This window comes from Paraburkholderia sp. GAS38 (assembly GCF_050434965.1).
In the GTDB taxonomy this organism is placed as follows: domain Bacteria; phylum Pseudomonadota; class Gammaproteobacteria; order Burkholderiales; family Burkholderiaceae; genus Paraburkholderia; species Paraburkholderia phenazinium_A.
In genome coordinates this window covers 112,778-167,598 of the sequence record NZ_JBNDJO010000019.1, presented here as the reverse complement: position 1 = coordinate 167,598, position 54,821 = coordinate 112,778, and the positions used below count along the sequence as shown (strand labels likewise).

Here is a 54,821-nt window from a genome sequence, read left to right as displayed (position 1 = left end):
TTACCGACACGGTTGACGAAAACCTGTACCTCGCGTCGCGCAACCTCGCCCATGTGGCAGTTGTCGAGCCGCGTTACGCCGACCCGCTGTCGCTGATCTACTTCAAGAAGATCCTGATCACGAAGGCTGCGGTCGCCCAGATCGAGGAGTTGCTGTCATGAGCGAGATTCGCAAGAACGATCATCGTTTGATGCAGGTCCTGCTCGCGCCGGTGATCTCCGAAAAGGCGACGCTGGTGGCCGACAAGAACGAGCAAGTCGTGTTCGAAGTCGCGCCGGATGCCACGAAGCAGGAAGTGAAGGCCGCTGTTGAGCTGATGTTCAAGGTGGAAGTCGATTCTGTCAACGTGCTGGTCTCGAAGGGCAAAGCCAAGCGCTTTGGCCGCTTCATGGGCAAGCGCAAGGACGTGAAGAAGGCCTACGTCTGCCTGAAGCCGGGTCAGGAAATCAACTTTGAAGCGGAGGCCAAGTAATCATGGCAATCGTTAAAGTTAAGCCGACTTCGCCGGGTCGCCGCGCGATGGTCAAGGTGGTCAACAAGGATCTGCATAAGGGCAAGCCGTACGCACCGCTGCTCGACTCGCAATCCTCGACCGCCGGCCGTAACAACAACGGCCACATCACCACGCGCCATAAGGGCGGTGGTCATAAGCATCACTACCGTGTCGTCGATTTCCGTCGCAACAAGGACGGCATTCCGGCAAAGGTCGAACGTCTTGAGTACGATCCGAACCGCAGCGCGAACATCGCGCTGGTTCTGTACGCAGACGGCGAGCGCAAGTACATCATCGCTCCGAAGGGTGTGACGGTTGGCCAGCAACTGATGTCGGGTTCGGAAGCTCCGATCCGCGCAGGCAACACGCTGCCGATTCGCAACATTCCGGTCGGTACGACGATTCACTGTATCGAAATGCTACCGGGCAAGGGCGCGCAAATGGCGCGTTCGGCTGGTACGTCGGCGATGCTGCTGGCTCGTGAAGGTACCTACGCACAGGTCCGCCTGCGCTCGGGTGAAATCCGCCGCGTTCACGTTGAATGCCGCGCGACGATTGGTGAAGTTGGCAACGAAGAGCATAGCCTCCGTCAAATCGGCAAGGCTGGCGCAAACCGCTGGCGCGGTATCCGCCCGACGGTGCGCGGCGTTGCAATGAACCCGGTCGATCACCCGCACGGCGGTGGTGAAGGCAAGACGGCTGCAGGTCGCGACCCGGTGAGCCCGTGGGGCACGCCTACGAAGGGTTATCGTACCCGCAGCAACAAGCGCACGACGAGCATGATCGTCCAGCGCCGTCACAAGCGTTAAGGAGTAGGCAATGGCACGTTCTGTAAAAAAAGGTCCGTTCTGCGACGCCCATTTGCTGAAGAAAGTTGAGGCGGCTGCAGCTTCGCGTGATAAGAAGCCGATCAAAACCTGGTCGCGTCGTTCGACGATTCTGCCGGATTTCATCGGTCTGACGATTGCCGTGCACAACGGCCGTCAACACGTTCCGGTGTACATCTCGGAAAACATGGTCGGCCACAAGCTTGGCGAGTTCGCATTGACCCGGACGTTCAAGGGTCACGCGGCCGACAAGAAGGCTAAGAAATAAGGGGCTCATGATGGAAGTGAAAGCAATTCATCGCGGTGCCCGCATCTCGGCGCAGAAAACGCGCCTTGTGGCTGACCAGATCCGCGGTTTGCCGGTCGACAAGGCGCTGAACGTTCTGACGTTCTCGCCGAAGAAGGCTGCGGGAATCGTGAAAAAGGTCGTGCTGTCGGCGATCGCGAATGCGGAGCACAACGAAGGCGCCGATATCGATGAGCTCAAGATCACGAGCATCTACATCGACAAGGCTGCCTCTCTCAAGCGTTTCACCGCGCGCGCTAAAGGCCGCGGTAACCGCATCGAGAAGCAATCCTGTCACATCACTGTGACGGTCGGTAACTAAGGGGTCATACGATGGGACAGAAAATTCATCCGACTGGCTTCCGTTTGGCCGTCAGCCGCAATTGGGCGTCGCGTTGGTACGCGAACAACAACAATTTCGCGGCGATGTTGCAGGAAGACATCGGTGTTCGTGAATACCTGAAGAAGAAGCTGAAGAACGCTTCGGTTGGTCGCGTCGTTATCGAGCGTCCGGCGAAAAACGCGCGCATCACGATTTATAGCTCGCGTCCGGGTGTGGTCATCGGTAAGAAGGGCGAGGATATCGAGCTGCTGAAGTCGGAACTGCAACGCCGCATGGGCGTTCCGGTCCACGTCAACATCGAAGAAATCCGCAAGCCGGAAACCGATGCGCAACTGATCGCCGATTCGATCACGCAACAGCTCGAGCGCCGGATTATGTTCCGCCGCGCGATGAAGCGTGCAATGCAAAACGCCATGCGTCTGGGTGCCCAGGGCATCAAGATCATGAGCGCTGGCCGTCTGAACGGCATCGAAATCGCCCGTACGGAATGGTATCGCGAAGGTCGCGTGCCCCTTCATACGCTGCGCGCTGACATCGACTACGCAACTTCGGAAGCGAAGACGACGTACGGCATCATCGGCGTGAAGGTGTGGGTCTACAAGGGCGATACGCTCGGCCGCAACGACGCACCGGTGGTGGAAGAAGTCGCCGAAGAAAAGCGTCCGCGCCGTAACGCACGTCCGGGTGGCGATCGCCGTCCGCGTCGCGATGGTGAAGGTGGTGGTCCGGCAGGTGCACGCCGTGGCGCCCCCCGTCGTGCTGGCGGTGCCGGCGGTGACGGGAAGACTGGAGAATAACGATGCTGCAACCGAAACGCAGAAAGTATCGCAAAGAGCAGAAGGGTCGTAACACCGGTATCGCTACCCGCGGCAACGCGGTGTCGTTCGGTGAATACGGTCTGAAGGCTATCGGTCGTGGTCGTTTGACCGCGCGCCAGATTGAAGCGGCGCGTCGTGCAATGACCCGTCACATCAAGCGTGGTGGCCGTATCTGGATCCGCATCTTCCCGGACAAGCCGATCTCGCACAAGCCGGCTGAAGTACGTATGGGTAACGGTAAAGGTAACCCTGAGTACTACGTCGCAGAGATTCAACCGGGCAAGATGCTGTACGAAATGGACGGCGTAACCGAAGAACTGGCACGCGAAGCGTTCCGTCTGGCTGCAGCGAAGCTGCCGCTCAAGACGACCGTTATCGTTCGCCAGCTCGGCGCCTAAGGAGCAAATGATGAAGGCTTCCGAACTTCACCAGAAAGATCAGGCCGCGCTCAACAAGGAGCTGTCGGACCTGTTGAAGGCGCAATTCGGCCTGCGCATGCAACTCGCGACCCAGCAGCTCACCAATACGAGCCAGCTGAAGAAGGTTCGTCGCGACATCGCACGTGTGCGGACCGTCCTGACTGAGAAGGCGAACCAGAAATGAACGATAGCGTAAAAACCTCGCTCAAGCGGACGCTGGTCGGCAAGGTCGTCAGCAACAAGATGGACAAGACGGTCACCGTGCTGGTTGAGCACCGCGTGAAGCACCCGATCTACGGCAAGTACGTTGTGCGTTCGAAGAAGTACCACGCGCACGACGATGCGAACACCTACAACGAGGGCGACCTCGTTGAAATCCAGGAAACGCGTCCGATTTCTAAGACGAAAGCTTGGGTTGTGGCTCGCCTGGTTGAGGCTGCTCGCGTCATCTGACGCCGCAAGTTGTAGAAGTAGTTGAAATCGCAGTAAGTTTCGCTTGCAAGACCGAGATTATTTGTTATAATCTCGGTCTTCCCTCTTTGTGGGAGCCCCGTCGCGGGCGAAGTTGGTGGGGGAAGCGGTTCAGGCGCCAGTCTGTTCCGAAGGATTCACCGGATTGCGATGGCGGGTTTCGTTTGCCGTCGCTGCTGTTCTAACCCAAGCAGCCGATTGGCTGACGGGACCAAGACTGACCGGGTACGCCATGGTGGTGTGACCGGATTAAGTTGGGAATGATAAACCATGATCCAGACCGAAACTCGGCTTGAAGTGGCCGACAACACGGGTGCGCGTGAAGTCATGTGCATCAAGGTGCTCGGCGGCTCGAAGCGTCGTTATGCCAGCATTGGCGACATCATCAAGGTGACCGTCAAAGAAGCAACGCCGCGCGGGCGCGTGAAGAAAGGCGAAATTTATAACGCCGTGGTGGTCCGTACCGCCAAGGGCGTTCGTCGTCAAGACGGCTCGCTGATCAAGTTCGACGGCAACGCCGCTGTGTTGTTGAATGCCAAGCTCGAACCTATTGGCACCCGTATTTTCGGGCCTGTCACGCGCGAGTTGCGTAGCGAACGATTCATGAAGATCGTTTCGCTGGCACCGGAAGTGCTGTAAGGAGTCGCGATGAACAAGATTCGCAAAGGTGACGAAGTTATCGTCATCACCGGCAAGGACAAGGGCAAGCGCGGCATCGTGCTGTCCGTTGGCGAAGACAAAGTCATTGTCGAGGGCATCAACCTCGTCAAGAAGCATGTCAAGCCGAACCCGATGAAGGGTACGACGGGCGGCGTAGAAGCCAAGACGATGCCGCTGCAAATTTCGAACGTCGCATTGGTCGACGCGAATGGCAAGGCATCGCGTGTAGGCATCAAGGTCGAAGGAGACAAGAAAGTCCGTTTCCTTAAGACGACCGGTGCCGAGCTGAGCGCCTGACGCTGCGGAGTAAAAAAATGGCTCGTTTGCAAGAGTTTTACAAAGAAAAGGTTGTACCCGGCCTCATCGAGAAGTTCGGTTACAAGTCCGTGATGGAAGTGCCGCGCATCACCAAGATCACCCTGAATATGGGCCTTGGCGAAGCGGTTGCTGACAAGAAGATCATCGAAAACGCCGTTGGCGACCTGACGAAAATCGCTGGCCAGAAGCCGGTGATCACGAAGGCACGCAAGGCAATCGCTGGCTTCAAGATCCGTCAAGGCTATCCGATCGGTGCAATGGTCACGTTGCGTGGTCAGGCAATGTACGAATTTCTGGACCGTTTCGTGACGGTTGCGCTCCCCCGTGTGCGCGACTTCCGTGGCGTGTCGGGTCGTGCGTTCGATGGTCGCGGCAACTACAACATCGGTGTGAAAGAGCAGATCATTTTCCCCGAAATCGACTACGACAAGATCGACGCACTGCGTGGGCTGAACATCAGCATCACGACAACTGCGAAGACCGACGACGAAGCAAAGGCTCTGCTCGCCAGCTTCAAGTTCCCGTTCAGAAACTGAGGTTACCGTGGCTAAACTGGCACTGATCGAACGTGAAAAGAAGCGTGCTCGCCTCGCTGCAAAGTACGCCCCCAAGCGTAATGAGTTGAAGGCGATCATTGGCGATATGAGCAAGTCGGACGAAGAGCACTACGCAGCCCGTCTCGAACTGCAACAACTGCCGCGCAACTCTAATCCGACCCGTAAGCGCAACCGTTGCGCAATTACCGGTCGCCCGCGCGGCACGTTCCGTAAATTCGGGCTGGCGCGTAACAAGATTCGCGAAATCGCGTTCCGCGGCGAGATCCCTGGCCTGACCAAGGCGAGCTGGTAATAGGAGAAACGTAAATGAGCATGAGTGATCCTATCGCCGATATGCTGACTCGCATCCGCAATGCGCAGATGGTTGAGAAGGTTTCGGTGCAAATGCCCTCGTCGAAAGTGAAGGTTGCGATCGCGCAGGTCCTGAAGGACGAAGGCTATATCGACGATTTCGCAGTGAAGTCTGAAGGTGCGAAGTCGGAATTGAACATCGTGTTGAAGTACTACGCTGGCCGTCCGGTCATCGAACGCATTGAACGCGTTTCGAAGCCTGGTCTGCGTGTGTACCGCGGCCGTAACGACATCCCCGTGGTCATGAATGGCCTCGGCGTGGCAATCGTGTCGACGCCGAAGGGCGTGATGACGGACCGCAAGGCGCGCGCTACGGGCGTTGGCGGCGAAGTCATCTGCTACGTCGCTTAAGGCCGAAAGGAGAGAAACATGTCTCGAGTAGGTAAAAGCCCGATCGTGCTGCAAGGCGCGGAAGTGGCCCTGAGCGACGAACGCATCACCGTCAAGGGTCCGCTGGGCACGATTACGCAAGCTGCAAACCGCCTCGTAAAAGTGGTGAACGACAACGGCACGCTGAAGTTCGAGCCGGTTGACGAAAGCCGCGAAGCGAACGCGATGTCGGGCACGATGCGCGCACTCGTTGCGAACATGGTGAACGGCGTGACGAAGGGTTTCGAGCGCAAGCTGACGCTGGTTGGCGTCGGTTACCGCGCACAAGCGCAAGGCGACAAGCTGAACCTGTCGCTGGGTTTCTCGCACCCTGTGGTGCACCAGATGCCGGAAGGCGTCAAGGCTGAAACCCCGACGCAAACCGAAATCGTGATCAAGGGGATCAATAAACAACAAGTTGGCCAGGTCGCTGCAGAAGTGCGCGGCTATCGCCCGCCGGAGCCCTACAAGGGCAAGGGTGTGCGTTACGCCAACGAGGTTGTGATCCTCAAAGAAACGAAGAAGAAGTAAGGGTGCGCAATCATGGATAAGACTCAATCTCGCCTGCGCCGCGCTCGTCAGACGCGTATCAAGATCGCTGAGCTGCAGGTCGCGCGTCTCGCCGTGCATCGCACGAACACGCACATCTATGCGCAAGTGTTCTCGCCGTGCGGCACCAAGGTGCTCGCCAGCGCGTCGACGCTCGAAGCCGAAGTGCGTGCGCAACTGGCTGATCAAACGGGCAAGGGCGGCAACGTCGCTGCTGCTACGCTGATCGGTAAGCGCATTGCAGAAAAGGCTAAGGCTGCCGGCATCGAATCCGTCGCCTTCGACCGTTCGGGTTTCCGTTACCACGGCCGCGTGAAAGCGCTGGCTGATGCGGCGCGCGAAGCCGGACTCAAGTTCTAAGGGAAGAATTCGTCATGGCAAAGATGCAAGCGAAAGTTCAGGCTGACGAACGCGACGACGGCCTGCGCGAAAAGATGATTTCGGTCAACCGCGTGACCAAGGTTGTGAAGGGCGGCCGGATTCTCGGTTTTGCCGCACTGACCGTGGTTGGCGACGGTGATGGCCGCGTCGGTATGGGCAAAGGCAAGGCGAAGGAAGTGCCGGTCGCTGTTCAGAAGGCGATGGAACAAGCCCGCCGCAACATGTTCAAGGTGCCGCTGAAGAACGGTACCTTGCAACACGAAGTGCACGGCAAGCATGGCGCATCGATGGTCCTCCTCGCTCCGGCGAAGGACGGTACCGGCGTGATCGCTGGCGGCCCGATGCGCGCAGTGTTCGACGTGATGGGCGTGCAGAACGTTGTGGCCAAGAGCCACGGTTCGACGAACCCGTACAACCTCGTTCGTGCAACGCTCGACGGTCTGCGCAAGCAGTCGACGCCGGGCGATATCGCGGCGAAGCGCGGCAAGTCCGTCGAAGATATTCTGGGCTAAGGTGGACACCATGTCTGATAAAACTGTCAAGGTCCAGCTCGTCAAGAGCCTGATCGGCACCCGCGAAACGCACCGTGCTACGGTGCGTGGCTTGGGTCTGCGCCGACTCAACTCGGTTAGCGAGTTGCAGGACACGCCGGCCGTGCGCGGCATGATCAACAAGGTTTCGTACCTCGTTAAGGTCATCAGCTAAGCGGCTGACCAGGACTCAAGGAGTTGATAATGGAATTGAATAACCTGAAGCCGGCCGAAGGCTCGAAGCACGCAAAGCGTCGCGTGGGTCGTGGTATCGGTTCGGGCCTCGGCAAGACGGCTGGCCGTGGTCACAAGGGTCAGAAGTCGCGTTCGGGCGGCTTCCACAAGGTTGGCTTCGAAGGCGGTCAAATGCCGCTGCAACGTCGCCTGCCGAAGCGGGGCTTCACCTCGCTGACGAAGGAATTCGTCGGTGAAGTGCGTCTGTCGGATCTGGAAAAGCTGCCGGTCGACGAAATCGATCTGCTGGCTCTGAAGCAAGCCGGTCTCGTTGGCGAGCTGATCAAGAGCGCCAAGATCATCGCGACGGGCGAACTGAAGCGCAAGATCGTTGTGAAGGGTCTGGGTGCGACGAAGGGTGCGCGCGCTGCGATTGAAGCAGCTGGCGGCTCCTTTGCCGAGTAACGAGCAAGTCGATTGCCGTCACTAGCATTTGCATCGGAGAAGGTACTTGGCTAACAGCCCGAGTCTCGCAAAACCCGGTCGAAGCGCGGCGAAGTTCGGTGATCTGCGTCGGCGAGCAGTGTTCCTGCTGCTGGCGCTGGTCGTCTACCGTATCGGCGCGCATATTCCGGTTCCGGGTATTGATCCGGACCAACTGGCAAAGCTGTTCCAAAGCCAGTCGGGTGGCATCCTTGGCATGTTCAACATGTTCTCGGGTGGCGCACTTTCGCGGTTCACGATTTTCGCGCTTGGGATCATGCCGTACATTTCGGCATCGATCATCATGCAGTTGCTGGCGATTGTCTCGCCGCAAATGGAAGCGCTGAAGAAAGAAGGGCAGGCGGGTCAACGGAAGATTACGCAGTACACGCGTGTCTTTACGGTCCTGCTGGCGACGTTCCAGGCGTTCGGCATTGCCGTCGCGCTTGAGAACCAGCAAGGCCTTGTGATCGATCCGGGTATGGTGTTCCGGCTGACAACGGTCGTAACGCTAGTGACCGGCACGATGTTCCTGATGTGGCTGGGTGAGCAGATCACGGAGCGCGGGCTTGGCAACGGCATCTCGATCATTATTTTCGGCGGGATTGCGGCGGGTTTCCCGAATGCAATCGGCGGTCTGTTCGAACTGGTGCGAACCGGTTCGATGGGTCCCGTCTCGGCGATTATCGTGGTTGCACTGATTGCTGCTGTGACGTATCTGGTGGTGTTCATCGAACGCGGCCAGCGCAAGATTCTCGTGAACTATGCGAAGCGGCAAGTCGGTAACAAGATTTACGGCGGGCAGTCGTCACATCTGCCGCTGAAGCTGAACATGTCGGGTGTGATTCCGCCGATCTTTGCATCGTCGATCATTCTCTTCCCGGCAACTATCCTGAACTGGTTTAGTTCGGGGTCGCGTAACAGCTGGTTCGCAGACACGCTGCACAACGTGGCCGATGCCCTTAAGCCCGGTCAACCCGTGTATGTGTTGTTGTACGCGTTGGCGATCGTCTTCTTCTGCTTCTTCTACACCGCACTGGTGTTCAATAGCAGGGAAACGGCCGACAACCTGAAGAAGAGCGGCGCTTTCGTCCCAGGCATCCGCCCGGGCGATCAGACGGCTCGATATATCGACCGCATCCTCACGCGTCTGACGCTGGCCGGTGCGATCTACATCGTGTTCGTGTGTCTGCTGCCCGAATTTCTGGTGCTGCGCTGGAACGTGCCGTTTTATTTTGGTGGAACGTCGCTGCTGATCATTGTCGTCGTCACAATGGATTTCATGGCGCAGGTGCAGTCGTACGTTATGTCGCAACAGTATGAATCGCTGCTGAAGAAAGCCAATTTCAAAGGCGGCGGCGTCCCGATGCGTTGAAAGGACTTATGGCCAAAGACGATGTGATCCAGATGCAGGGTGAAGTCATCGAAAACCTGCCTAATGCTACCTTCAGGGTGAAGCTGGAAAACGGCCATGTCGTATTGGGACACATATCCGGCAAGATGCGGATGCACTACATCCGAATCCTGCCGGGCGACAAGGTGACGGTTGAATTGACGCCTTACGATCTGTCGCGTGCGCGGATCGTGTTCCGGGCGAAGTGATTTGAAAAAAGGGTAATATCATGAAAGTGATGGCATCGGTTAAGCGCATTTGCCGCAATTGCAAGATCATCAAGCGCAAAGGCGTTGTGCGCGTGATTTGCAGCTCTGATCCGCGCCACAAACAGCGTCAAGGCTGAACGCCGCGCTTTTGCTTGCGCTTTTTGTTTGAGGAAAAACAATGGCTCGTATCGCAGGGGTTAACATCCCGAATCACCAGCATACCGAAATTGGCCTGACGGCGATTTACGGTATTGGCCGCACGCGCTCGCGCGACATTTGCGTCGCTGCTGGTGTGGCATTTTCGAAGAAGGTCAAGGACCTGAACGACGCAGACCTCGAAAAGCTGCGTGAAGAAGTCGGCAAGTTCATCGTTGAAGGCGATCTTCGCCGTGAAACGACGATGAACATCAAGCGGCTGATGGATCTCGGCTGCTATCGTGGCGTGCGTCACCGTAAGGGCTTGCCCCTGCGTGGCCAACGCACGCGTACGAATGCCCGTACGCGCAAGGGTCCGCGTCGTGCAGCGCAATCGCTGAAGAAGTAAGCGGAACTGACAGTTACAGGAAAACGTAATGGCTAAGGCTTCGAACAACTCCGCGGCGCAACGCGTTCGCAAGAAGGTCAAGAAGAACGTCGCCGAGGGCGTGGTTCACGTTCACGCGTCGTTCAACAACACCATCATCACGATCACCGATCGTCAAGGCAATGCACTCGCCTGGGCAACTTCGGGTGGTCAGGGCTTCAAGGGTTCGCGTAAATCGACCCCGTTTGCAGCCCAGGTGGCAGCCGAATCGGCTGGCCGCGTGGCGATGGAATACGGCGTGAAGAACCTCGAAGTGCGGATCAAGGGCCCCGGCCCCGGCCGTGAGTCCGCGGTGCGCGCGTTGCATGGTCTTGGCATCAAGATCACCGCGATCTCCGACGTGACGCCGGTACCGCACAACGGCTGCCGTCCGCCGAAGCGTCGTCGTATCTAAGACGCTGGTTTCGCTTGCGCCTGTTGCCGCCGGGTTATGTGCCGGCGACGACGGGCTGCTTGCGTTATTGAATTGACTAAGCCCACCGTTCGACCCAAAGGGTTCGGACTAGCGCGAGCGCGAGTTCGCGTGATCAATCATAGAAGGAATCAACGTGGCACGTTATATCGGCCCTAAGGCCAAGCTGTCCCGCCGTGAAGGCACTGACCTCTTCCTGAAGAGCGCCCGTCGTTCGCTGGCTGACAAGTGCAAGCTTGACAGCAAGCCCGGCCAACATGGCCGTACCTCGGGTGCCCGTACGTCCGACTACGGCACGCAGCTGCGCGAAAAGCAAAAAGTGAAGCGCATCTACGGTGTGCTCGAGCGTCAGTTCCGCCGTTACTTCGCTGAAGCCGACCGCCTCAAGGGCAACACGGGTGAAAACCTGCTGCAATTGCTCGAGTCGCGTCTCGACAACGTCGTGTATCGCATGGGCTTCGGCTCGACGCGCGCTGAAGCGCGTCAGCTCGTGAGCCACAAGGCGATCACGGTGAACGGCGTGGTGTCGAACATCCCGTCGATGCAAATTAAGGCAGGTGATGTCGTCGCCGTCCGCGAACAGTCGAAGAAGCAAGCGCGTATCGTCGAAGCGCTGTCGCTGGCTGAACAAGGTGGTCTGGCAAGCTGGGTCGCTGTCGATTCGAAGAAGTTCGAAGGCACGTTCAAGTCGAAGCCGGAACGCAGCGATATCGCTGGCGATATCAACGAAAGCCTGATCGTCGAATTGTATTCGCGGTAATCGGATTGACGGCCGGGGCACCCTGATTGCGTCGCGCAAGGGGGCGCCTCGGCTGTTTATTTTCAGGTTGTTACCGGTCAGCCTTATCGGTGTAACGAGCCGAGGGTATTGAAAAGGAAAACCTATGCAAACCAGTTTGTTGAAGCCCAAGATCATCGCGGTTGAATCGCTTGGTGAGAGCCATGCGAAAGTGGTCATGGAACCGTTTGAACGCGGTTACGGCCACACCTTGGGTAACGCGCTCCGGCGCGTACTGCTGTCGTCGATGATCGGCTATGCGCCGACCGAAGTGACGATCGCAGGCGTGGTTCACGAGTATTCGACGCTCGACGGTGTGCAAGAGGACGTAGTCAACCTGTTGTTGAACCTGAAGGGCGTGGTCTTCAAGTTGCATAACCGTGACGAAGTGACGGTTACGCTGCGCAAGGAAGGCGAAGGCGTTGTTACCGCTGGCGACATCGAACTCGCGCACGATTGCGAAGTCATCAATCCCGATCACGTGATTGCGCATCTGTCGAAGGGCGGCAAGCTCGATGTGCAGATCAAGGTCGAAAAGGGCCGCGGTTATGTGCCGGGTAACGTGCGTCGTTACGGCGAAGAATCGGCGAAGATCATCGGCCGTATCGTGCTGGACGCGTCGTTCTCGCCGGTTCGCCGTGTGAGCTATGCCGTGGAAAGCGCGCGTGTCGAACAGCGTACCGACCTCGACAAGCTCGTGATGAACATCGAAACCAACGGTGTGATTTCGCCGGAAGAAGCGATCCGTCAATCGGCGCGCATTCTGGTCGACCAACTGTCGGTGTTCGCTGCTCTCGAAGGCACGGAAGCTACGGCTGAAGCGCCGTCGCGTGCGCCGCAGATCGATCCGATCCTGCTGCGTCCGGTGGATGATCTCGAACTCACGGTTCGTTCCGCGAACTGCCTGAAGGCCGAGAACATTTACTACATCGGCGACCTGATCCAGCGCACGGAAAACGAGCTGCTGAAGACGCCGAATCTGGGCCGCAAGTCGCTGAACGAAATCAAGGAAGTACTGGCGTCGCGTGGTTTGACGCTCGGCATGAAGCTCGAAAACTGGCCGCCGGCTGGGCTGGATAAGTAAGCGCAAGCTTATTCGAGTAGTCATCCGGGACGAAAGTCACCGCTGCACTACTGGCACGGACGCGGATTTTCCTTTAAAATCCGCGTCTTGCCTTTTTTCACTACCGGCCCGTGCACTCGCAAACCTTTGGGTTCGACGAGCGCGATAGAAGAGCTGGACCAAAACTTTGAATCGAAGGAATTAACATGCGTCACCGTCATGGTCTGCGGAAACTGAACCGCACGAGCAGCCACCGTCTGGCAATGCTCCGTAACATGTCCAACTCGTTGATCGAGCACGAAGTCATCAAGACGACGCTGCCGAAGGCGAAGGAACTCCGTAAAGTCGTCGAGCCGCTGATCACGCTCGGCAAGAAGCCGTCGCTGGCAAATCGTCGTCTGGCGTTCAACCGCCTGCGCGATCGTGACTCCGTCTCGAAGCTGTTCGACGTGCTCGGCCCGCGCTTCGCAAACCGTCCGGGTGGCTACCTGCGCATCCTGAAGTTCGGTTTCCGCGTCGGCGACAACGCACCGATGGCACTGGTCGAATTGATGGACCGTCCGGAAGTCGAAGAAGTTGAAGTGCAAGAAGCTGAATAAGCTCCATGCATCCGCGAAAAAGCCAGGCAAATGCCTGGCTTTTTTGTTTCCGGCGACGCAAACACACGAACACAAAACGCGTCGCTGATGGCGATGGCCGCGAAGCCGCATGCCAAAGACCGCGAGGGGTAGGCAAAGTGACGCCACGCACCCGCCGGCCGGCGCCTGCGGCCGACCAACTCCGGTGATAGGATAGCGGCAACCCTGTTCTACCCTGCCGGAGCGGTCTGTGAGTTCGAATGTGACGTTGATCCTGACGACGGTGCCCGACCTGGAGACGGCGCAGAAGCTCGCAGCACAGGTACTGGATGCACGTCTTGCTGCATGTGTCAGCCAGCAAGGCACCGTGCACTCGACCTATCACTGGCAAGGCAAGCTCGAGTCGGCGGATGAGATTCAGATGCTCTTCAAAACGAGCATCGCACGAGCCCCTGAGCTCGAGCAGTTCATCCAGAAGCACCACCCGTACGACACACCCGAAATCCTCTGCTGGCAAGCCACCGCGTCCGCGGCCTACGGCCAGTGGGTCATTGCTGAAACCCAACGCCCTGTTCATGTTTAACGCTCTGCACCGAGGGGGGCGCGACACGCTGCGCGCGGCCGTCCTGTTTGTCTCCTGCCTGTTGGTGGTTCTGATGTCCGCGGGCGTGGCGCGCGCCGACGATGATTTTCTCGATCCGGCGGTCGCCTTCAAGTTCAGCGCCACCGAGCAGCCGGGCGAAGTAGTCGTCCACTACAAGATTGCGGACGGCTACTACATGTATCGGGAGCGTTTCGCGTTCGCGACCCGCAACGGCACCGTGACGATCGGCGATCCGCAGTTGCCGGCTGGTCACATCAAGTTCGATCAGACGTTCGGCAAAAACGTCGAAACCTACCGGAACGACTTGACGATCCGCATTCCGGTGAAAGATGCTGCGGGGCCGTTCGATCTGGCGGTGACCTCCCAAGGTTGCGCGGACGCGGGGATCTGCTATCCGCCAATGGAGCGCGTCTACCACGTGGACGGCGTCGCGCTGCATCCGGCCAGCACGAATCCCGCACCGGCGGCGGCACAGACCGCACAGACCGCGCAGCCGGCGCCGAACGGTACCGCCAATTCATCCTCCTGGTATGAGCGCACCACCAGCGCCGACTATGCGCAGTCCCTGCTGCAAGGCGGCAGCTTCCTGGCGATCGTCGGTGTTTTCTTCGTCGTGGGCGCTGTGCTGAGCCTGCTGCCATGTTCGTATCCGATGATCCCGATCCTGTCGGCGATCATCATCGGCGAAGGCGCGCGGGTAACGCGCCGGCGGGGCTTCGCGCTCTCGCTCGCCTACGTGATCGGTATGGCGCTGGTCTATACGGTGCTCGGCATCGCGGCGGCACTGGTCGGACAAAGCCTCGGCGCGTGGCTGCAGAATCCCTGGGTGCTGGGCGCGTTCGGCGTGCTGCTCGCCGTGTTCGCCGTGACGCTCATTGCCGGTTACGACATCGCCTTGCCGCAGCGCTGGCAAGACGGGGCGTCGCGTGCGTCGCAAGGGCGTTCCGGCGGCAAATTCGCGGCCGTAGCGGCGATGGGGGCGTTGTCGGCGTTGGTTGTCGGTGCCTGCATGACGGCGCCGCTATTCGCCGTTCTCGCGTTTATCGCGCATACCGGCAACGCAGTGCTGGGCGGCGCCGCACTGTTTTCTATGGGCATCGGGCTTGGCGTTCCGCTGCTGATCATCGGTCTGGGCGCCGGCACATTTCTGCCACGCGCGGGCGCGTGGATGGATGGCGTGAAGGTCTTTTTCGGCGTGGTGCTGCTCGCTGCCGCATTGTGGATCGTCTGGCCGGTGCTGGGCGCGGTCGCGCAGATGTTGCTGAGCGCGCTGTGGCTGCTGGTCGCGGCGGCCGCGTTGGGTCTGTTCTCGCCGCCCGCCGGCCCGAGTTCGGTGTGGCGCCGGCTTGGCCGCGGACTGGGCGTCGCGCTGACCATCTGGGCCGCGGTGTTGTTGGTGGGACTGGCGGCCGGATCGTCGGATCCGCTGAAGCCGCTCGCGGTCCTGGCCGCGCGCGGTGGTGTAGCCGGCACGGCGGGTACGCCATCAGAGGCATCAAATGCCTCCCAGGCTGACAGCCTGACGTTTGCCCCGGTGCGTTCTTCGGCCCAGCTCGACGAGGCCGTGAAAACGTCCGCCCAGCCGGCCATGCTGGATTTCTATGCGGACTGGTGCGTGAGCTGCAAGGAGATGGAGAAGTTCACCTTCAGTGACCCGCGCGTGCATGCAAGGCTGCAGCAGCTCAACCTGTTGCGCGCGGATGTCACGGCCAATAATCCGGATGACCAGACGCTGCTGAAGCGATTCAAGCTCTTCGGGCCGCCGGGCATCATCTTCTTCGATCAAAGCGGCGCCGAAGTTTTGCGCGTGGTGGGTTACGAGTCGGCTGATACCTTTTTGCATAGCCTCGACCGGCTTCCCACTCCGCCTCAGTCGTAACCTGGGTTGGCGTCTCGCCCGGCGGCCCTGACCTGGCGGAATAGTGACGTCGGCCGCCGGCAAACACAGCCATAAAAAAGCGGAGGCACTGGAAACAGCGCCTCCGCTTCATCAACGGGCAGTTGCCTGACCGGCGCCCGAGCGTTCTTCACACGTCAGCCGCCCGGCTCACGCCTGCACCTGCATTCACACATCACGAAGCGCAGAAAACGCGCGCCTCGCTACACTACTTCTGCGCCCGCAGGATCCGCGCGGCATCCAGTGCGAAATACGTCAGCACGCCATCCGCACCGGCTCGCTTGAACGCCAGCAGCGATTCCATCATTGCCTTGTCGTGATCGAGCCAGCCGTTTTGTGCTGCGGCCTTCAGCATCGCGTACTCGCCGCTCACCTGATAGACGTAGGTCGGAAAGCGGAACTCGTCCTTCACACGCCGGAGGATATCGAGGTACGGCATACCGGGCTTGACCATCACCATGTCCGCGCCTTCTTCGATGTCCGCGCGCACTTCGCGCAGCGCTTCATCGGAGTTCGACGGGTCCATCTGATAGGTCATCTTGTTGCCCTTGCCGAGGTTCGTCGCGGAACCCACGGCATCGCGGAACGGACCGTAGAAGGCCGACGCGAACTTGGCCGAATAGGCCATGATTCGCGTGTGAATGTGATCCTCGCTCTCGAGCATTTCGCGGATCGCACCGATGCGCCCGTCCATCATGTCCGACGGTGCGACGATATCCACGCCCGCTTCCGCTTGAGCCCTGGCCTGCTCGACGAGAATATCGACGGTCTCATCGTTGATCACATAACCCGCTTCATCGAGCACGCCATCCTGGCCGTGGCTCGTGTACGGATCGAGCGCGACGTCGGTGAGCACGCCCAGTTCGGGAAAGCGCTTTTTCAGTTCGCGAATGGCGCGCGGAATCAGACCCGCTTCGTTGGTGGCCTCGCGGCCATCCGGGGTCTTCAACGACGGTTCGATAGCCGGAAACAGCGACAGCACCGGCACGCCCAGTTCGACGCACTGTTCGGCCACGCCCATCAGCAGATCAACCGAGACGCGCTCGACGCCCGGCATCGACGGCACGGCTTGCCGCACGTTGGTGCCTTCGACGACGAACACGGGATAGATCAGGTCGTTGGTGGTCAGGATGTTTTCTCGCATGAGGCGGCGCGAGAAGTCGTCGCGGCGCATACGGCGCGGACGGTGATGCGGATAGAAGCTCATATCGGATGTCGTGGGTATCGTGGAGATGACAGGAACGCCTGCCTCCGCCTGCTGGAAGCTCTTTTTGAGACAATGGTATATCATACCGATCGAGCAAGGCGCCTAGCGCTGACCTCCCCGCTTCTCCTCCCTGAGCGGGTGCCTGTCGTTTTTCGATTAGGCTGTTTGGCCCGCCGTCAGTAGCGGCGGGTTTTTTTATGGGCGCGCGAAAGAAATAGGGCCCAGACCGGGCCCGAGTCTGACCTCGGCGTCGCCGTGGCTTACTCGGCAGCGGCGGCTGCGTCGTCCGTACCGGCCGTATCCTTGGGGATCAGCCAGCTTTCGATCAGTTCGTGAGCCTCGTCCAGGCCAACCCGTTTCAGGGCCGAGAACAGCTGGACGGTCAATTCTCCCTGGTAGCCGGCCGCGCTATATTCGGCCAGACCCTTCTGGGTGGCCCGCAGCGCATTGATGCTCTCCTGGCGCGTCAATTTGTCGCACTTCGTCAGTAAGGTGTGGATCGGCTTGCCGGTCGGCGCGAACCACTCGATCATCGTCCGGTCCAGGTCGGTCAGCGGCCGGCGCGAATCCATCATCAGAATCATGCCGCGCAGTTGCGAGCGCGATTGCAGGTAGCTGGACAGCAGCGCTTCCCAATGCGCCTTGGCGGCACCCGGCACTTCCGCATAGCCGTACCCGGGCAGATCCACCAGATGCGCGACCGGCTCCGCCGCCGGCCCCACCGAGAAGTAGTTGATATGCTGCGTGCGTCCCGGCGTCTTACTGGCGAAGGCGAGACGCTTCTGGTTACACAGCAGATTGATGGCCGTCGACTTGCCCGCATTCGAGCGCCCGGCAAACGCGATTTCGGGTTGCGGGGTGGCCGGCAGATCACGCAGGTGATTGACGGTCGTAAAGAAGCGCGATTGGTGGAGCAGGAAGGAAGACATGGGGGAACCAGGATATGAGACGCCGGGGAACCCGGAGTGGGGACGGGTCAAGCCCGACTGGCGTCTAAGCGATTAGCGAGTTATTGTACAATACGACGGTTTACTGAATTTACTGAAGACCTGAGGAGGGGCCAGCGCGCGTGCCTCTGCGGTAGATCGGTCGCCGTCGTTTTGCAGAACCTCTAATTCCCACAAGACGAAACAGGGTGTGCGAATGAATCGACTGTGCAAAGCTCTGATGGTGTTTCAAGTAGCGGCAGGTCTTTCAGGTTTAGCAGTTCAGGCGCGAGCAGCAGATCCGGGAAAACCGGACATCAACCGGGGACAAGCCATTGCGACGCAGGTTTGCGCGTCGTGTCACGGTGCCGATGGCAATAGCGCCGGCGGGGCCTATCCCAAGCTGGCCGGCCAGCATCCCGAATATCTCGTCAAGCAGTTGATGGATTTCAAAACCCAGCCAGGCGCCAAGCAGCCCGCTCGCAATAATGCGATTATGGCGGCCATGGCCGCGCCGCTGTCCAATCAGGACATGGTGAACGTCGCCGCCTATTTCGCGGCACAGACGCCGAAGCCGGGTTACGCACACAACAAGAACACCGTCCCGTTGGGGGAAAAGATTTATCGCGCGGGCATCGCCGAACGGGCTGTGCCGGCGTGCGCGAGTTGCCACGGGCCGACCGGCCAGGGCATCCCGGTGCAGTATCCGCGTCTGTCGGGGCAGTGGGCGGACTACACGGTGGCGCAACTGACCGCGTTCACGCAGGGCCCGGGCGCGCGCAACAACAGCGATCCCATGCATACCATTGCGTCGCGGCTGTCGGATAGCGACATCAAGGCCGTGGCGGATTACATCGCGGGCTTGCATTAAGAAGTCCGCACGCAAGTGCAACCGGCCCAGCGAGGCCGGTGAAAAACAAGAAAAGGGTGATGGCGTCGTGCGCTTCGTGCGTCAGCGGCGGCCTTTCACCCTTTTTTGCTGTTCTGTCGGAGTGTGAATGAGCGTCACCACGTCGGGTATTGAAGTCAAGTCGGGCCAGCGGCCCATGCGTCGGGCCATCGAGTTGTTGAGTTCGATGCGTTTTGCCATCGCGCTGCTGGTGATCCTGTCGATTGCCAGCATCATCGGCACCGTCCTCACCCAGGACGACCCGTACCCCAACTACGTCAATCAGTTCGGCCCTTTCTGGGCGGACATCTTCCGCTCGCTGAGCCTGTACACCGTGTACAGCGCCTGGTGGTTCATGCTGATCCTCGGCTTCCTGATGGTCTCGGTGTCGCTGTGCGTGATCCGCAACGCGCCGAAGATGATCGCCGACATGAAGAGCTGGAAAGACAAGGTCCGCGAATCGAGCCTGCGCGCCTTCCATCACAAGGGCGAGTTCGCGGTGAGCGGTACGCGCGCAGAGGCCACGGCCACGCTGGCGAAACTGTCGGGGCGGCTCGGCTACAAGTTCGTGACGCGTCAATCGGAGGGCGCCACGCTGATCGCCGCCAAGCGCGGGGCGCTCACCAAGCTCGGCTATATCTCGGCTCACCTTGCGATCGTCATCATCTGTCTGGGCGGCCTGCTCGACAGCAATCTGCCCATCAAGCTGCAGATGTGGATGTTCAACAAGACGCCCATCAACAGCAACACCGTGATCAGCGACATTGCGCCTGAGCACCGTCTGTCGGAGTCGAACCCGACCTTCCGCGGTTACGCGTGGGTGCCCGAAGGCGAGCATGTCTCGACGGCGATCCTGAACCAGCCGAACGGCTCGCTGATCCAGGACCTGCCGTTCTCGATCCAGTTGAACAAGTTCATCGTCGATTACTACTCAACGGGCATGCCGAAGCTGTTCGCGAGCGACATCGTCGTGATCGACCACAAGACCGGCGCGAAGATTCCGGCGCGTGTCGAAGTGAACAAGCCGTTCGAGTACGACGGTGTGTCGATTTACCAGTCGAGCTTCCAGGACGGCGGCTCGCAGATGCAGATGACCGCCTATCCGATGACGGGCACCAGCGCGAAGACCGCGCCGTTCGGCGGCACGATCGGCAACTCGGCGCCGTTGGGCAACGCCGTACCCGGCGCTGACGGCCAGACCATCGAATTCGCGGATTTTCGTGCCATCAACGTCGAAAACATCTCGAACGGCAGCGGCGCCAATGACGCACGCGGGGTCGCCCATCAGACGCTGAAGGAAGCGTTCGACGAGCGGCTCGGCTCGGGCGCCAAGACTTCGAAGCCGTTGGACCTGCACAACGTCGGCCCGTCGGTACAGTACAAGGTGCGCGGCAAGGACGGTCAGGCGCGCGAGTACAACAACTACATGCTGCCGGTCGACGTGAGCGGCGAGAAGATGTTCCTCGCCGGCATGCGCATCAACCCGGACGACCCGTTCCGCTATCTGCGCATTCCCGCCGATCAGGGCGGCACGGTCAAGGAGTGGATGAACCTGCGCGCCACGCTCGAGAATCCGGCCATGCGCACCGCCGCCGCGCACCGCTTCGCGCTGCGCTCGGTGCCGTCGTCCAACCCGGAACTGCAGCAACACCTCGAAGAAAGCGCGCTGCGCGTGTTGACCCTCTTTGCCGCCGGCGACAGCAGCGTCGGCATCATGCAGGGCGGCCAGAACATAGGCGGCTTCCAGGCGATCGCGGCGTTCATCGACCGTTCGGTGCCCAAGGGCGAGCAGGAAAAAGCGGCCTCGCTGCTGCTGCGCATGCTCGAAGGCTCGACGTGGGACTTGTGGCAACTGGCCCGGGAGCAGGCCGGCGAGCCGGACGCGACGCCGTCGGCGGACACCAGCCTGTTCATCCAGAGCTCGATCAACGCCATTTCCGACAGCTTTTTGTATGGTTCGCCCGTCTATTTACAGCTCGACTCATTCAGGCAGGTGCAAGCTTCGGTATTTCAGTTGACGCGCGCGCCGGGCAAAAAAGTCGTGTATCTTGGCAGCCTGCTCCTCGTATTGGGCATCTTCTCGATGTTCTACGTCCGCGAACGGCGCCTGTGGTTCTGGATCAAAGATACCGGTCACGGTACGAACGTCGTGATGGCGATGTCGAGCGCGCGCAAGACGTTCGACTTCGACAAGGAGTTTGCCCAAACGCGCGACGCTGTCGGCGCCGTGCTGGGTGCCCAACCCACTGACGCAACCGGCAAGGCCGGCACCCCAGGTGCAGCATCGTCCGCAGGCTCACAAGATTCGACCCGGTAAGATCATGGACTTGACTCAGGTTTCCTCATCCCCTTCGCGCGGCGGCGCGCCGGCCAAGAACGCGCCGGACAATGCGGTGCAGCAGTTGGGGCTGCTCGACGAGCGGCCTTTCTTCAGGCGCCTCGGCGCATTCGACTGGCTGTTCGCTCTGGCGATGGTCGCGGGCGCGGGTTTCGCGCTGTCGCGCTATCACCCGTTCATGAACTACTACGACAAGCTGGTGCTGGTGTGCGCGGTGCCGGTCTTCGTCACGCTCGGCTGGCGCTGGAAACCGGTGCGGCTCCTGATTGCGAGTATCGCGGTGCTGTCGCTGTTTGCGATCCAGGTCTATCAGGGCGACCTGGCGCGGGCGGATAGCGCGTTCTTCCTCAAATACTTCCTCTCGAGCCAGTCCGCCATCCTGTGGATGAGCGCGCTGTTTGTACTGGCCACGCTGTTCTACTGGATCAGCTTGCTGTCGCGTTCGCCCACCGGCGCCGCGATCGGCTCGAAGATGACCTGGGCCGCCGTGCTGATGGGTTTCGTGGGCCTGATGGTCCGCTGGTACGAGTCGTACCTGATCGGCGCGGACGTCGGCCATATTCCCATCTCGAACCTCTATGAAGTGTTCGTGCTGTTCAGCCTGATCACCGCGCTCTTCTACCTGTACTACGAGCAGCACTACAACACCCGCGCGCTCGGCGCGTTCGTACTGCTGGTGATCAGCGCCGCGGTCGGCTTCCTCATGTGGTACTCGATCTCGCGCGACGCGCAGCAGATCCAGCCGCTCGTGCCGGCGCTGCAAAGCTGGTGGATGAAGATCCACGTGCCCGCGAACTTCATCGGCTACGGCAGCTTTGCGTTGTCGGCGATGGTGGGTGTCGCCTATCTCGTCAAAGAGAACGGCATGCTGGCCGACCGCCTGCCGCCGCTCGACGTGCTCGACGACCTGATGTACAAGTCGATCGCGGTCGGTTTCGCGTTCTTCACCATTGCCACGATCCTCGGCGCGTTGTGGGCCGCTCAAGCCTGGGGCGGCTACTGGAGCTGGGATCCGAAGGAAACCTGGGCGCTGATCGTCTGGCTGAACTACGCGGCCTGGCTGCACATGCGGCTCATGAAGGGCCTGCGCGGCGCCGTCGCCGCATGGTGGGCGCTGACCGGCCTGCTGGTGACGACGTTCGCGTTCCTCGGCGTCAACATGTTCCTCTCCGGGCTGCATAGCTACGGCAAGCTGTAATATTCGCCGTTCTGAACCGACAAAGAACCGCCGGGTGCTCTGCACCGGCGGTTTTTTTGTTGGCGCGGGAATATCTATGCATCTGGCGTGTTCGTTAGAACAGTACGGGTGGCGAGTAGTCGAACGATCATCAACGTGGCCCGCAGGGGCCAGCAGGAGCGGCATCATGTGGATCAAGCGGACCGACAGGATTGCATTGCAGGGCGACAATATCGCCCGCAGCGAAATCACGCCGCAACGCGTGTACGAGAGCCGGCGGCGTGTGCTGCGAGCCGCCGGTGCGCTGGCGGCAGGTGGCCTGATGGGCGTGAGCGGCGAGGCGTTTGCCATGTACACCTCACCCGATGCCAAGGGCGCGAAGCTGGCGGCGAAGACCAATCCGAAATTCGTCGCGCAGGACAAGGTAAGTTCTTACAAAGACATTACTACCTACAACAACTTCTACGAGTTCGGCACCGACAAGAGCGATCCGGCGCAGAACGCCGGCACCTTGCGCCCGCATCCGTGGCGGGTCAGTGTTGAAGGCGAGGTGAAGAACGCCAAGGTGTACGACATCGACGATCTGTTGAAGCTGGCGCCGCTCGAGGAGCGCGTGTACCGGCACCGCTGCGTCGAAGGCTGGTCGATGGTCATGCCGTGGATCGGCTTTCCGCTGTCGGAGCTCATCAAGCGCGCGCAGCCCAACGGCAACGCCAAATACGTGCAGTTCATCACGCTCGCGGACCCGTCGCAGATGCCGGGCCTGTCGACGCCGATCCTGGACTGGCCGTACTCCGAAGGGTTGCGCATGGACGAGGCGATGAATCCGCTGACCTTGCTGACCGTGGGCCTGTACGGCGAGGTGCTGCCTAACCAGAACGGTGCGCCGCTGCGGATCATCGTGCCGTGGAAATACGGCTTCAAGAGCGGCAAGTCGCTGGTGAAGATCCGCTTTGTCGACAAGCAGCCTGCCACCAGTTGGAACACTTATGCGCCGAACGAATACGGCTTTTACTCGAACGTAAATCCGAACGTCGACCACCCGCGCTGGAGCCAGGCCACGGAACGGCGGATCGGCGAAGACGGCTTTTTCACGCCGAAGCGAAAGACGTTGATGTTCAACGGTTACGGCGATCAGGTTGCCTCGCTCTATCAGGGCATGGACCTGAAGAAGAACTTCTGACGGGAATCGCGATGGCCTCCTCCGACACCCCAACCGTGTCCGAACCCGCTTCGCCGCGTCAGCCGTCCGCGGTGAAGCGTCCTCCCGCCGCGGGGGCGCGCTGGGTGGCGCCGGCGAAGATCGCCGTGTTCGTGGCGGCGTGGTATCCGCTCGCGCGCATCGTGCTGTTCGGCTTGACCGATCGGCTCGGCGCCAATCCGATTGAGTTCATCACGCGCTCGACCGGTCTGTGGACGCTGGTGTTTCTGTGCATCACGCTCGCGGTGACGCCGCTGCGGCGGCTGACCGGCGTCGGCGCGCTAGTGCGGTTTCGGCGCATGCTCGGTCTGTACGCGTTTTTCTACGCCACGCTGCACTTCACCACCTATCTGTGGTTCGACAAATGGTTCGACGTGGCCGCGATCCTGAAGGACATCGGCAAACGGCCGTTCATCATGGTCGGCTTCGCGGCGTTCGTGCTGCTGATCGTGCTGGCCGTCACCTCGCCGCGCGCCATGGTGAGAAAGCTGGGACGCCGCTGGCAGACGCTGCACCGCGCGATCTACGCCATCGGCGTGCTCGCGATCCTGCATTTCTGGTGGATGAAGTCGGGCAAGCACGATCTGCTGTTGCCGAAGATCTACGGCGCGATCATGGTGGCGCTGCTGGGCTGGCGTCTGCTTGTGTGGTTGCGCGAGCGTCGGGCGGTGTCGGCGCGGAACAGGTGAGGGCGTTCCTGCTTCGCGCGCTCAAGCCGGCAGGATGGTCTCGCCGGCGAACAACTGCTTGACCTCTTCGCGCGCGCGGACCACATACGCCTTATCGCCGTCGACCATAACCTCGGCCGCGCGCGCACGCGTGTTGTAGTTCGAGCTCATCACGAAGCCGTACGCGCCGGCTGAACGCAGGGCAAGCAGATCGCCCGGCTCGATCGCCAGCAGCCGTTCGCGGCCGAGCCAGTCGCCGCTTTCGCAGACCGGACCCACCACGTCGTACACGTGCGCCGGCGTGTCGTGCTTCACTACCGCTTCGATGCCGTGATACGCCTCGTACATGGCCGGGCGCGCGAGATCGTTCATGGCGGCGTCGACGATGGCAAAGTTCTTCTCCGCACCGGGCTTCAGAAACTCGACGCGCGTGAGCAGAATGCCGGCATTGCCGACCAGCGAGCGGCCCGGCTCGAAATACACCTCACGATGCCCATGGCCGCGTGCTTCGATGCGGTCGAGCACCGTGCGCACGAACTCGCCGATGTCCGGTGGCGTTTCGTCGTCATAGGTGATGCCGAGTCCGCCGCCTACGTCGATATGACGGATCGTCAAACCGTCTGCTTCGATCTGCTTGACCAGTTCGAGCAGCTTGTCGACCGCGTCGAGATACGGCGCGACTTCGGTGATCTGCGAGCCGATATGGCAGTCGATCCCTACCACCTCGAGATGCGTCATGGCGGCGGCTGCGCGATAGGTGGCGCGCGCTTCGTCGAACGCGACGCCGAACTTGTTCGACTTCAGGCCGGTGGAAATATACGGGTGCGTTTTCGCGTCGACGTCAGGGTTCACGCGCAGCGATACCGGCGCCGTTTTGCCCGCCGAAGCGGCAACGGCGTTCAGACGGTCGAGCTCGGGAATCGATTCGACGTTGAAGCACTTGACGCCTGCTTCGAGCGCCTCGCGCATTTCTTCGGCACTCTTGCCGACGCCGGAAAATACGATGCTTTCGGCCTTGCCGCCGGCGGCCAGCACGCGTGCCAGTTCACCGCCCGAGACGATATCGAAGCCCGCGCCAAGCCGCGCGAACACGTTTAGTACAGCCAGATTGCTGTTTGCCTTGACGGCGACGTGCACGGTGGCGCGGCGGCCGGCACAGGCTCCGGCGTAGGCTTGCCATGCCTCGGTCAATGCAGCACGCGAATAGACGTACAGCGGCGTGCCGAACTGCTCGGCGAGGGAGACGGCGGACACGCCTTCAGCGTGCAATACGCCGTCGACATAGGCAAATGCGGATCGAGTCATGCGAAGGTCTTATTGAGCAGGGGTGCTACCGGAGGCCGGCTGTTGCGGTGCGGACGCTGCGGCGTCGGGTACGGTACGGAGTTCGCTTTCCGGCGACAGCGTCAACGGCGTGCCGGACGTGTCGGGTACCGCGCCGGATGCTGCTTCGGAATCGGGTTTCGCTGCGTCAGGCGACGGCGCCTGGGTCTCGTCGGTGGGTTTGGCCGGCAATGGCGGCACGGTTGGCATGTAGAGCGCTCCGCGCTGTCCGCAGCCGCCGAGCGCGCAACCTGCGACAATGACCAATGCCGCTACAATCGCGCCGGGCGCCCGTGCGCCGGGCGCAATTGCGCGCATCCGAGAAACGACTCGCATGACTGTCCCTGAAAAAATGATCGTTGGAGTTTAGCATGTCCGATAGCGAATACCTGACCCGTGCCGAGGCTGCGCTCGCGGCCGTCGAACGCACACTGGACGATATCGACGCCGATATCGAATTCGAGCGCAGCGGCAATGTTCTGACGCTCGAATTCGAGAACGGCACGAAGATTATCGTCAACCTGCAGCCGCCGATGCGCGAAATCTGGATCGCCGCCAAGGCGGGCGGTTTCCATTTCCGTTTCACCGACGACGCATGGCGCGACACCCGCAACGGCACGGAGTTTTTCGCCGCACTGTCCGAGTATGCGACGCAGCAGGCGGGCGAGCCGGTTCACTTCGAAGCGTAGGCGGCTGGCCTGACGCCAGGGGCCTCGCCTGACGCAGGCGCCTGTGAAGCATTTGACGCCGCTGCGCGACGCGTTCCCGGTGCGTAGCTAGCCTTCTAACCCGTGGCCTAGTGGCCGCGGAACAGGTTCATGATGTCCTGCTTTTCCTGTTCGCCGACCTGCTCCGGTGCCGGCGCATCCGCCGCGCCGGAAGCCGCATTGCTTGCGTTCGCGTCGAGATCGGCCTGACTCACGCCGACCGTCGCCACGAATCCGTTGCCCGGCGTGAAGTCGTTGAAATACAGTTCGTCGCCGAGCGTGACGACGCCGTCGGGCATCGGCATCTTGTATTCCGGCACGCCCTTCAGGGCCTTACTCATGTAATCGATCCACACCGGCAAGGCGAGCCCGCCGCCGGTTTCCTTGTCGCCGAGGCTGCGCGGATTGTCGTAGCCGATCCATGCGATTGCGGTGAGCGTGTGCTGGTAGCCCGCAAACCACGCATCGCGTGAATCGTTGGTCGTGCCGGTTTTGCCGGCGAGATCGGTGCGCTTCAGGACATTGGATTTTGCGCCGGTGCCGCGCTGCGCGACGCTTTGCAGCAGGCTGTTCATGACGTAGGCATTGCGTGCGTCGATCGCATGCGGCGCACTTTGCCCGGCGACGAGCGGCTTGGCCTGCGCCACGACCACGCCACGCTGATCGGTCACCTCCGCGATCAGGTACGGGTTGATCCGATAGCCGCCGTTGGCGAACACCGAAAAACCGCCCGCCATCTGCAGCGGCGTGACGAGCCCGGCGCCGAGCGCCATCGGCAGATAGGCCGGATGGCGGTCCGCATCGAAGCCGAAACGGGTGATGTAACCCTGTGCGTACTTCGGACCGATCTGGTTGAGGATGCGGATCGACACGAGGTTCTTCGATTTCTGCAGCGCGGTGCGCATGGTCATGGGACCGTCGAAGCCGCCGCCGTAGTTCTTCGGTTCCCATGCCTGGCCGCCGGTTTCGGCCGCGCTAAAGAAGAGCGGCGCGTCGTTGATCACCGTGGCCGGCCCCAGGCCTTTTTCCAGCGACGCCGAATAGATAAACGGCTTGAAGCTCGAACCGGGCTGCCGCCATGCCTGGGTGACGTGGTTGAACTTGTTCTTGTTGAAGTCGAACCCGCCCACCAGCGCGCGGATCGCGCCGTCTTGCGGTATGACCGAAACGAAGGCGCCTTCCACCTGGGGCAACTGCGTGATCGCCCAGTTGCCGTCGTCGCCCCTGAAGACGCGGATGATCGCACCCGGACGGATGCGCTGATTCGGCTGCGCGCGGGGGCCGAGTGCGAACGAGGCGAAGCGCAGGCCATCGCCTTGCAGCGTCGCAACGTTGCCGTCGGCGAGGGTTGCCTCGACCTGCTTCGGATTCGCGGTGGTGACGACCGCCGCGATGATCTCGCCGTTGTCCGGGTGTTCGAGCAAGGCGTCGTCGATCGCCTGTTCGCGTTCGTCCGCGTCGGCAGGCAAGTCGATGAACGCTTCCGGACCGCGATAGCCGTGACGCCGTTCGTAGTCCATCAGCCCCTTGCGCAGCGACCGGTACGCGACATCCTGGTCAGCGGAGTCGATCGTCGTCACGACGTTCAGCCCGCGTGTGTAGGCCTCTTCGTGAAACTGCGTGTACATCATCTGACGAACCATTTCCGCGACGTACTCGGCATGCACGCTGAATTCCTTGCCGGCGCCCTTGACGGCGAGCGGTTGCCTGCTTGCCGTGTCGTACTGTTCTTGCGTGATGTAGTGCAACTCGAGCATGCGAGTCAGGATGTACTCCTGACGAACCTTCGCGCGCTTCGGATTGACGACCGGGTTATAGGCCGAGGGCGCTTTGGGCAGACCGGCGAGCATCGCGGATTCGGCGAGCGTGAGGTCCTTCATGTCCTTGCCGAAATACACCCGCGCCGCACTCGCGAAACCATAGGCGCGCTGACCCAGATAGATCTGGTTCATGTAGACCTCGAGAATCTGATCTTTCGTCAGCTTCGACTCGATCTTGTACGCGAGCAACATCTCGTAGATCTTGCGCGTGTAGGTTTTTTCGCTCGACAGAAAGAAGTTGCGCGCCACCTGCATGGTGATCGTGCTGGCGCCCTGCGTGGCGTGACCGTTGGTCAGCGCGACGAAGCCGGCGCGTGCGATCCCGGTCAGGTCGACGCCGCCGTGATCGTAGAAGCGCGCGTCTTCAATGGCGAGCACGGCCTTCTTCAGATTGTCGGGCACATCCTGGATATGCACGACGTCGCGCCGCTCTTCGCCGAACTCGCCGATCAGCACGTGGTCGGCCGTATAGATGCGCAGCGGCACCTTCGGACGGTAGTCCGTGAGCGCGTCGAGCGAAGGCAGATTCGGCGTGGCCACCACGAGCGCATAGCCGAGTACGAGTCCGGCACACGCGACGCCGGCAAACATCAGACCTACCAGCGCCAGAACGAGCTTTAGCCACAACGGACGTTTGCGCTTCTGCGGCGCGGGCGGCGGGGACGTAGGGGACGAAGATTGCATATGAACACCAAAAAACAGTCCCGCGATTATAGCCGTCTGGCCCATCGGCTTTCGGCATGCTTACGGTCAACCGTCGCGCCGTGCGGGGGATGACCCTTACTGTAGACGCTTTGATGTCGCATCGGGGACCGAGACCTTCACGTTAGCCATTCGGCCGAATATCGCCCGCCGCTTCGGCTGCGCACAATTGTCTTCACAGGAAAGCGCCACGTCAGGGTGGGCGCTGGGTCCGCGCGGTCGAACGATTTGTCGCGTGTGTCGCAGGCTTTGTGTGTGTGAAGGGAGGCAGGATGGCGATTAAAAGTACGTTGCTTGTGAAGGTGCGGCGTTTTGCTGCAGGAATCGACGTGAGTCGCGAGGCGGTGAAGCTCGTGGTGTTGAGTCAGCGCTTGCGTATGGGCGAGCAGATGCGCATCGAGTACCTCGGGGCTGTGCCGCTCGCTGCCGGCGCGATGGCAGGGGGAGAGATCGTGGATCGCACTGCCGTGACTCGTGCAATGCGCGAAGTGTTCGCGGATCTGCCACGCGCGTGTGCGTCCCACACACTGCGTTGCGCGATGGCGCTGCCGGGTTCGGCGACGCTGATGTCGAGCGTGCCGCTTGCGCGGTTCGGCGCCGCAGGCGAGCTCGCGGTAGCGCGCGGCGCGACGCTCGCGGGGCTGGAGCCGGCGGTGCTTGTGGAAGCGGAACGGATGGCGGGGATCGAGCGTCACGCGCTGGCGGTCGACTGGTTCATTGACGGCGCGCCGAGCCGTGCAGCATCCGTCGCGATTGCGACGGCGGCCCGCCAGCATCTGGAGGCGCGCATCGAGTGCGCGGCCGCGGCCGGCGTCACCTTGACCGCGATCGACGGTGAACCGCATGCCGCGTTACGCGCGCTGCGCCACGCGGCCATGCTAGAACTGGAGCCCCATGAGAGCTACGCGGCCATCTGGATTGGTGCGGACGGTGTGTACGGCTGGCGCATCGACGACGAGGCGGTGACCGCCGACATGCACTACCCGGCGCCCGAGCATGCGGATCTCGCGGATGCGTTACGCGACCTCGTCGGCGGCCCCGAGTTTGACTGTGCGTTGCTCGGAGGAGAACTCGAGTTGCTCGACGGGGTGGGCTTTTCTGTCGCGGATATCGGCGATGTGCTGGGCTGTTCCGTGCTGCCTTTCGAGTGCCGTTCCCTGGGTGACTGCGCGCGCTCGCTCTGCGCCGACCTGCTGTACGAGCCGACCTGTGCGGTGGCGTTTGGTCTTGCCTTGCGCGGGGTGATGGAATGAGCTGGATGAATTCGCGCATGGGAACGGCTGGACACCCGGTCTGGATCGGCGGCTTCAACTTGCTGCCCTACCGGCAACGCGACGCGCGCCTCGCCCGGCGGTGCTGTCTGCTCGAATGGCTGGGCGCGGCGTTGATCGGCTGCACGGCGGTGCTGGCGGTGGCGGGCTGGCAGATGTTTGAGCGCTCGCGGCTCGATGCGCAGCGTGCGGCGAGCGAACGCGAACTGGCGGACCTCGCGGCGCCGCTCGCGGAGCTGGCGCGACTCCGGCACGACGCTGAAGAGCAGGGCAAACGGGGCGCGCGGGCAGTCGCGTTGTCCGCACCCTTGACTCGCCTGCTCGATCTGCTCGATACGCTAAGCCGGGTGCCCGGCGATGGCGTCGTCCTGCAGCAGTTAAGACAGCATGCACATGAGACGGAGTTGCTGGCGACGTCCACCGATCCCGTTGCGTCCGCGGTCTGGCTCAAGCAATTGAGCACGATTCGCGGCGTGAAGAGCTCCGAGGTCGCCGACCTGCATCCGTTGGCAAGGACCGGACATGACGCTTCAGCGATCGGCAGCGGTCCGGTTGAGTTTGCCGCCCGGTTGCGGTGGGACGAGCCCTTGAAAGAAGTGGTGCAGGCGGTGGCGTCTGCGCGCGCACATAAACGCGAAACCGACAAGCCGCGAGGTGCACGATGAGTACCTTGTTTGCCCCTCACGCCGCGACCGCGAATCAGACCTCGCGCGCCTTGCACTGGATGAACCGCATGCGCTTGCCGCTGGAGGCGTGGAGCGGCCGGCGCCGCTTTCTGGCCGGATGTCTGATTGCAGCGGTCGTGTTCGCTATCGGCACCAACGGCTGGATCTCCGTGGATCTGGCCGGCGTTCAGGCGAGCCGCACGGCGATCTCCGATGCGCAGCACAAGCTGGCGCAGGCGCAGCAGGCGCTCGCCCAGTTGCCCGCGCTGCGCCGCCATGCCGCGGCTACCTCGAACGCTCAGGAGCCGGCCCAGTGGACGCCTGCCGACGACGCGCGTCTGATGTCGCTGCTCGCGGTTCGCAGCGGCGTGACGTTGCTGACGCTCGCGCCCGATACGGGAACCGGCGCGAGTGCGGATGCCACGCGGTCGATGCATCTCACCGTCCAGGCCGATTTCCTGCACCTGATGGTGTTTCTGCGCGGCCTGTCCGACTTGCCGATACTTGCCGTGCCTGAAGACGTCACCGTGAAGCGCAGCGCGGGCGGACTGCTGGTTAGCGCGAGCCTGCACGTGTTTGCCGACCTGACTCCCGCCGCGGCGAGCCCCGAGCCCATCGTCGACGAAGACATGGACGCCGACGATGAAGACGTGGTGTTCTACGACCCGTTCTTACGTCAGCCGCAAGCGGACGGCGACGTGCCGGACATGGGCCTGCTGCGCCTCGCCGGTTTGTTGCGCGACCGGATGCGCGGCCTCGCGCTGCTCGAAACGCCTGATGGCGCGGCCACGGTCGAGCAAGGGCAGCGGGTGGGCGACGATCTCGTCATGGGCATGGATGCGCTCAGCATCACGCTGACCAATCGTCTCGGTACGCGCACGCTTGCATTGACGGAGGCCTCATGACGACGGCATCCGAGCGAATCCGGCAGGCAATCGGCTGCGCTGTTTTCGTCGCGGGCGCAGCGCACGCGTCGTTGCCACCGTTGCCGGTCGTCATGCCGTCCGACGATGCGGTAGCGCCATACGACGCGCCGCCGTTGCCGCGCAGTCTGGCCGTCGATGTACCCAACCCGTTTCTGCGCACCGACTCGGCGGACGAAGCGCCGTCAGCCGAAACCCCGCAGAGAGCGACAAGCGTGACAAGCGACGACCTCGAGGGCACGCCGCTCGAAGGCACGCCGCTGACGGCAACGCGCGCCGTAGCGGCGCACGCCGAATCGCCCGCCGCCGGCACACTCGAAGGGCCGCCCGTACCGCTCGCCCCGGCGCAGCGTCTGGGCGACGCATCGAGCCGTGCGATCGACGACGGTCTCGCGCCCGATAAACCCATTTCGCTGAATTTCCAGCGCGCCGAGCTGGGTGCGGTGCTGAACGCGTTCGCGCAGTTCACGGGCCTGAATATCGTCGCGAGCGACCGGGTTCGCGGCACGGTGTCGCTGCGGCTCGACAAGGTGTCGTGGCGTACCGCATTCGACACCTTGCTCGACGTCAACGGCCTCGCCATGGAGCGACACGGCAACGTGATCTGGGTCGCGCCGCTGGCGGATCTGGCGGCGCGCGAGCGGCAGCGCTTCGAGGCGCATGCGCGGGTCGCGGATCTGGAGCCGCTCGCGAGCCGTACCTTCGAGCTGCACTACGCGCACGCCGAAGACGTGCGGCGCCTGCTGACCGGCTCCGGAAGCCAGCGCGTGCTGTCGAAGCGCGGTGCGGCGATGGCGGATGTGCGCACCAATCTGCTGTTCGTCACGGATCTGGAGGCGCGTCTCGCGCAAATTGCCGAGCTGCTGGCGTCGATCGACCGGCCGTCGCGCCAGGTGCTGATCGAAGCGCGTATCGTCGAAGGGGAGCAGGGTTTCTCGCGCAACCTGGGCGTGCGGCTGTCGCTCGCCGCGGCGGGCGTGGATGGCGGCGGCACGGCCACCGGGATTGCCGGTGGCAAGGACGGCACCGTCTACGATCTGGCGGCGGGGCCCCTGTCAGGGTTCGACGCCGCCACGGTCGGCCTGACGTTGTTCGCCGCCCAGGCCACGCGCCTGCTCAATATAGAATTGAGCGCGCTGGAAGCGGAGGGGCACGGTGAAACGGTCTCGAGCCCGCGCGTGGTGACCGCGGACCGCATGAAAGCGATCGTCGAGCAGGGCACCGAACTGCCATATCAGGCGAAAGTCGGCCAGGGCGTCTCGGGCGTGCAGTTTCGCCGCGCAAGCCTGAAACTGGAGGTGGAGCCGCAGATCACGCCGGACGGGCGGGTGGTGCTGGACCTCGATATCGCCAAGGACAGCGTCGGCGAGCAGACCGCCGCGGGGCCGGCCATCAACACCAAGCACGTGCAGACGCGCGTCGAGGTGGAGGACGGCGGGACTGTGTCGATCGGCGGAATCTATGCCACAGATGACCGGGATGATGTGACGCGAGTGCCACTCCTGGGCAAAATACCCCTTTTGGGCGCATTTTTTCGTCATCGGGCACACCGCGACCAACGCAGCGAGCTGGTCGTTTTTATCACGCCGCGCGTTGTGCAGACGAATTGAGCGCCTGCCGCAGCCGCGGCCCGCAGGCTCGACAAGGCAGTCGCTTTGCCAGTAAGCTGCGGCACGAACCATACCGGATTAGCCAGAGGACACCGTTGCAAGCGCGGGACGCACACGCCAATGTATTTTTTGTAGGGCTCATGGGGGCAGGCAAGACCACCGTGGGCCGCGCGGTGGCGCGCCGGCTGGATCGTCCGTTCTTCGATTCCGACCATGAAATCGAGGTGCGCACGGGCGCGCGCATCCCTGTCATCTTCGAACTCGAGGGCGAGGCGGGCTTTCGCGACCGCGAATCGCATGTGATCACCGACCTCACCCTGCAGCGGAATATCGTGCTGGCCACGGGCGGCGGCGCCGTTTTGCGGCCGGAAAACCGTCTGGCGCTGCAAAACAACGGCGTGGTCGTCTATTTGCGCGCCAACCCGCACGACCTGTGGTTGCGCACGCGGCGCGACAAGAATCGCCCGCTGCTGCAGACCGAAGATCCCAAAGCGCGTCTGGAAGAGCTCTACGAGGTGCGCGATCCGCTTTACCGCGAGTGCGCGCATTTCGTCATCGAAACCGGCCGGCCGTCGGTCAACGGCCTCGTCAACATGGTCCTGATGCAGCTCGAGATGGCCGGCGTCGCCAAACATCCTGCGTCATAATGCAAGCATGATTACCGTCAAAGTCGAACTGGGCGACCGCGCCTATCCCATCCATATCGGCGCCGACCTGATCGGCCAGACGGCGCTGTTTGCACCGCATATCGCCGGTTCGTCCATCACCATCGTCACCAACACCACCGTCGACCCGCTCTACGGCGACACCTTGCGTGCGGCGCTCGCGCCGCTCGGCAAGCAGGTGTCCACGGTCGTGCTGCCCGATGGCGAGGCCTACAAGAATCTGGACACGCTGAATCTGATCTTCGACGCCCTGCTGGGCGCGCGGGCCGACCGCAAGACCACCTTGATCGCGTTGGGCGGCGGGGTGATCGGCGACATGACCGGGTTCGCCGCCGCCTGCTATATGCGCGGTGTGCCGTTCATCCAGGTGCCGACTACGCTGCTGTCGCAGGTCGATTCGTCGGTGGGCGGCAAGACCGGTATCAACCATCCGCTCGGCAAGAACATGATCGGCGCGTTCTACCAGCCGCAGGCCGTGATTGCGGACATCGGCGCGTTGCGTACGCTGCCGGCGCGTGAGCTGGCCGCCGGTGTCGCGGAAGTCATCAAGACCGGTGCGATTGCGGACGCCGCTTTCTTCGAGTGGATTGAAGCGAATGTCGAGGCCTTGAACCGTTGCGAGCCGCAAGCCCTTGCAGAAGCGGTCAAGCGCTCCTGTGAGATCAAGGCGTCGGTCGTCGCGGCAGACGAACGCGAAGGCGGTCTGCGTGCGATTCTCAATTTCGGTCACACGTTCGGTCATGCGATCGAAGCCGGGCTTGGCTACGGCGAATGGCTGCATGGCGAAGCAGTAGGATGCGGAATGGTGATGGCGGCCGACCTGTCCGTGCGCCTCGGTCATCTGGACGAAGCGGCGCGCCGGCGTCTCGTCGACGTGATCAAGGCCGCGCATTTGCCCACTCGCGCGCCTGCGCTGGGCGAGTCCCGCTATGTCGACCTGATGCGCGTCGACAAGAAAGCCGAAGCGGGCGAAATCAAATTCATCCTGCTGAAGCGTTTTGGTGAGACGCTGATCGGCCCGGCACCTGACGCCGCCGTGCATGCCACGCTAGCGGCCGCGGTCTGAGCGACCCGAACCCGGCGCTTCGGGCCGGGCGCCCGGCCGAGGCCAGGGAAGTCTGGGTGGCCCGGTGCTTTCCTGGCAGCGCCGCGGCGGTGCATACCGGGTGTGGTCCTTGATTCGGAGAAGCCGGTGAGTGAAACGCGTAGCGAAACCCTGAATACTTCGAGCGGCGCTGTGCCTGCGGGCGCGCAGCCGGCACTTCCCGTCACTCCCAATCTCGCCGCGCTCGAAGCCCATCTCGCGCCTTATGCGGCGCGCGCGTCGCAATCCCGCGGTCGCCGCCATGCCGAAGCGCCGCCCAGCGCACGCACCGAGTTTCAGCGCGATCGCGACCGCATCGTCCACTCCACCGCGTTCCGCCGCCTCGAATACAAGACGCAGGTGTTCGTGAACCACGAGGGCGATCTGTTTCGCACCCGCCTCACGCACAGTCTGGAAGTGGCGCAGATCGCGCGTTCCGTGGCCCGCAATCTGCGAGTCAACGAGGATCTGGTCGAAGCCATTTCACTCGCCCACGACCTCGGCCATACGCCGTTCGGCCATGCCGGTCAGGACGCGCTCAACGAATGCATGCGGGAGCATGGCGGCTTCGAGCACAACCTGCAGAGCCTCGCGGTGGTCGACGATCTCGAAGAGCACTACGGTGCGTTCAATGGCCTGAACCTCTGTTTCGAAACGCGCGAAGGCATCCTCAAGCATTGTTCGCGGGAAAATGCGCGGCGGCTCGGCGCACTCGGCGAGCGCTTCCTCGACGGGCGGCAACCGTCCATCGAGGCGCAGATCGCGAACGTCGCGGACGAGATCGCGTACAACAATCACGACGTCGACGATGGATTGCGCTCCGGGCTGCTGACGGTCCAGCAACTGGCTGAAGTCGAGTTGTGGCAGACGCACTACGAGGCGGCGCGCCGCGATTATCCGCACATCGAAGGACGCCGGCTGATTCACGAGACGGTGCGCCGCATCATCAATACGCTGATCGTCGATCTGATCGAGACGACCACCCGCAATCTGCTCGAGCACGCGCCGGCTTCGCTCGACGCCGTGCGTGCCGCGCCGCCGCTGGTCGCACATAGCGAAGCGGTGGCCGCGCAGGCGGCGGCTCTCAAGCGCTTCCTGTTCAAGAATCTGTATCGCCACTATCGCGTGATGCGCATGGCGAACAAGGCGCGCCGCGTGGTGATCGGCCTGTTCGATGCGTTCACCGACGATTCGCGGCTGCTGCCGCCGTCGTACCAGTCAGCGGATGCGGCGGTCCAGCCGCGGCTGATCGCCCATTACATCGCGGGCATGACCGATCGCTACGCGCTCAAGGAATACCAGCGTCTGTTCGTGATCGCGGATAATTGACCGCGAGCGTCGGGCCGCGAACACCAGGCCGTGAGCACCAGCGGGCCGGACCCGCACCCAGCCCGCACAAGTACCCGCGCCGACCGTGCGGCAAAGGCCTCTCAGTCGAGAGGCCCCTCAGCTCAAGCTCAGCGAGCCCGTGCAAACAATGCACCCGCAATCAGGGCAATGCCGCCCACGATTGCAATTGTCTGCCACGGGTTTTCGTGCACGTAATCGTCGGCGTCCGAGAGCGCGACTTCGGCGCGCTGGCGCACGGCTTCGCGGGTATCGTTCAGGCGCGTACGTGCCACTTCCAGGCGCTTGCTCAACTGGGCGCGCAGCGCCGCAGCGTCGGCTTGCGTGCCGTCGGCCAGCGTGTCTTCGAGTTCAGACATCAGTGAGCGCAGTTCGGTGGCAATGTCTTCGGCCGCGTGGCGGCTATGGCGCGCGATGCGGCGCGCACGGCGGCTCGTCGAGGTCCAGGATTCGCCGAGGGCGTCTCGCGTGTTCGGTAGTGCAGTCATGGTCGCTCCGTCGTTGAAAAGTCAAAGAGGTCCCGCTTGAATCGTGCGGGAAACCCCATGCCACGCAACTTCGGTGCCACACGCCGGGCGGCGTTCCCGCCATTCAACACACGTTTGCGGCGGCACAATTTGCATCGCAGGCGGCTTCACGCTGGTCAAATTTACAAAGCGGCTGGCCGCGGAGCCCTGTTCGGGAAGCTTTCGCCGCCATACAAACGAAAATGCCGCCATGAATGCATGACGGCATTGTTCAAGCCCCCAAAACTCGTCTACCCTTAGTCTTACCGTCAGAAGCGATAACCGATGCTGATGTAGCTGACGATCGGGTTCAGCCTGATTTTGGTCTGCGACTGGACATTGAGCGTGCCGACCGGCGTGACGGCCGCGGTGTTCAGCTTGGCAGTGGTGCTGAGCGGGATGTATGAGAGCGAGACGCCCGCGAACCAATGCTGGTCGATGGCGAACGTGAAGCCCCCATTAAACACCGGCTCCCACGAACTATCCGTCGATACCGAGGTCGGACCATGCAGTACCTGCTGTTCGAACACGCTGTTGGTGATCTCTGCATCGGTGAACGAGACATGGGTGACACCCACACCCAGGTAAGGACGGAACCGCGCTTGCGCGTCTCTGAAGTAGTACTTGAACAGCAGAGTGGGGCTCCACTGTTTGGCGTCACCGAGTTTGCCGTATGAGGAGAAGGCACCCGAGCCGTCCAGATTGAACTTCGGCGGAATGCCAATCACGAATTCGGTTGCGATGTGGTCGGTGACGAAGTAACCAGCGGTGAAGCCGAGTGTGTCGGCGCTATCGAGGCTGGCTCCGGTATTGGGCAGTGTGACATTGACGGGTGAGCCGCCAACGCTTGTCTCCTTCAACGGATCGCTACTGGACTGAGGTGCAAGATGCAACCAGCCTGTCGTGACGTAAAAGCTTCCGGCCGATTGAGCGTGCGCTGCTGTCATGCAAGCGAGCGCCGCGATCCCCGTCATGGCCTGTTTTAATTTCATATGTGTGCTCCTCCAGAAAAGGCCCGCTCATTATGACCACAACGTTTGAAACAAACCATACGCGGCGGTTAGAGCTTTCTCCCTAAGCTCCGCGCGGTTTTCGGCTCAGCCGCTTCGCACCGAATCGTACGGGCGTTCGGCTTTTTTGGACCTTCGGGTATATACCAACGCGACTATTGGATACTCCAGCATGGCACGGCTCGCACGTCTTTATGTCCCCGACCAGCCGCAGCACGTCATCCTGCGCGGGCTCGATCAGCAGCCCGCATTTGTCGACGAACAGGATTACGAGCTCTTCATCGATTGTCTGAAGGCGGCTTCCCGCGACCATCACCTGTCCATCCACGCCTACGCGTTGATGCCGGGCGCGGTGCAACTGCTCGTCACGCCGACCGAAGAGTCGAGCTTGCCGAAGGCGATGCAGGCGGTCGGTCGCCGCTACGTCGCCCACTTCAACCGGCGCTACTCGCGGCGCGGCACCTTGTGGGAAGGCCGCTACCGGGCCACGGTGATCGAAGGTGAGCGCTATTTCCTGCTGGCGAGCCGGGTGGTCGAGATGTGTCCGGTGCGCGGGCAACTGGTGAGCGCGCCTGAAGACTACCGCTGGTCGAGCTACCGGCACCATATTGGACTGACGCTCGACAGCCTGATCACCGACCACCCGTTGTACTGGTCGCTCGGCAATACGCCGTTCGAACGGCAACGGGCCTATCGCGAGCTCTGCGAGCAGCCGCTGGACGAACGCGAAGCCAGTCAGTTGCAGCAGGCCACGCTGAAGGGCTGGGTCCTCGGCAGCGATTCGTACCGCGAGTGGGCGGCGCGGGCGGCGAATCGCCGGGTGTCGCCGCTGCCGCGCGGGCGGCCGCGCAAGGTCCGGGAAACGCCGCAGACCCAATAAACCGTTTCGCCTCAACGATCTGCACGAAAGCGGCATTTGCACATGCCGCTTTCTTTTGCACCGATTTTGATATGGAACCAATAAAAAATGGGTGCGATGCACCAACCTGATAATAGGGGTCGTACCATCATGTTTTATTTGCTATTCCTTTGATTCGTCGCGTATATTCCGAATTCCGGCAGTTTCGACGCGGATTGCTTCGAAGCCGCCCGCGCGGTTGCAGTGCGAACTGCGGCAATAAAAAAATGGTTTAACGGCCGCTCCGGCCCCTCACAGACGGTGTCCCCATGAACGACCACCAGCAACCGACCTCCTCGGTTCCCGCCGCGCAAGGTCTCTATGACCCGCAAAACGAGCATGACGCTTGCGGCGTCGGCTTCGTTGCCCACATCAAGGGCAAGAAAAGTCACGAGATCATCGAGCAGGGCCTGAAGATTCTCGAGAACCTCGATCACCGGGGCGCCGTCGGCGCCGATCCGCTGATGGGCGACGGCGCGGGCATCCTGATCCAGATTCCGGACGGCTTCTACCGTGAGGAAATGGCCAAGCAGGGCGTGACGTTGCCGCCGAACGGCGAATACGGCGTCGGCATGATCTTCCTGCCGAAGGAGCACGCCTCGCGTCTCGCCTGCGAACAGGAGCTCGAGCGTACGGTGAAGGCCGAAGGCCAGGTGGTGCTGGGCTGGCGCGACGTGCCGGTCGACCACTCCATGCCGATTTCGCCCACCGTCAAGGCGAGCGAGCCGCTGATCCGCCAGATCTTCATCGGCCGCGGCAAGGACATCATGGTGACCGACGCGCTCGAACGGAAGCTGTACGTGATCCGCAAGACCGCGAGCCACCGCATCCAGGCGCTCAAGCTCAAGCACGGCAAGGAATACTTCGTGCCGTCCATGTCGGCGCGCACGGTGGTCTACAAAGGCCTGTTGCTGGCCGGTCAGGTTGGTGTGTACTACCGCGACCTGCAGGACGACCGCACCGTGTCGGCGCTGGCGCTCGTGCACCAGCGCTTCTCCACGAACACCTTCCCGGCATGGGAACTGGCTCACCCGTACCGGATGATTGCCCACAACGGCGAAATCAACACGGTGAAGGGCAACGTCAACTGGCTGAACGCCCGTACCGGCGCAATCGCCTCGCACGTGCTCGGCGACGATCTGCCGAAGCTGTGGCCGCTGATCTACCCGGGCCAATCGGACACCGCCTCGTTCGACAACTGTCTCGAGCTGCTGGTGATGGCCGGTTATCCGCTCGTCCACGCCATGATGATGATGATCCCGGAAGCCTGGGAACAGCACACGCTGATGGACGACAACCGCCGCGCCTTCTACGAATACCACGCCGCGATGATGGAGCCGTGGGACGGCCCCGCCGCGATCGCCTTCACCGACGGCCGTCAGATCGGCGCGACGCTCGACCGTAACGGCCTGCGTCCGGCGCGCTACATCGTCACGGACGACGACCTCGTCATCATGGCGTCGGAAGCGGGCACGTTGCCGATTCCCGAGTCGAAGATCGTCAAGAAGTGGCGTCTGCAGCCGGGCAAGATGTTCCTGATCGACATGGAACACGGCCGCATCATCGACGACAAGGAACTCAAGGACAACCTCGCCAACGCCAAGCCGTACAAGAGCTGGATCGATGCGGTGCGGATCAAGCTCGACGAAATCGAGCCGAAGGCCGAAGACGTCGTGACGGAGCGCCGCGAAGCCGCGGCCCTGCTGGATCGCCAGCAGGCCTTCGGCTATACGCAGGAAGACCTCAAGTTCCTGATGGCGCCGATGGCGCAAGCCGGTGAAGAAGCCGTCGGTTCGATGGGCAACGACTCGCCGCTGGCGGTCATGTCCAACAAGAACAAGACGCTCTACCACTACTTCAAGCAGCTGTTCGCCCAGGTGACGAACCCGCCGATCGACCCGATCCGCGAAAACATGGTGATGTCGCTGGTGTCGTTCGTCGGCCCGAAGCCGAACCTGCTCGACACGAACAACATCAACCCGCCGATGCGTCTCGAAGTGTCGCAACCGGTGCTCGATTTCCGCGACATCGCCAAGATCCGCGCCATCGATCAGTACACGGGCGGCAAGTTCAGTTCGTATGAACTGAATATCTGCTACCCGGTGGCGTGGGGCAAGGAAGGTATCGAAGCGCGTCTGGCGTCGCTGTGCGCGGAAGCCGTCGATGCGGTGAAGTCCGGCTACAACATGCTGATCGTGTCCGACCGCAAGACCGACCGCGACAACGTCGCGATCCCGGCGCTGCTCGCCACGGCGGCGATCCACACGCATCTGGTGCAGCACGGTCTGCGCACGAGTGCGGGTCTGGTGGTCGAAACCGGTTCGGCGCGCGAGACGCATCACTTTGCGCTGCTTGCGGGCTACGGCGCGGAAGCCGTGCACCCGTACCTCGCCATGGAAACGCTCGCGCAGATGGCCGCTGGTCTGAAGGGCGACCTGTCGGCGGAGAAGGCGGTCTACAACTTCACCAAGGCAGTCGGCAAGGGCCTGCAGAAGGTCATGTCGAAGATGGGCATTTCGACCTACATGTCGTACACCGGCGCGCAGATCTTCGAAGCGGTGGGCCTCGCTGAAGACCTGGTGACGAAGTACTTCAAGGGCACGTCGTCGAAGGTGGGCGGCATCGGCCTGTTCGACGTGGCCGAGGAAGCGATTCGTCTGCATCGCGAAGCGTTCGGCGACAATCCGGTGCTGGCCACGATGCTCGACGCGGGTGGCGAGTACGCCTACCGCGTGCGCGGCGAAGAACACATGTGGACCCCGGATGCGATCGCCAAGCTGCAACACTCGGCGCGCAGTAACTCGTATCAGACGTACAAGGAATACGCGCATCTGATCAACGATCAGACGAAGCGGCATATGACGTTCCGCGGCCTGTTCGAGTTCAAGTTCGATCCGACCAAGGCGATTCCGCTCGACGAAGTGGAACCGGCGAAGGACATCGTCAAGCGCTTTGCGACGGGCGCGATGTCGCTGGGCTCGATCTCGACCGAGGCGCATGCCACGCTGGCGGTGGCGATGAACCGCATCGGCGGCAAGTCGAACACCGGTGAAGGTGGTGAGGACGCCAACCGCTATCGCAACGAACTGCGCGGCATTCCGATCAAGAACGGCGACACGATGAAGTCGGTGATCGGCGACGAAGTCATCGTCGACATTCCGCTGAAGGACGGCGATTCGTTGCGCTCGAAGATCAAGCAGGTGGCGTCGGGCCGTTTCGGTGTGACGGCGGAGTATCTGTCGTCGGCCGACCAGATCCAGATCAAGATGGCGCAGGGCGCGAAGCCGGGCGAAGGCGGCCAGTTGCCGGGTCACAAGGTGTCGGATTACATCGGCAAGCTGCGTTACTCGGTGCCGGGTGTCGGCCTGATCTCGCCGCCGCCGCACCATGACATCTACTCGATCGAAGATCTGGCGCAACTGATCCACGATCTGAAGAACGCGAACTCGGCGGCCAGCATCTCGGTCAAGCTGGTCTCGGAATCGGGTGTCGGCACGGTCGCAGCGGGTGTGGCCAAGGCGAAGGCCGATCACGTCGTGATCGCGGGTCATGACGGCGGCACGGGCGCTTCGCCGCTGTCGTCGCTCAAGCACGCCGGCACGCCGTGGGAACTGGGTCTCGCGGAAACGCAGCAGACCCTGGTGCTGAACCAGTTGCGCGGCCGTATCCGCGTGCAGGCCGACGGTCAGATGAAGACCGGCCGCGACGTCGTGATCGGCGCGCTGCTCGGTGCGGATGAATTCGGCTTTGCGACGGCGCCGCTCGTCGTCGAAGGCTGCATCATGATGCGCAAGTGCCATCTGAACACCTGCCCGGTCGGCGTCGCGACGCAAGATCCAGTGCTGCGTGCGAAGTTCAAGGGCCAGCCCGAACACGTCGTCAACTTCTTCTTCTTCGTTGCGGAAGAAGCGCGCGAAATCATGGCGCAACTGGGCATCCGCAAGTTCGACGACCTGATCGGTCATGCCGAACTGCTCGACACAAAGAAGGGCATCGAGCACTGGAAGGCGAAGGGTCTCGACTTCTCGCGCGTGTTCTACCTGCCGTCGGTTCCGGCGGACGTGGCGCGCAAGCACGTCGACGTGCAGGACCACGGTCTCGACAAGGCGCTGGATCATGTCCTGATCGAGAAGGCGAAGGCGGCGATCGAGAAGGGCGAGCACGTCTCGTTCATCCAGCCGGTGCGCAACGTCAACCGTACGGTCGGCGCCATGCTGTCCGGCACGATCGCGAAGAAGTACGGCCACGACGGCTTGCCCGACGACACAGTTCACATCCAGTTGAAGGGCACCGCGGGCCAGAGCTTCGGCGCGTTCCTCGCGAGAGGCGTGACGCTGGATCTGGTCGGCGACGGCAACGACTATGTCGGCAAGGGCCTGTCGGGCGGGCGCATCATCATTCGTCCGACCAACGATTTCCGCGGCAAGTCGGAAGAGAACATCATTTGCGGCAACACGGTGATGTACGGCGCGATCGAAGGCGAATCGTTCTTCCGCGGCGTGGCAGGCGAGCGTTTCTGCGTGCGTAACTCGGGCGCGACGGCGGTGGTCGAAGGCACGGGCGATCATGGTTGCGAATACATGACGGGCGGCACGGTGGTCGTGCTCGGCGAAACGGGCCGTAACTTCGCGGCGGGCATGTCGGGCGGTATCGCTTATGTGTTCGATCCGGACAGCACGTTTGCCGGCAAGTGCAACAAGTCGATGGTCGCGCTCGACCCGGTGCTGCAGCAGGCCGAGCAGGAACGCACGGTCGACAAGGGCCTGTGGCATGCGAACGAAACCGACGAAGTCCTGCTGAAGGGGCTGATCGAACGTCACTTCCAGTTCACCGGCTCGCCGCGTGCCAAGGCGCTGCTTGAAAACTGGGATGCGTCGCGCCGTCAGTTCGTGAAGGTGTTCCCGACGGAATACAAGCGCGCGCTGGGCGAGATGGCTGCGAAGAAGGCGAACAAGGAAGTCCTCGCCGCGTAATCCGCAGCTCAAGACGTTAGATACCCATTCGATGTACCCGCCGCCTTTGTGTGCGGCGGGTGCCGATCCCCCCACCTGTACAGATAGATAAGAGAACCACATGGGCAAGGCAACCGGTTTTCTCGAGTTCGAACGTCGCCACGAGACGTACGAAGCTCCGCTCACGCGTGTGAAGCACTACAAGGAATTCGTTGCGGCACTCGCCGACGACGAAGCGAAGATTCAAGGCGCACGTTGCATGGATTGCGGTATTCCGTTCTGCAACAACGGCTGCCCGGTGAACAACATCATCCCGGACTTCAACGACCTGGTGTTCCATCAGGACTGGAAGAGCGCGATCGAAGTGCTGCACTCCACCAACAACTTTCCGGAGTTCACGGGCCGCATCTGCCCGGCGCCGTGCGAGGCGGCGTGTACGCTTGGCATCAATGACGACCCGGTCGGCATCAAGTCGATCGAGCACGCGATCATCGACAAGGCATGGTCCGAAGGCTGGGTCGCGCCGCTGCCGTCGAAGCACAAGACGGGCAAGAAAGTCGCGGTGGTCGGATCGGGCCCCGCGGGCCTCGCGGTCGCGCAGCAACTCGCGCGGGCGGGGCACGATGTGACGGTGTTCGAAAAGAACGACCGGATCGGCGGTCTGCTGCGTTATGGCATTCCCGATTTCAAGCTGGAAAAGTGGCTGATCGATCGCCGCATGCGTCAGATGGAAGCCGAAGGTGTGACATTCCGCGCCAACGTGTTCATCGGCAAGGATCCACTGCCTGGGCATATCGGCAACACGGCGAAAGAGACCATCACGCCGGCCGAGCTGAAAGAGCAGTTTGATGCCGTGGTGCTGTCGGGCGGTTCGGAAACGCCGCGCGACCTGCCGGTGCCGGGCCGCGAGCTGGAAGGTATCCACTACGCGATGGAATTCCTGCCGCAGCAGAACAAGGTCAACGCAGGCGACAAGCTTGCCGCTCAACTGCTGGCCAAGGGCAAGCATGTGATCGTGATTGGCGGTGGCGATACGGGTTCGGATTGCGTGGGCACGTCGAACCGTCACGGCGCGAAGAGCGTGACGCAGTTCGAATTGCTGCCGCAGCCGCCGGAAGAAGAGAACAAGCCGCTCGTGTGGCCGTACTGGCCGATCAAGCTGCGTACGTCGTCCTCGCATGAGGAAGGCTGCGAGCGCGATTGGGCGGTGGCGACGAAGCGTCTCGAAGGCAAGAACGGCAAGGTTGAGAAGTTGATTGCGGTGCGAGTCGAATGGAAGGACGGCAAGATGCAGGAAGTGCCGGGTTCCGAATTCGAAATGAAGGCCGATCTGGTGCTGCTGGCGATGGGCTTTACGCAGCCGGTGTCGCCGGTGCTGGAAGCGTTCGGTGTCGATAAGGATGCGCGTGGTAATGTGCGTGCTTCGACTGAGGGGGACAAGGCGTATTACACGTCGGTGGATAAGGTGTTCACCGCGGGTGATATGCGTCGCGGCCAGTCGCTGGTGGTGTGGGCGATTCGCGAAGGACGGCAGTGCGCGCGGTCGGTCGATGCGTTTCTGATGGGGCAGTCGGAACTGCCGCGGTAAGTCTTCGGCCGGCGTGCACTTAGCATGGCGCATGGCTGGTATCGGTTTGCAGGGCGAGGTGGAGACGACAAGGCAGTAACCAAAGCCGGGCGCTCGGAAGGGTGACCCGGCTTTTTCGTTGGTCGCGGGCGGCGTATTTGCTTTGGTTTTGTTGGTCTTTGCTTGACTTCCTCGCGGTCTGTTTGCCTGCGGCGCTTTGTTTGTTGGCTTTCTTAGGGCGTTGGCCTCTCCTTGCATTCTTAGTGGTCTATTTGTGTCGCCCCTGTGCGGGGCGGCACTTACTTTCTTTGCCCGCCGCAAAGAAAGTAAGCAAAGAAAGCGGGCTGCAACCGCTAGCCCGTAGTGAGCCATCCCGGTCTGCTACTGGGAACGGCCCAACACGAGACCCGCCCTCGCATCACCCACGTTAGCGACAAGGCTGTCATCCGCTCCAGCGTTGCGCTGCGCGCCCCGCCGTCGGGTATAACGGCTTCTGCAATTTAGGTAGGATATCTAATGTCTTTTTGTCTGTCTGTGCTGTTTGCACTGGCAGGCTCTGCCTTCCTTGGCAAACCCGTCCGCGACGCACGTAGTGCGGAGTGGGATGAATGAGCGCTGTGTCACGAACGTGGGAAATGCGAGGGCGGGTCTTGTCTTCGGACCACTCCGGGTTCGCGGAAGATGTGGACACCTAAGAGCTAGCGGTGTGAGCCCGCTTTCTTTGCTTACTTTCTTTGCGGCGGCAAAGAAAGTAAGTGCCGCCCCGCACAGGGGCGACGCAAATAGACCGATAACAAAGCAAGGAGAGGCCAACGCCCCAGGAACACAACCAAAGCGCCGCAAAGGCAAAAAAAGAACCTACTTCCCATACCGCGCAATCGTGAGCCCCTCCAACGAAATCTCCGGCTCGCGCAGCGTAACAAGATCAGCAACAACCTTCCCAGACCCCATAGCCATAGCCCAACCCGTAGACCCATGCCCCACGTTTAGCCAAAGATTCCCAACCCCGGATGGACCAAGCAAAGGCGCGCCATCCGGCGTCATAGGCCTCCTCCCGACCCAAAAATGCGCCGAACTAGGCTTAGCCGCATGCGGAAACCAGTCATCAAGAACCTTAAGCAAAGTCTGCAGCGCCTGCTCGCGTAAAGTGGACTGCCGATTCCCCAACTCCGCAGTCCCCGCCACCCGCACATTCCTCCCAAACCGCGTAATGGCCGTCTTCAAAGACTCATCCATGACAGCGGCCCGCGGCGACTTCTCATCATCGATCACGGGCAACGTAGCCGAATACCCTTTGACGGGATAAAGCGGCACCTTGACTCCAAGCGGCGCCAGCAACTGCGCACTATCCACCCCAAGCGCTACCACCACGGCATCCGCAGCGAGCACCTCATCGCCACGCTCGCTACCCACCCGCACGCCACGCACCACACCACCCTGAACATCGAGCCCCGTCACCCGCGTATCGAGCCGAAACCGCACCCCATTGCCCTCGCAGATAGATCGCAGCTCACGAGTAAACCGCGCACAGTCCCCAGCCTCATCGTCGGGCAGATACAAGCCGGATAACGGCGTCTCACGCGCCCACCGTAACCCCGGCTCGATCTCCACACACTGCGCCGCACTCACCTCGCGATACGCAATCCCGGCATCGCGCAGCACGGCGAGAGCAGGCTGCGCCAGCTCCACGTCATACTCGCTGCGAAACAACTGCAGATATCCCTGGCTACGTCCGTACTCGAACGGATGACGCCCGCGAAATTCCTGCAGACAGCTCCGGCTGTAATAAGCAATCCGCTGCATGCGCTGCTTGTTCACGCGAAACCGCTCGATATCGCACTCACGCAGCCAGCGTGCGATCCAGCGCCACTGCGCAGGATCGAAGGTCGGCCGGAAGATCAACGGCGATGCAGGCTTGAACAGATATTTGAGGATCTTCGCCGGCATGCCCGGCGCCGCCCACGGCGTGACATAGCCCGGCGCGATCACGCCGGCATTGCCGAAACTGGTGGCGAGCGCCACGTCGGGCTCGCGTTCGATCACGGTGACCTCGCACCCCTGGGCGCGCAGGTAAAAGGCGGTGGCGACGCCGATGACGCCGCCGCCGAGAACAATCGTTTTCATGTCTGATCAATGCACATCAGGATGCCGGGCTCGCCGCCGCGAGCGCCTTGCCCCTGGTTTCGGGCAGGCACAGCGCCGCGGCGATGACCAGCAGATAGCCTGAGCCGGCGACGAGGCCCATCGCGTTGACGAGCGTCATCGATTGGGACAGCGTGCCGACGAGAATCGGGAAGAACGAGCCGAGCCCGCGCCCGAGGTTATAGCAGAAGCCCTGGCCGGAGCCGCGGATTTCGTTCGGATACAGCTCGGACAGATACGCGCCGACTCCCGCGAAAATCCCCTGCACGACCACGCCGAGCGGAAAACCGAGCAGCAGCATCGCGCTGTTGGTGATGGGCAGCATCGTGTAGGCCATGCCGAGCACGAACGAGCCGATCGCAAACAGGATGAACGACGCACGCCGGCCAATCTTGTCGCACAGGATCGCCCCGACAATGTAACCGGTGAACGAGCCGACGATCAGCACGATCAGATAGCCGCTGGTGTTGAATACGGACAGATGCCGCACCGTCTTCAGATAGGTCGGCAACCAGGTGGTGATCGCGTAGTAGCCGCCTAGCATGCCGGTGCAGAGCGCGCTGCCGAGCAGTGTCGTCCGGAGGTGAGGAAAGGAAAAGATCTGCAGGAAGTGCGAGGTGTCGAAGCCGCTGTCGCGCGCCCGGCGCGTGGCGAGATAGATCTCCGGGTCGCTGACGTTGCGGCGGATATAGACGATCCACAAGGCCGGCAGGATGCCCACCCAGAAGCACGCGCGCCATGCGATCTGCTCCGGCAACAACGCGAACGACGCCCAGTAGATGATCGCCGCCGCCGCCCAGCCGAACGACCAGCTGCTCTGCACGGTGCCGACCGCCTTGGCGCGATGCTGCGGCGAGCGGATCGTTTCGGCCATCATGACCGTCACCACCGACCATTCCCCGCCGAAGCCGATGCCCTGCAGCGTGCGGGTCGTCAGCAGTTGCCAGAACGAATGCGTGAAGCCCGACAGGCAGGTGAAGAGGGCGAAGGTCGCGATGGTCCATTGCAGCACGCGGACCCGCCCGTAGCGGTCGGAGAGAATGCCGGCGAGCCAGCCGCCCACGGCCGAGGAAATCAGCGAACTGGTGGCAATCAGCCCGGCTTCGCTCTTGGTCATGCCCCACGTGGCGATCAGCGTCGGGATCAGGAACGAGTAGATCATGAAGTCGAACGCGTCGACTGCGTAACCGCCGAAGCCCGCGTAGAGCGTGCGGCGCTCGCGCGTCGTCAACTCCGTGAACCACTGAAATGACGCCATGCCGTCTCCTGAGCCCCTGATCCTGTTGTGCGCGGTTCACACTGTGCGCCCCGGTGCGCCCCTATTTTACGGCTCCGAAAGACGAGTGGACCAGTCCGGACAAAAAACCGCTCCAATCGGGCAGGCGTCTGCGCCGGCGCGTCTTCCGCGCGTTCGGGGGTGAATTTCACATTCTTACTGCGTGCTACTTGGTAACCCATTGAGTAGTTTTGGTCGGTACACTCCGCTGCAGCGCAGTTTGTTTTACGCCATCCATCCGTCCTGCAGCGCAAACGCGCCTTACCAATACATTCAATGGATTTCATTGCGAAAGTCCGCTTACCCGCGACTCGTTCCGGCAATACTCCGCCGCCACAGTTTGTACGGAATGGTGAGCTTTCGTCGCGCCGTGCCTTCCTGAAGGGCTCGGCAAGCGTGTTGCTGATGTCGGGGGTCGGCAGCGCGCTGCTGTCGGCATGCGGCGGCGGGTTGTCGTCCGATCTGCCGGACACGCCGCGGCTTGCGTCGGTGGACAATTTCCGCGACATCGGCGGCGCGGGCGGCGGCTATCCGACCGTGGATGGCCGGCAGGTGCGGCGCGGCATGTTCTATCGCGCGAACGCCTTGACCCTGAGTACCGCGGACAAGGCCGTGATCGACACGCTCAACATTGCGACCGTCTACGATCTGCGCACGCCCGGTGAAATCGCCCGCGTGGCGGACGTGCTGCCGATTAGCGCAACGTACCAGCGCATCAATGTCCTGGGTGAGCTCGACCAGATCGTGCCGCCGAACCAGCAGCTGGGGGGCGCGATGGCGACCATGGAGAGTGCCGAACGCGCTTACGTGACAGGCACGGCGCAGCGGGCCGGGTATGGCGCGCTGCTCTCGCAACTGGCGAACACGGCGGGCGCGCAACTGGTCCACTCCACCGCGGGCAAAGACCGCACCGGCTGGGTTGCGGCGCTGCTGCTCAGCATTGCGAACGTCCCGCTCGACCTGATCATGCAGGACTATCTTCTGACCAATACCTACTCGGCCGCGTCGATCAACGCCGAGGTCGCCGCCATCCAGTCACAGAGCGGCGCTGCCGCGGCTACGCTGGACGCGCCGTTCTTCAGTGTGCAGGAGAGTTTTCTACAGGCGGGCTTCGATCAGGTGCAGGCGAGCTACGGCACGATGTCGAGCTACCTGACCGCGGGGCTCGGCTTGTCGCAGTCGACGATCGATACGCTGCACGACCGTCTGGTCGTCTGAACGCGCGCATCGCGGCCTGGAAAAAAAGCGGCCCGCCCGGGCAACAGCTGGGCGGACCGAACAGGGGGCTATCGAGGAAGCCCGCGCAGACTATACGTGCGCGAGCGCCGATAACGCCGCCCTGTAAGGACGCGTAAGCGCTGCGTCGTCGGGCGCTTCACCCGTCCTGCAGTCCGATCGGCAGGGCGATGCGCACGCACAGGCCGCCGCCCGGATGGTTGTAGACATCGCACCGTCCGCCGCGATCGTGCGCGAGGCGCGCCACGATCGCGAGTCCCAGGCCGCAATGGCCTTCGCCGCCGCGCGCGGCGTCGAGGCGCACGAACGGTTTCATCGCGGCGGCAATCCTGTCGTCGGGAATCCCTGGACCATGATCGCGGACGCTGACCACCCAATGGCGGTCGTCGCGCGCCGTCGCGATTTCAACGGGCGGCGCGCCGTGTTCGAGCGCGTTGTCGACCAGGTTCGTCACCAGCCGGTCGAGCAGGGTGCGCGGCAGCGCGAACTGCGGACCCGCACGCAGATCGAGGTGGAAGAGCGGGGCGTCGGCGAGGTCGCCGTCGGCGCTATCCATCGGGTCGGCGAGTTCGGCGATATCGGCGTCGGAAAACTGTTCGCGCAGGAAGGCGTCGACTTCGACCGGCGGTCCGGCGTCGGCGGCCTGGCCGGCGAATTCGAGAAACTGCTGAACGATATTGGTGAGCGAATCGACGTCGCGAATCAGGCCGGCCCGCTCGTTTTCTGCGACCAGCACGCTGGCCCGCAGCTTGAGCCGCGTGAGCGGCGCCTTCAGGTCGTGTGCCACGCCGGCCAGCATGACCGCCTGGTCGTCACCGGCTTCGTTCAGACGCCGCATCATGTCGTTGAACGAACCGATCAGGTCGCGCAGCTCGCGCGGCCCCTGCACGTTCACCGGCTCGGGCCGCCCGCCGGCGCCGAACGAGCGCGCAGCGTGCGCCACGCGCGAGAGCGGCCGCTGCATCTGCCAGACCGCCAGCAGCGAGAGGATCAGTGCGGCCACCAGCATCGACACGGTTTCGACGATAAAGCGTGGACGCGGCGGTATATCGACCGGCACCACCACCCACATCGACTTGCCCGGATAGCGAATCCATAGGCGCGGCGGCCGCGCATCGTCGACTTCGATCTGGGTGCCCGGCGGCATGCGGCCACGCAAATGCTGGCTCAGTTCGACGAACTGCCGTTCGGTCGGCGGATGCAAATGGATCGTGGAGGGCATGTTCCAGGTCGGCACCAGATGCACGCGCATCGCGGGCGCGAGGTCGGCGCCTTGCACCGGTTCGCCGTTGGCCGCCTGCAGCATCAGCAGAATGCCGCGCGCGAAACCGTCCACCTCGTGGTGAGGCGGTTGCATCACGATCAGTACGAACCAGCCGGCCTGAATTGCCAACAATACCGCCGTCGAGAGCAACGCCATTCTGCCGAATAGCGTGTTCAACGGGTTTTTCATGAGTCTGCCGCGCCCTCGATCGAGAACGGCGTGCCGTCGGCGTCCGGCACGAAGACGTAACCCTTGCCGCGCACGGTCTGCACATAGCACGGGCTCGACGGATCGTCCTCGATGACGCGGCGCAGCCGCCAGATCGGCACATCGAGGCTGCGGTCGCGAAAGGCGAGGTTGTCGCGGTGGACCAGATCGTGGATCAACACGCGCGAAAGCACCTTGTACGGATTGTTGACGAAGATCTTCAGCAGCGCGAATTCACTGTCGCGCAGGGCGAGTCGCGTGTTGTCGCGCGACAGCGTGCGCGTCGCGAAGTCGAGTTCGAACGGCCCGAAATGATACGGCTTGCGTGCTTCGGGCGCGCTGGTGGTCGACGGCCCACGCCGGCGCAGTACCGTCTGAATGCGGGCGAGCAACTCGCGCGGATCGAACGGTTTCGTCAGATAGTCGTCGGCGCCGAGCGACAGACCGACAATGCGGTCCGCCACCGTGCCGCGCGCTGTGACGAAGATCACCGGAATGTCGTCGCCGGCGGCCCGCAGCGCGGTGAGCGCGCGCAGGCCGTCGGTGTTCGGCATCATGATGTCGAGCACAACGACCGACGGCCGCTCTCTTTCGAGGCGGCGTTGCAAATGCGTGCCGTCGTGGAGCACGGAAGCGTCGAACCCGTTCGATTGCAGAAAGCGGCAAAGCAGATCGCGTACGACCGGGTCGTCGTCGACGATAAGGACCTGTGGATTCATCTTGAAATTTTAGACTGGCGCGCATGGCGAGCGGCCGATTGTTTTCTTACCAACACTTACCGGTTGCCGTCCAGCCGGGCTGCAGTCCCTCCACCTCGCGCTGGAAGCCTTGCTGCATAAGGCTAACCGGCCAATTTTCGACGCTAAAGTTGGCAATATAAATTGCACATTGGGGGACGTATCGCACTGCAATCGCTTACCGGAATTGCTGCGAGGAAAGAAATGGCGCCCAATCGAAACCCCTCGTAAGAACCGTGGAAAAGCGCGCGTTCCTTCGTGCATTGTGACGGAGCGCGCGGCGGGATGATTCGACCTGTAGTCCATCGCCGTCGCATTTCGTCGACCTGAAGGGTGCGTTTCTGTCCTCCCAGTGTCGGCGCAGATGCGGCAATCGAATCCGCACCCCAAGCGTCACGCGAGGCAGACCATGACCGTCACCAACAATCTCCGTCCCACTACTTTCCCGCCCGTGCAGCGCGAGCGGCCGTCGCCCACGCCGGACAACACGGCGAAGCCGGACGCGCTGCCGAGCGAACCCGCCACGCCGGTGTCGCCCGGCGGCCTCGTCGGCAATCACGTCAACACGACAGCCTGACCTGACGAGAGCGCCTGTGTCCACTCTGACTGTTTTCAAGCGCTGTGTGCGAGCCGCGAGCTGGCTGGCGATGGGCGCGATGCTGCTACCCCTCGACGGCTGCGGGGTCGCCGCATTGCCCTGCCGCCTGACGGCCGCGACGCTCGACATCCTGCCGGTTGTCGGGCACGCCGCCGCTACGCCCTTCAACGCGTGTGCATCAGCGATCGACTGAGCCATGATCTCCCGACCGTCCGCCCGTCAGTGTCTCGGCGCGTTGGCGCCGCTGCTGCTCTCCGTCTGTCTGTGCATGGCGGCGCCCGCCGTGCACGCGGACTCTGCTGCAGGTGCGGCGTCCTCGTCGACGTCGTCGCCAAAGCGTAGTACTGCAGACGAGCGCAAGCGTCCCTCGGATGCGCCGTTCGAGTTTCGCGGCATTCCGCTTGGCATCACGCTCGACGAATTCCGCGCCGGCTCGACCGTGCGGGCGACCCCGGTGGGCAGCGTGCCGGTCTGCGAGACGGACATGCTGGCGGGCGCGCTCGGCATGAGCCTGAAGACGAGCGAGAGCCTGACGGTGGCGTGCCGCTGGGCGCACCGGGCGGCCGACCGCTGGCAGCTCTCGCAGGCGGTCGTGGACGGTGCGCTGGCGCAGGACCATGTGCTGCGCTTTGCGCGGGTTGCCGGCGAGACGGCGTTGCGGCTCTACGAGATTTCCTTCGTGATCGACGAGGTCACCGCCGCGGACCTGCGAAACGCGCTGGCGGGCCGCTATGGCGTGCCGCGGCTCGTCACGCAGAGCACTTCGGCGGCGGGCAGCGCGGTTCCCATGTACGTCTGGGAAAACGCCGTCAGCTCGATCACCTTGTGCCTGTTGCCGTCCACCCACAACGGCACGCTGACCTATCTGCTGAAGGACCCGGACGCGTGGGTGAAGTCGCTGGTGCGCCAATGGCAGGCGAGTAGTCCCGAGGCGGGTTGAGGCAACGAATGCGCGCCGCCACCCATTTGTCCCATCTTCACTCCGGCAGAGGAATTTCCATGACCACGCTACGCCTCACGGCCGCGCTGACCGCGGCGCTGGGTCTCGCTGCCTGCGCGAGCCACCCGGATTCGATCGTCGACACGCCGATGTTGCCGCCGCTCGTGAGCCAGCCGCTCAATATCAACACGCAGGGCGCGATCTATCAGGCCGGCGCGTCGGTGCTGCTTTATGAAACGCCGCGTGCGCAGCATGTGGGCGACGTGCTGACCATTCGCTTGTCCGAGTCGTACAGCGGCAACAGCAGCGCGAATACGACGGCGAGCCGCGCGAGCGACATTAGCGCCACCGCCGCGGATCAATCGACCGGCGCCGCCGCGCGGCTGGCACGACTGTTCAACATCGGTTCCGCGAATACGGACTTCAAGGGCGCGGGCGCGATGACCGACACCAACGGGATGAGCGGCACGCTGGCTGTTACCGTGATCGGTACGATGCCGACCGGCAATCTGATGGTGGCGGGCGAGAAGCTGATTGCGATGAACGGCAACCACGATCGATTAAGACTGTCCGGAATCGTCAATCCTAAGGATATCGAAGCAGGCAACTATGTGTCGTCGAGCAAGGTGGCGAATGCGCGGATCGAGCAGGCCGGACAGGGCATCGTGAGCGATGCGACCACGGTGGGCTGGCTGCAGCACCTGTTCCTGAGCGTGCTGACGTTCTGAGCGTTCGCGAGCGGGGCGCTAGGCGTCGGCGAAAGGCGGTGCGACCCGCTCTGCCGCGCCGATTTCTCCATCGGGCACGAACACGTAGCCGCGGCCCCAGACCGTTTGCACATAGCGCGGTTCGGACGGGTCGACTTCGATCAGACGCCGCAGGCGCCAGATCGAAACGTCGAGGCTGCGGTTGCGGTGCGCCTCGGTATTGCCGTGCAGTTTCTCGAGCAGTTGCGCGCGGGTGAGGACGGTCATCGCGTGTGTGACGAACACCTTGAGCATGGCGAATTCGCTCGAACGCAGCGGAATGCGTTCACCGTCGCGGCGCAATTCGCGCGCCGGAAAATTCACCTCGAAACGGCCGAAGCGATAAGGCGCGCGATTCTCCGGCGCTCCAGGCGCGATCGCGCCGCGCCGGCGCAACACGGTGCGGATGCGCGCAACCAGTTCGCTCGGTTCGAACGGCTTGCCGAGGTAGTCGTCGGCACCGAGTTCGAGACCGATCACGCGATCGATCACATCGGCACGCGCCGTCAGCAGGATCACCGGAATGTCGTCGCCGGCCAGACGCAGCGCCCGCAACGCACTGATGCCGTCCAGCTCCGGCATCATGATGTCGAGCACCACCAGTGCGGGGCGCTCGTGTTGCAGCGCGCGCTGCAACGCCATGCCGTGCTCGAGCACGGATACCGAGAAGCCG

62 protein-coding genes (2 of these 62 running past the window's edge) are annotated in these 54,821 nt (G+C 62.3%); 50 read left to right on the top strand and 12 right to left on the bottom strand.

Annotated elements, in window-relative coordinates; translation table 11 throughout:
* The 29 genes from rplD to dsbD form a co-directional block, all read left to right on the top strand.
* Positions 1-161, top strand: the 3' end of a protein-coding gene (rplD, locus tag P3T42_RS33430) for a 50S ribosomal protein L4 (protein WP_074262706.1). It extends 460 nt beyond the left edge of the window; the window shows 161 of its 621 coding nt (coding positions 461-621); its start codon lies beyond the left edge, outside the window; its stop codon occupies positions 159-161.
* The gene (gene rplW / locus P3T42_RS33425; protein WP_074262705.1) at positions 158-472 is read left to right on the top strand and encodes a 50S ribosomal protein L23; all 315 of its coding nucleotides are present in this window, start codon (positions 158-160) and stop codon (positions 470-472) included. The genes rplD and rplW overlap by 4 nt, the downstream gene beginning before the upstream one ends.
* Positions 473-474: 2 nt before the next feature.
* Positions 475-1,302 carry a 50S ribosomal protein L2 gene (gene rplB, locus P3T42_RS33420; protein WP_074301418.1) on the top strand — a complete coding sequence of 276 codons (828 nt, stop codon included), beginning with the start codon at positions 475-477 and terminating at the stop codon, positions 1,300-1,302.
* Between the two features lie 10 nt (positions 1,303-1,312).
* The gene (rpsS, locus tag P3T42_RS33415) at positions 1,313-1,588 is read left to right on the top strand and encodes a 30S ribosomal protein S19 (RefSeq protein WP_004199273.1); all 276 of its coding nucleotides are present in this window, start codon (positions 1,313-1,315) and stop codon (positions 1,586-1,588) included.
* A 7-nt stretch (positions 1,589-1,595) separates the two neighbouring features.
* Positions 1,596-1,928, top strand: a complete 333-nt coding sequence (gene rplV / locus P3T42_RS33410; RefSeq protein ID WP_007180133.1) for a 50S ribosomal protein L22 — start codon at positions 1,596-1,598, stop codon at positions 1,926-1,928.
* A gap of 11 nt (positions 1,929-1,939) precedes the next feature.
* Complete coding sequence (gene rpsC / locus P3T42_RS33405) at positions 1,940-2,746, top strand: 30S ribosomal protein S3 (RefSeq protein WP_020070582.1); 807 nt, start codon at positions 1,940-1,942, stop codon at positions 2,744-2,746.
* Between the two features lie 2 nt (positions 2,747-2,748).
* Entirely contained in the window at positions 2,749-3,165 is a 417-nt protein-coding gene (rplP, locus tag P3T42_RS33400) for a 50S ribosomal protein L16 (protein ID WP_074262702.1), read from the top strand.
* Positions 3,166-3,175: 10 nt separating this feature from the next.
* A complete protein-coding gene (rpmC, locus tag P3T42_RS33395) occupies positions 3,176-3,370 on the top strand; it encodes a 50S ribosomal protein L29 (protein WP_007180130.1) in 195 nt (64 codons plus the stop codon).
* Positions 3,367-3,639: a 30S ribosomal protein S17 gene (rpsQ, locus tag P3T42_RS33390; protein WP_007180129.1), complete on the top strand. Its 273-nt coding sequence runs from the start codon at positions 3,367-3,369 to the stop codon at positions 3,637-3,639. The genes rpmC and rpsQ overlap by 4 nt, the downstream gene beginning before the upstream one ends.
* Before the next feature lie 288 nt (positions 3,640-3,927).
* Positions 3,928-4,296, top strand: coding sequence for a 50S ribosomal protein L14 (gene rplN / locus P3T42_RS33385; protein WP_006052212.1), 369 nt, complete (start codon positions 3,928-3,930; stop codon positions 4,294-4,296).
* Positions 4,297-4,305: 9 nt separating this feature from the next.
* Positions 4,306-4,614: a 50S ribosomal protein L24 gene (gene rplX, locus P3T42_RS33380; protein WP_074301419.1), complete on the top strand. Its 309-nt coding sequence runs from the start codon at positions 4,306-4,308 to the stop codon at positions 4,612-4,614.
* A gap of 17 nt (positions 4,615-4,631) precedes the next feature.
* Positions 4,632-5,171: a 50S ribosomal protein L5 gene (rplE, locus tag P3T42_RS33375; RefSeq protein ID WP_006052214.1), complete on the top strand. Its 540-nt coding sequence runs from the start codon at positions 4,632-4,634 to the stop codon at positions 5,169-5,171.
* 7 nt (positions 5,172-5,178) lie between these two features.
* On the top strand, positions 5,179-5,484 hold the full coding sequence (gene rpsN / locus P3T42_RS33370) for a 30S ribosomal protein S14 (RefSeq protein ID WP_074262700.1): 306 nt from the start codon (positions 5,179-5,181) through the stop codon (positions 5,482-5,484).
* A gap of 14 nt (positions 5,485-5,498) precedes the next feature.
* The gene (gene rpsH, locus P3T42_RS33365) at positions 5,499-5,894 is read left to right on the top strand and encodes a 30S ribosomal protein S8 (protein WP_074262699.1); all 396 of its coding nucleotides are present in this window, start codon (positions 5,499-5,501) and stop codon (positions 5,892-5,894) included.
* A gap of 18 nt (positions 5,895-5,912) precedes the next feature.
* Positions 5,913-6,443 carry a 50S ribosomal protein L6 gene (gene rplF, locus P3T42_RS33360; RefSeq protein WP_074301420.1) on the top strand — a complete coding sequence of 177 codons (531 nt, stop codon included), beginning with the start codon at positions 5,913-5,915 and terminating at the stop codon, positions 6,441-6,443.
* A gap of 12 nt (positions 6,444-6,455) precedes the next feature.
* Positions 6,456-6,821: a 50S ribosomal protein L18 gene (rplR, locus tag P3T42_RS33355; protein WP_006052218.1), complete on the top strand. Its 366-nt coding sequence runs from the start codon at positions 6,456-6,458 to the stop codon at positions 6,819-6,821.
* A 14-nt stretch (positions 6,822-6,835) separates the two neighbouring features.
* Positions 6,836-7,354, top strand: a complete 519-nt coding sequence (rpsE, locus tag P3T42_RS33350; protein ID WP_006052219.1) for a 30S ribosomal protein S5 — start codon at positions 6,836-6,838, stop codon at positions 7,352-7,354.
* Positions 7,355-7,364: 10 nt separating this feature from the next.
* The gene (gene rpmD / locus P3T42_RS33345) at positions 7,365-7,547 is read left to right on the top strand and encodes a 50S ribosomal protein L30 (RefSeq protein WP_007180126.1); all 183 of its coding nucleotides are present in this window, start codon (positions 7,365-7,367) and stop codon (positions 7,545-7,547) included.
* 29 nt (positions 7,548-7,576) lie between these two features.
* Positions 7,577-8,011: a 50S ribosomal protein L15 gene (gene rplO, locus P3T42_RS33340; protein ID WP_074301421.1), complete on the top strand. Its 435-nt coding sequence runs from the start codon at positions 7,577-7,579 to the stop codon at positions 8,009-8,011.
* Between the two features lie 46 nt (positions 8,012-8,057).
* Positions 8,058-9,404, top strand: coding sequence for a preprotein translocase subunit SecY (gene secY / locus P3T42_RS33335; protein ID WP_074301422.1), 1,347 nt, complete (start codon positions 8,058-8,060; stop codon positions 9,402-9,404).
* An 8-nt stretch (positions 9,405-9,412) separates the two neighbouring features.
* Positions 9,413-9,631 carry a translation initiation factor IF-1 gene (gene infA / locus P3T42_RS33330; protein ID WP_004521905.1) on the top strand — a complete coding sequence of 73 codons (219 nt, stop codon included), beginning with the start codon at positions 9,413-9,415 and terminating at the stop codon, positions 9,629-9,631.
* A gap of 20 nt (positions 9,632-9,651) precedes the next feature.
* Positions 9,652-9,768 carry a 50S ribosomal protein L36 gene (gene rpmJ / locus P3T42_RS33325; RefSeq protein ID WP_004199844.1) on the top strand — a complete coding sequence of 39 codons (117 nt, stop codon included), beginning with the start codon at positions 9,652-9,654 and terminating at the stop codon, positions 9,766-9,768.
* 41 nt (positions 9,769-9,809) lie between these two features.
* On the top strand, positions 9,810-10,175 hold the full coding sequence (gene rpsM / locus P3T42_RS33320; protein WP_006052223.1) for a 30S ribosomal protein S13: 366 nt from the start codon (positions 9,810-9,812) through the stop codon (positions 10,173-10,175).
* 28 nt (positions 10,176-10,203) lie between these two features.
* Complete coding sequence (rpsK, locus tag P3T42_RS33315) at positions 10,204-10,608, top strand: 30S ribosomal protein S11 (protein WP_006052224.1); 405 nt, start codon at positions 10,204-10,206, stop codon at positions 10,606-10,608.
* Positions 10,609-10,762: 154 nt separating this feature from the next.
* Positions 10,763-11,386: a 30S ribosomal protein S4 gene (rpsD, locus tag P3T42_RS33310; protein WP_074301423.1), complete on the top strand. Its 624-nt coding sequence runs from the start codon at positions 10,763-10,765 to the stop codon at positions 11,384-11,386.
* A gap of 124 nt (positions 11,387-11,510) precedes the next feature.
* The gene (locus P3T42_RS33305; protein ID WP_006052226.1) at positions 11,511-12,488 is read left to right on the top strand and encodes a DNA-directed RNA polymerase subunit alpha; all 978 of its coding nucleotides are present in this window, start codon (positions 11,511-11,513) and stop codon (positions 12,486-12,488) included.
* 185 nt (positions 12,489-12,673) lie between these two features.
* Positions 12,674-13,066, top strand: coding sequence for a 50S ribosomal protein L17 (gene rplQ, locus P3T42_RS33300; RefSeq protein WP_074262693.1), 393 nt, complete (start codon positions 12,674-12,676; stop codon positions 13,064-13,066).
* A 229-nt stretch (positions 13,067-13,295) separates the two neighbouring features.
* Positions 13,296-13,628, top strand: coding sequence for a divalent-cation tolerance protein CutA (cutA, locus tag P3T42_RS33295; protein ID WP_429308425.1), 333 nt, complete (start codon positions 13,296-13,298; stop codon positions 13,626-13,628).
* Positions 13,621-15,528, top strand: coding sequence for a protein-disulfide reductase DsbD (dsbD, locus tag P3T42_RS33290; RefSeq protein ID WP_429308424.1), 1,908 nt, complete (start codon positions 13,621-13,623; stop codon positions 15,526-15,528). Before cutA ends, dsbD begins: the two co-directional genes overlap by 8 nt.
* Positions 15,529-15,754: 226 nt before the next feature.
* On the opposite strand, the gene hemB is transcribed toward dsbD, so the two are convergent.
* Both hemB and yihA read right to left on the bottom strand, forming a co-directional pair.
* Positions 15,755-16,753 carry a porphobilinogen synthase gene (gene hemB / locus P3T42_RS33285; RefSeq protein WP_429308423.1) on the bottom strand — a complete coding sequence of 333 codons (999 nt, stop codon included), beginning with the start codon at positions 16,751-16,753 and terminating at the stop codon, positions 15,755-15,757.
* Positions 16,754-17,013: 260 nt separating this feature from the next.
* Complete coding sequence (gene yihA / locus P3T42_RS33280; protein ID WP_074301427.1) at positions 17,014-17,682, bottom strand: ribosome biogenesis GTP-binding protein YihA/YsxC; 669 nt, start codon at positions 17,680-17,682, stop codon at positions 17,014-17,016.
* A gap of 214 nt (positions 17,683-17,896) precedes the next feature.
* Between yihA and P3T42_RS33275 the strand changes: the two genes are divergently transcribed.
* The 5 genes from P3T42_RS33275 to msrQ all read left to right on the top strand — a co-directional run bounded on the left by P3T42_RS33275 (position 17,897) and on the right by msrQ (position 23,973).
* On the top strand, positions 17,897-18,550 hold the full coding sequence (locus P3T42_RS33275; RefSeq protein WP_074301428.1) for a c-type cytochrome: 654 nt from the start codon (positions 17,897-17,899) through the stop codon (positions 18,548-18,550).
* Positions 18,551-18,677: 127 nt separating this feature from the next.
* Complete coding sequence (locus tag P3T42_RS33270) at positions 18,678-20,885, top strand: cytochrome c biogenesis protein ResB (RefSeq protein ID WP_429308422.1); 2,208 nt, start codon at positions 18,678-18,680, stop codon at positions 20,883-20,885.
* A gap of 4 nt (positions 20,886-20,889) precedes the next feature.
* Complete coding sequence (ccsB, locus tag P3T42_RS33265; protein ID WP_074301430.1) at positions 20,890-22,104, top strand: c-type cytochrome biogenesis protein CcsB; 1,215 nt, start codon at positions 20,890-20,892, stop codon at positions 22,102-22,104.
* 166 nt (positions 22,105-22,270) lie between these two features.
* Complete coding sequence (gene msrP, locus P3T42_RS33260) at positions 22,271-23,266, top strand: protein-methionine-sulfoxide reductase catalytic subunit MsrP (protein ID WP_074301431.1); 996 nt, start codon at positions 22,271-22,273, stop codon at positions 23,264-23,266.
* Between the two features lie 11 nt (positions 23,267-23,277).
* Positions 23,278-23,973: a protein-methionine-sulfoxide reductase heme-binding subunit MsrQ gene (gene msrQ, locus P3T42_RS33255; protein WP_429308421.1), complete on the top strand. Its 696-nt coding sequence runs from the start codon at positions 23,278-23,280 to the stop codon at positions 23,971-23,973.
* A gap of 21 nt (positions 23,974-23,994) precedes the next feature.
* On the opposite strand, the gene lysA is transcribed toward msrQ, so the two are convergent.
* Both lysA and lptM read right to left on the bottom strand, forming a co-directional pair.
* Positions 23,995-25,257, bottom strand: coding sequence for a diaminopimelate decarboxylase (gene lysA / locus P3T42_RS33250; RefSeq protein ID WP_429308420.1), 1,263 nt, complete (start codon positions 25,255-25,257; stop codon positions 23,995-23,997).
* Between the two features lie 9 nt (positions 25,258-25,266).
* Entirely contained in the window at positions 25,267-25,611 is a 345-nt protein-coding gene (gene lptM / locus P3T42_RS33245; protein WP_429308419.1) for an LPS translocon maturation chaperone LptM, read from the bottom strand.
* Between the two features lie 35 nt (positions 25,612-25,646).
* On the opposite strand from lptM, the gene cyaY reads away from it, so the two are divergent.
* Entirely contained in the window at positions 25,647-25,964 is a 318-nt protein-coding gene (gene cyaY / locus P3T42_RS33240; protein WP_429308418.1) for an iron donor protein CyaY, read from the top strand.
* A gap of 107 nt (positions 25,965-26,071) precedes the next feature.
* Here cyaY and P3T42_RS33235 read toward each other — a convergent pair whose 3' ends face one another.
* Complete coding sequence (locus P3T42_RS33235; protein WP_074301435.1) at positions 26,072-28,486, bottom strand: penicillin-binding protein 1A; 2,415 nt, start codon at positions 28,484-28,486, stop codon at positions 26,072-26,074.
* 290 nt (positions 28,487-28,776) lie between these two features.
* Between P3T42_RS33235 and pilM the strand changes: the two genes are divergently transcribed.
* The 7 genes from pilM (at position 28,777) to P3T42_RS33200 (ending at position 36,051) form a co-directional block, all read left to right on the top strand.
* Positions 28,777-29,757, top strand: coding sequence for a pilus assembly protein PilM (gene pilM, locus P3T42_RS33230; protein WP_074301436.1), 981 nt, complete (start codon positions 28,777-28,779; stop codon positions 29,755-29,757).
* A gap of 5 nt (positions 29,758-29,762) precedes the next feature.
* Positions 29,763-30,440 (top strand): fimbrial assembly protein, encoded by a 678-nt coding sequence (locus P3T42_RS33225; RefSeq protein ID WP_429308417.1) that lies wholly within the window; start codon positions 29,763-29,765, stop codon positions 30,438-30,440.
* Positions 30,437-31,345, top strand: coding sequence for a hypothetical protein (locus P3T42_RS33220; protein WP_429308416.1), 909 nt, complete (start codon positions 30,437-30,439; stop codon positions 31,343-31,345). Before P3T42_RS33225 ends, P3T42_RS33220 begins: the two co-directional genes overlap by 4 nt.
* Complete coding sequence (pilQ, locus tag P3T42_RS33215) at positions 31,342-32,973, top strand: type IV pilus secretin PilQ (RefSeq protein ID WP_074301438.1); 1,632 nt, start codon at positions 31,342-31,344, stop codon at positions 32,971-32,973. Before P3T42_RS33220 ends, pilQ begins: the two co-directional genes overlap by 4 nt.
* A 95-nt stretch (positions 32,974-33,068) precedes the next feature.
* Positions 33,069-33,620 (top strand): shikimate kinase, encoded by a 552-nt coding sequence (locus P3T42_RS33210; RefSeq protein WP_429308415.1) that lies wholly within the window; start codon positions 33,069-33,071, stop codon positions 33,618-33,620.
* Positions 33,621-33,627: 7 nt separating this feature from the next.
* Entirely contained in the window at positions 33,628-34,704 is a 1,077-nt protein-coding gene (gene aroB, locus P3T42_RS33205; RefSeq protein ID WP_074301440.1) for a 3-dehydroquinate synthase, read from the top strand.
* A 126-nt stretch (positions 34,705-34,830) separates the two neighbouring features.
* Positions 34,831-36,051 carry a deoxyguanosinetriphosphate triphosphohydrolase gene (locus tag P3T42_RS33200; protein ID WP_429308414.1) on the top strand — a complete coding sequence of 407 codons (1,221 nt, stop codon included), beginning with the start codon at positions 34,831-34,833 and terminating at the stop codon, positions 36,049-36,051.
* Between the two features lie 128 nt (positions 36,052-36,179).
* On the opposite strand, the gene P3T42_RS33195 is transcribed toward P3T42_RS33200, so the two are convergent.
* Together P3T42_RS33195 and P3T42_RS33190 are read right to left on the bottom strand one after the other, a co-directional pair.
* Positions 36,180-36,557, bottom strand: coding sequence for a DUF883 family protein (locus P3T42_RS33195; protein ID WP_074301441.1), 378 nt, complete (start codon positions 36,555-36,557; stop codon positions 36,180-36,182).
* Positions 36,558-36,844: 287 nt separating this feature from the next.
* Positions 36,845-37,567, bottom strand: coding sequence for an OmpW/AlkL family protein (locus tag P3T42_RS33190; protein ID WP_074301442.1), 723 nt, complete (start codon positions 37,565-37,567; stop codon positions 36,845-36,847).
* Positions 37,568-37,757: 190 nt separating this feature from the next.
* On the opposite strand from P3T42_RS33190, the gene P3T42_RS33185 reads away from it, so the two are divergent.
* The 3 genes from P3T42_RS33185 to P3T42_RS33175 all read left to right on the top strand — a co-directional run bounded on the left by P3T42_RS33185 (position 37,758) and on the right by P3T42_RS33175 (position 45,023).
* Positions 37,758-38,465 (top strand): transposase, encoded by a 708-nt coding sequence (locus P3T42_RS33185; protein ID WP_074301443.1) that lies wholly within the window; start codon positions 37,758-37,760, stop codon positions 38,463-38,465.
* A 287-nt stretch (positions 38,466-38,752) separates the two neighbouring features.
* Entirely contained in the window at positions 38,753-43,456 is a 4,704-nt protein-coding gene (locus P3T42_RS33180; protein ID WP_074301444.1) for a glutamate synthase-related protein, read from the top strand.
* Between the two features lie 100 nt (positions 43,457-43,556).
* The gene (locus P3T42_RS33175; RefSeq protein ID WP_074301445.1) at positions 43,557-45,023 is read left to right on the top strand and encodes a glutamate synthase subunit beta; all 1,467 of its coding nucleotides are present in this window, start codon (positions 43,557-43,559) and stop codon (positions 45,021-45,023) included.
* 837 nt (positions 45,024-45,860) lie between these two features.
* Here P3T42_RS33175 and P3T42_RS33170 read toward each other — a convergent pair.
* Both P3T42_RS33170 and P3T42_RS33165 read right to left on the bottom strand, forming a co-directional pair.
* Positions 45,861-47,126 carry a D-amino acid dehydrogenase gene (locus P3T42_RS33170; protein WP_429308413.1) on the bottom strand — a complete coding sequence of 422 codons (1,266 nt, stop codon included), beginning with the start codon at positions 47,124-47,126 and terminating at the stop codon, positions 45,861-45,863.
* Between the two features lie 16 nt (positions 47,127-47,142).
* Positions 47,143-48,402 carry an MFS transporter gene (locus tag P3T42_RS33165; protein WP_074301447.1) on the bottom strand — a complete coding sequence of 420 codons (1,260 nt, stop codon included), beginning with the start codon at positions 48,400-48,402 and terminating at the stop codon, positions 47,143-47,145.
* Positions 48,403-48,825: 423 nt separating this feature from the next.
* Between P3T42_RS33165 and P3T42_RS33160 the strand changes: the two genes are divergently transcribed.
* Positions 48,826-49,638 (top strand): tyrosine-protein phosphatase, encoded by an 813-nt coding sequence (locus P3T42_RS33160; protein ID WP_429308428.1) that lies wholly within the window; start codon positions 48,826-48,828, stop codon positions 49,636-49,638.
* A 157-nt stretch (positions 49,639-49,795) separates the two neighbouring features.
* On the opposite strand, the gene P3T42_RS33155 is transcribed toward P3T42_RS33160, so the two are convergent.
* Both P3T42_RS33155 and P3T42_RS33150 read right to left on the bottom strand, forming a co-directional pair.
* Positions 49,796-51,109, bottom strand: coding sequence for an ATP-binding protein (locus tag P3T42_RS33155; RefSeq protein WP_429308412.1), 1,314 nt, complete (start codon positions 51,107-51,109; stop codon positions 49,796-49,798).
* Positions 51,106-51,846 carry a response regulator gene (locus P3T42_RS33150; protein ID WP_074301450.1) on the bottom strand — a complete coding sequence of 247 codons (741 nt, stop codon included), beginning with the start codon at positions 51,844-51,846 and terminating at the stop codon, positions 51,106-51,108. The genes P3T42_RS33155 and P3T42_RS33150 overlap by 4 nt, the downstream gene beginning before the upstream one ends.
* Before the next feature lie 427 nt (positions 51,847-52,273).
* Between P3T42_RS33150 and P3T42_RS33145 the strand changes: the two genes are divergently transcribed.
* The 4 genes from P3T42_RS33145 (at position 52,274) to P3T42_RS33130 (ending at position 54,130) form a co-directional block, all read left to right on the top strand.
* Entirely contained in the window at positions 52,274-52,441 is a 168-nt protein-coding gene (locus tag P3T42_RS33145; protein ID WP_171991745.1) for a hypothetical protein, read from the top strand.
* Positions 52,442-52,511: 70 nt separating this feature from the next.
* Positions 52,512-52,655 (top strand): DUF6726 family protein, encoded by a 144-nt coding sequence (locus tag P3T42_RS33140; protein WP_367117691.1) that lies wholly within the window; start codon positions 52,512-52,514, stop codon positions 52,653-52,655.
* A gap of 3 nt (positions 52,656-52,658) precedes the next feature.
* Positions 52,659-53,402: a hypothetical protein gene (locus tag P3T42_RS33135; RefSeq protein ID WP_429308411.1), complete on the top strand. Its 744-nt coding sequence runs from the start codon at positions 52,659-52,661 to the stop codon at positions 53,400-53,402.
* Between the two features lie 59 nt (positions 53,403-53,461).
* The gene (locus P3T42_RS33130) at positions 53,462-54,130 is read left to right on the top strand and encodes a flagellar basal body L-ring protein FlgH (protein ID WP_074301452.1); all 669 of its coding nucleotides are present in this window, start codon (positions 53,462-53,464) and stop codon (positions 54,128-54,130) included.
* A gap of 18 nt (positions 54,131-54,148) precedes the next feature.
* Here P3T42_RS33130 and P3T42_RS33125 read toward each other — a convergent pair whose 3' ends face one another.
* Positions 54,149-54,821 carry the 3' portion of a response regulator gene (locus P3T42_RS33125; protein ID WP_074301453.1) on the bottom strand. Its footprint extends 74 nt past the window's final position, so 673 of the gene's 747 nt are visible here — the last part of the coding sequence; the start codon falls outside the window, past its right edge; its stop codon occupies positions 54,149-54,151.

What these genes read in the sequence shown, in the direction of transcription:
- P3T42_RS33150 (WP_074301450.1), bottom strand. Translation starts at nt 51,846, where the DNA reads ATGAATCCACAGGTCCTTATCGTCGACGACGACCCGGTCGTACGCGAT.
- P3T42_RS33195 (WP_074301441.1), bottom strand. Translation starts at nt 36,557, where the DNA reads ATGACTGCACTACCGAACACGCGAGACGCCCTCGGCGAATCCTGGACC.
- rpsQ (WP_007180129.1), top strand. Translation starts at nt 3,367, where the DNA reads ATGAACGATAGCGTAAAAACCTCGCTCAAGCGGACGCTGGTCGGCAAG.
- P3T42_RS33180 (WP_074301444.1), top strand. Translation starts at nt 38,753, where the DNA reads ATGAACGACCACCAGCAACCGACCTCCTCGGTTCCCGCCGCGCAAGGT.
- lysA (WP_429308420.1), bottom strand. Translation starts at nt 25,257, where the DNA reads ATGACTCGATCCGCATTTGCCTATGTCGACGGCGTATTGCACGCTGAA.
- rpsM (WP_006052223.1), top strand. Translation starts at nt 9,810, where the DNA reads ATGGCTCGTATCGCAGGGGTTAACATCCCGAATCACCAGCATACCGAA.
- lptM (WP_429308419.1), bottom strand. Translation starts at nt 25,611, where the DNA reads ATGCGAGTCGTTTCTCGGATGCGCGCAATTGCGCCCGGCGCACGGGCG.
- rpmD (WP_007180126.1), top strand. Translation starts at nt 7,365, where the DNA reads ATGTCTGATAAAACTGTCAAGGTCCAGCTCGTCAAGAGCCTGATCGGC.
- P3T42_RS33190 (WP_074301442.1), bottom strand. Translation starts at nt 37,567, where the DNA reads ATGAAATTAAAACAGGCCATGACGGGGATCGCGGCGCTCGCTTGCATG.
- P3T42_RS33220 (WP_429308416.1), top strand. Translation starts at nt 30,437, where the DNA reads ATGAGTACCTTGTTTGCCCCTCACGCCGCGACCGCGAATCAGACCTCG.
- msrP (WP_074301431.1), top strand. Translation starts at nt 22,271, where the DNA reads ATGTGGATCAAGCGGACCGACAGGATTGCATTGCAGGGCGACAATATC.
- P3T42_RS33170 (WP_429308413.1), bottom strand. Translation starts at nt 47,126, where the DNA reads ATGAAAACGATTGTTCTCGGCGGCGGCGTCATCGGCGTCGCCACCGCC.
- rplO (WP_074301421.1), top strand. Translation starts at nt 7,577, where the DNA reads ATGGAATTGAATAACCTGAAGCCGGCCGAAGGCTCGAAGCACGCAAAG.
- rplN (WP_006052212.1), top strand. Translation starts at nt 3,928, where the DNA reads ATGATCCAGACCGAAACTCGGCTTGAAGTGGCCGACAACACGGGTGCG.
- rpsC (WP_020070582.1), top strand. Translation starts at nt 1,940, where the DNA reads ATGGGACAGAAAATTCATCCGACTGGCTTCCGTTTGGCCGTCAGCCGC.
- P3T42_RS33305 (WP_006052226.1), top strand. Translation starts at nt 11,511, where the DNA reads ATGCAAACCAGTTTGTTGAAGCCCAAGATCATCGCGGTTGAATCGCTT.
- aroB (WP_074301440.1), top strand. Translation starts at nt 33,628, where the DNA reads ATGATTACCGTCAAAGTCGAACTGGGCGACCGCGCCTATCCCATCCAT.
- rpsE (WP_006052219.1), top strand. Translation starts at nt 6,836, where the DNA reads ATGGCAAAGATGCAAGCGAAAGTTCAGGCTGACGAACGCGACGACGGC.
- rplV (WP_007180133.1), top strand. Translation starts at nt 1,596, where the DNA reads ATGATGGAAGTGAAAGCAATTCATCGCGGTGCCCGCATCTCGGCGCAG.
- pilM (WP_074301436.1), top strand. Translation starts at nt 28,777, where the DNA reads ATGGCGATTAAAAGTACGTTGCTTGTGAAGGTGCGGCGTTTTGCTGCA.
- rplW (WP_074262705.1), top strand. Translation starts at nt 158, where the DNA reads ATGAGCGAGATTCGCAAGAACGATCATCGTTTGATGCAGGTCCTGCTC.
- P3T42_RS33175 (WP_074301445.1), top strand. Translation starts at nt 43,557, where the DNA reads ATGGGCAAGGCAACCGGTTTTCTCGAGTTCGAACGTCGCCACGAGACG.
- yihA (WP_074301427.1), bottom strand. Translation starts at nt 17,682, where the DNA reads ATGTCTTCCTTCCTGCTCCACCAATCGCGCTTCTTTACGACCGTCAAT.
- rpmJ (WP_004199844.1), top strand. Translation starts at nt 9,652, where the DNA reads ATGAAAGTGATGGCATCGGTTAAGCGCATTTGCCGCAATTGCAAGATC.
- P3T42_RS33165 (WP_074301447.1), bottom strand. Translation starts at nt 48,402, where the DNA reads ATGGCGTCATTTCAGTGGTTCACGGAGTTGACGACGCGCGAGCGCCGC.
- P3T42_RS33140 (WP_367117691.1), top strand. Translation starts at nt 52,512, where the DNA reads ATGGGCGCGATGCTGCTACCCCTCGACGGCTGCGGGGTCGCCGCATTG.
- rplP (WP_074262702.1), top strand. Translation starts at nt 2,749, where the DNA reads ATGCTGCAACCGAAACGCAGAAAGTATCGCAAAGAGCAGAAGGGTCGT.
- rpsS (WP_004199273.1), top strand. Translation starts at nt 1,313, where the DNA reads ATGGCACGTTCTGTAAAAAAAGGTCCGTTCTGCGACGCCCATTTGCTG.
- P3T42_RS33235 (WP_074301435.1), bottom strand. Translation starts at nt 28,486, where the DNA reads ATGCAATCTTCGTCCCCTACGTCCCCGCCGCCCGCGCCGCAGAAGCGC.
- rplQ (WP_074262693.1), top strand. Translation starts at nt 12,674, where the DNA reads ATGCGTCACCGTCATGGTCTGCGGAAACTGAACCGCACGAGCAGCCAC.
- rplB (WP_074301418.1), top strand. Translation starts at nt 475, where the DNA reads ATGGCAATCGTTAAAGTTAAGCCGACTTCGCCGGGTCGCCGCGCGATG.
- ccsB (WP_074301430.1), top strand. Translation starts at nt 20,890, where the DNA reads ATGGACTTGACTCAGGTTTCCTCATCCCCTTCGCGCGGCGGCGCGCCG.
- P3T42_RS33135 (WP_429308411.1), top strand. Translation starts at nt 52,659, where the DNA reads ATGATCTCCCGACCGTCCGCCCGTCAGTGTCTCGGCGCGTTGGCGCCG.
- hemB (WP_429308423.1), bottom strand. Translation starts at nt 16,753, where the DNA reads ATGAGCTTCTATCCGCATCACCGTCCGCGCCGTATGCGCCGCGACGAC.
- rplE (WP_006052214.1), top strand. Translation starts at nt 4,632, where the DNA reads ATGGCTCGTTTGCAAGAGTTTTACAAAGAAAAGGTTGTACCCGGCCTC.
- rplR (WP_006052218.1), top strand. Translation starts at nt 6,456, where the DNA reads ATGGATAAGACTCAATCTCGCCTGCGCCGCGCTCGTCAGACGCGTATC.
- P3T42_RS33270 (WP_429308422.1), top strand. Translation starts at nt 18,678, where the DNA reads ATGAGCGTCACCACGTCGGGTATTGAAGTCAAGTCGGGCCAGCGGCCC.
- rpmC (WP_007180130.1), top strand. Translation starts at nt 3,176, where the DNA reads ATGAAGGCTTCCGAACTTCACCAGAAAGATCAGGCCGCGCTCAACAAG.
- P3T42_RS33145 (WP_171991745.1), top strand. Translation starts at nt 52,274, where the DNA reads ATGACCGTCACCAACAATCTCCGTCCCACTACTTTCCCGCCCGTGCAG.
- pilQ (WP_074301438.1), top strand. Translation starts at nt 31,342, where the DNA reads ATGACGACGGCATCCGAGCGAATCCGGCAGGCAATCGGCTGCGCTGTT.
- P3T42_RS33155 (WP_429308412.1), bottom strand. Translation starts at nt 51,109, where the DNA reads ATGAAAAACCCGTTGAACACGCTATTCGGCAGAATGGCGTTGCTCTCG.
- P3T42_RS33160 (WP_429308428.1), top strand. Translation starts at nt 48,826, where the DNA reads ATGTCGGGGGTCGGCAGCGCGCTGCTGTCGGCATGCGGCGGCGGGTTG.
- P3T42_RS33130 (WP_074301452.1), top strand. Translation starts at nt 53,462, where the DNA reads ATGACCACGCTACGCCTCACGGCCGCGCTGACCGCGGCGCTGGGTCTC.
- msrQ (WP_429308421.1), top strand. Translation starts at nt 23,278, where the DNA reads ATGGCCTCCTCCGACACCCCAACCGTGTCCGAACCCGCTTCGCCGCGT.
- P3T42_RS33275 (WP_074301428.1), top strand. Translation starts at nt 17,897, where the DNA reads ATGAATCGACTGTGCAAAGCTCTGATGGTGTTTCAAGTAGCGGCAGGT.
- rplX (WP_074301419.1), top strand. Translation starts at nt 4,306, where the DNA reads ATGAACAAGATTCGCAAAGGTGACGAAGTTATCGTCATCACCGGCAAG.
- infA (WP_004521905.1), top strand. Translation starts at nt 9,413, where the DNA reads ATGGCCAAAGACGATGTGATCCAGATGCAGGGTGAAGTCATCGAAAAC.
- P3T42_RS33185 (WP_074301443.1), top strand. Translation starts at nt 37,758, where the DNA reads ATGGCACGGCTCGCACGTCTTTATGTCCCCGACCAGCCGCAGCACGTC.
- rpsK (WP_006052224.1), top strand. Translation starts at nt 10,204, where the DNA reads ATGGCTAAGGCTTCGAACAACTCCGCGGCGCAACGCGTTCGCAAGAAG.
- cyaY (WP_429308418.1), top strand. Translation starts at nt 25,647, where the DNA reads ATGTCCGATAGCGAATACCTGACCCGTGCCGAGGCTGCGCTCGCGGCC.
- rplF (WP_074301420.1), top strand. Translation starts at nt 5,913, where the DNA reads ATGTCTCGAGTAGGTAAAAGCCCGATCGTGCTGCAAGGCGCGGAAGTG.
- rpsH (WP_074262699.1), top strand. Translation starts at nt 5,499, where the DNA reads ATGAGCATGAGTGATCCTATCGCCGATATGCTGACTCGCATCCGCAAT.
- dsbD (WP_429308424.1), top strand. Translation starts at nt 13,621, where the DNA reads ATGTTTAACGCTCTGCACCGAGGGGGGCGCGACACGCTGCGCGCGGCC.
- P3T42_RS33225 (WP_429308417.1), top strand. Translation starts at nt 29,763, where the DNA reads ATGAATTCGCGCATGGGAACGGCTGGACACCCGGTCTGGATCGGCGGC.